This window comes from Halopelagius fulvigenes (assembly GCF_055398025.1).
In genome coordinates this window covers 171,835-229,505 of sequence record NZ_AP043844.1, presented here as the reverse complement: position 1 = coordinate 229,505, position 57,671 = coordinate 171,835, and the positions used below count along the sequence as shown (strand labels likewise).

Sequence of the window (57,671 nt, the reverse complement as noted above, 5' to 3'; positions counted from 1 at the left end):
GTGTCGGACCTGACGCTCTCAACCGAGAGCGTCGGCCCCGCGGGGACGGTAACGGCGTCGGTGACCGTCGAGAACGCGGGTGACCGCGCGGGGAAGCGGTCGGTTGACCTGTTCGTCGAGGACGTGGTCAGTTCGCGCGTCACGCCCGTCCGGGAACACGTCGGGTTCGCCAAGGCGTCGCTGGAACCCGGCGAGTCGACCGAGTTGGAGATGACGGTGCCCGTCGAATCCCTCGCCGTCCGCGCCGGCGACTACGAACGGGTCGAACCCGGCGCGTTCGTCTTCTCCTGTGAGGGCGAGACGGCGACGCTGACCGTCGAACCCGGGCGGCACTGAGGCGTCGGTCCGCCGCCGGCGGGTCGGGCCGTCTCTTCTGTATCCGAAAACGATATGTTATTCAATGTTGACTGTCAGGTATGCGTCCCCACGGAACTACCGCGGTTGCGATCGCCCTCCTCCTCGCGCTATCCGCCGTCGCCGCCGTCCCGTCCGCGGACGCGCGAAAGCCGCCGACGCCGGTCTGCGGCGTCTGTTCGCTCGACCTGACAGCCCCGGACGGCACTCCCGTCACCGCCGGCGACAGCACGCTGACCGTCACGCTCCACGAGAACGGTTCGACGACGTGGCGGGCGCGCGTCGAACTCGCGTCCGGACGCGACGCCCTCGCTGAGAACGAGTCGTTACGGCGCGCCGTCGTCGAAGAGACGACGAGACGGAGCGTCGCGGAACCCGAAGCGGTCCGCAGTCGAATCGACGGCGAGACGCTGGTGGTCGACTACCGCGACGCCGACGCCGCGGAGTCGGTCGCCGGCGCAGTCGTGTTTACGCCGTTGTCCCCGGAGGGGCCCGGAGTGCCGTTCGCCTCGGGCAGCGAGGGGCCGCGCTACCTCGGCACCGACCGATTCACGCTCCGCGCGCCGCCGGGGTACGAACTCCGCGGCGGCGCGAACGCGACCGACGGGGGACGGAGTCTCGCCTGGACGCGCGACGGTGAGGAGCGAACGTACCTCGACGCGAACGGCGACCCGGTCGCCGTCGATTCGAACGCCCTCGGACCGAGGTTCCGGGCGTGGGCCGCGCGAGTACTCGCCCGATAAGCGGTCGGAACGAATCCCCGTTCCGACGCTCACGCGCGGAAGACGACTCACGAGCAGAGACGGCCGTTCCGACCGTCGGAGGAAAGGCAATCGAGGTAAAGTTACAACTGTGAGATGGGATATATAACGAACGTATTTGTAAGTCACTGTCGGGGCAATGCTGTCCGCGAACCGCTCGGTCCGGCGGGTGAAGCCCGCTACGAACGAGGAGAGAACTGGAGGAAGAGTGCCGCTACCGCGCGGTACCGAGCGTTTCCGTACGGTCGAAGGCGGACTCAGTCCTCGGAGACGACGGGGTTCGTCAGGTCGCCGATGCCGTCGACGGAGACGGTGACGGAGTCGCCGGGTTCGAGGAGTTCCGGCGGGTCGCGGAAGATGCCGACGCCGCCGGGCGTCCCCGTGGAGATGACGTCGCCGGGGTGGAGCGTCATCCGGTGGGAGAGGTACTCGACGAGTTCGCCGACGTCGAAGATGAACTCCGCCGTCGTGGATGACTGCTTCACGTCGCCGTTGACGGTGCACTCGACTTCGAGGTCGTTCGGGTCGAGTTCGTCGCCGGTGACGAGAGCCGGGCCCATCGGCGCGAACGTGTCGTAACTCTTCCCGCGGAAGAACTGTTCGTCCTCGAACTGGGCGTCGCGCGCGCTCACGTCGTTGACGACGGTGTACCCCGCCACGTAGTCGTCGGCGTCCGCCTCCTCGACGTTTCGGGCGGTCCGTCCGATGACGACGCCGAGTTCGACCTCGTAGTCCACCTGTTCGACGTCTGCGGGGTGGACGATGGGGTCTCCGGGGTTCGTCACCGCGGACGGCGCCTTCGCGAAGAGCATCGGTTTCTCCGGCACCTCCTCGTCCTGTTCCTCGGCGTGGTCGTGGTAGTTGAGGCCGACGCAGATTATCTTCCCGGGCTGGGCTACCGGCGCTAACGCCTTCACGTCCTCGGCGTCGTGCGTCGTGAGCGACCCCCGTTCGACCGCGTCTCGAACTCGGTTTCGGTAGCCCGCGGACGCGACGTCGCCGTACGAGGGCACGCCCGTCGCGTGCGCCCGCAGGTCGTGAATTCGGTCGCCGTCTCGAACGCCCCAGCCGACGCTTCCGTCCGCAGTGAATCGTACGAATCGCATCACTCGGTGGTGCGACGCACTGCAAGATAATTCTTCGGGACCGAACCTTTTTCGCCCGCGACGCGTCGGCGGACGGAGAGCAGAGAGAGGCCGCGAACGACCGTCGTCTCGTTCCCCGCTCGGGAACAAATTTATGGGCGGTCGTACCGTGGGTCGTCGTATGACAAGCACGAACAAACGTCGGGGGCGCACCATCCGTTCGGTGAAGATAGCGTTCAACATAATCGACCTCCTGCAGGACAGGGGTCGAATCGGGGTGACCGAAATCGCGGACGAGTTGGGTCACTCGAAGAGCACCGTCCACAGTCACCTCCGAACGCTGGAGGAGCGAAAGATACTCGTCCGGGAGGCTGACGGCTACCGACTCAGTCTCCGCTTTCTCGACATGGCGACGCACGTCCGAGAGCAGGTCGGAAACTACGACGTCATCCGCGAAGAGGTCGACTCCTTGGCCGAGGAGACGGGCGAAATCGTCCAGTTCGGAATCGAAGAGCACGGGCAGGTGTCGTACCTCTACAAGGCGGCCGGGGAGTACGCCGTCGAGACTCGCTCTCGGGTCGGGACGCAAGCGCCGATGTACTCCACGTCGTTGGGCAAGACCATCCTCGCGTTCCTCCCGCCGGAACGCACCGAGGAGATAGTCCGGTCGATGTCGTTCGAACCGGTGACCGCCAACACGGTGACCAGCGAGGAGGAACTGTACGATGACCTCGAAGCCATCCGCGAACGCGGGTTCGGCATCGACGACGAGGAGAACATCGAGGGCCTCCGCTGCGTCTCCGCGCCGGTCAGAGACGGGAGCGAGGTTCTCGGCGCGGTCAGCATCACCGGTCCGTCGAGTCGGTTCACGAAGGACCAACTCCACGGGGACCTCTCGGATCACGTCCGGCGCGCGGCCAACGTCATCGAACTGAACACGAAGTTCGCGTGACGGGCCCCGGCGGCCGACTCCGCCCGTTTCGTCCCTCGTCTCCGTCCCGTTCCCGCCATCCGAACCGGAACGGGCGTAGCTCCGTCCCGTCTCGGCGTCGAATCGGTCGCGTTCGGCCGAATCCGACCGGTCCGGGCGAACGCCGCTCCCGTCGCTCCGACCCGCCGAGGCCGAAAACCGCGCCGTTCGGCGTCTCGGGTACGGAGCGAGAGAGTTCCCGGCTCGGGAACGCTTCAGTTGTCGCGGACGGCGGCCCGCGCTGTCGGGAGTCTCGATGACGGATACAACGAATCTGAGGAGTAACGTTCGGTACAGGCGGGGTTCCGTCGGTGATGGAGTTGCGCGCGTTGCAGGATCGGCGACAGTGCGTATCGAACGCGACCGTTACGGCCGGCCCGTCGATGCCTCGACGAACCGGCCTCCCGCGAAAGCGGCATGGACAGACAGTGATGGTTGAACAGCTTCGCGGGCCGTGGCGGCGGTCGGTCGCGGTGTGATGTGTTGGAGCAGCGGCATCACAGTCCCGTCGGTGAGAGGCGGGACGGTACAGACGTACACCGTTCAGGTATTAAAACTATCGATGGTTAGGTTTCGGCGGGCGGCTCAGAGGAGGAATCGAAGTACCGCGAGGAGCGTTCCGACGGAGACGACGGTGGTCACGAACACGTTCATCGACGCCAACCGAGGGTCGCCGCCGAGTTCGGTCGCGTAGACGAACGTCGAGACGGCCGTCGGCGCGGCGAGCATCGTCACGCCCGCTTGGACGGTAGACCAGTCCGATCCCATCGCGGAGAACACGAGAAGGGCGAGAATCGGCATGAGGAACACCTTCAGACCGACCACGGAGCCGACCGTCCGGGCGTCGAACGACTCTCTCTCCGCGGAGAGGGACGCGCCGACGCAGACGAGGGCGACGGGAAGCGCGAGACTCGCGACGGCGTCCAATCCGGAGGCGACCACCGAGGGGACGCCGAGTCCGAAGTAGGAGAACAGCAGTCCGGTCACGAGGGCCGGGATGACCGGCGTCTTGAACACCTCTACCAGTTCGTCGCGGAACGCCACGTCCGCGTCGTTGATGGAGACGAGCAACGCGACGGTGACGGGAACCTGCGTGAGCGAACCGACGCCGAGGATGATGCTCGCCTTCGCCGTGGTGATGGGACCGAAGGTGGAAGCGACGAGCGGAAGCCCGAGGAAGCCGAAGTTGCTGTGGTACGACTGGACGATGGCGACGCTTCGGGCTCCCCGCCCCGCGATGGACCGGTGGACGAGGAGGCTGACGCCTATCATCAGGAACATGACGGCCCACAGGCCGAGCATCAGCGTGGGCGTGACGACTTCGCTGATGGGCTGGGCGTACGTCGAGGAGAACACCAAGGCGGGGAGAGCGATGTAGAACGCGAAGACGGTGAGTCGGTCGCGCCGGCTCTCGGTGACGACGCCCGTAGATTTGGCTACGAGGCCGACGCCGAGGAGCGCGAGCATGTAACCCAACTTCAGTGCGACACTCATAGTCGCCCGGAGTGCCGTGGACGGTTTGTCTCTTGCGTTCTCGGCGACGGCGATTCTCAAACCGTATTGTACACCCTCGGCGTATACGCCCGCAGGATCCGATTTTACGCGGTTAGCGGTCGTTCCGACGGTGCGTCAGGCCGGCGACTCCACCGCCGGCAGGAGAGGTTTCAACTCGCGCGCGAGGTTCTCGCCCATCCGCACCATAGCGTCGTCGCCGGGGTGGACGAGGTCCGTCGTCAGTCCGGCGGCCGTCGGAAGCACGTCCGGTCCCTCGACGAGGTGGACGTTCTCGCGGTCGGAGTCGGCGACGACGGATCTGAGGGCCTCTCGGAAGCGTTCGCACTCCTCGCCCTCCTCGTGGCCGACGCGGTAGTCGCGGGCGTTCGGGAAGATGGTGATGCAGGCGACGGGCCGGTCGGAGTTCGCCCCCGCGACGGCATCGACCATCGCGGCCGCCCGTTCGCGGAACGTCTCTACGGAGAACGTCCCGACCATGTTCACCGAGAGCGAGAGCGTCGCCAGGTCCCAGTCGCCCCGGCCCGCGATGTGTTCGGCCATCGCCTCGTCGCAGTAGGCGGTGCCGCAGGACCCGAGGTTTATCGGGTCCGCGCCGAGTCGCCGCGCCGTCTGATTGACGTACGTGAGCGTCTCACTACTGGGGGCTTCCCCCTCCGTTATCGAGGTGCCGTAGGCGAGATACCGGAGCGAGGGAACTTCCGACTCTCGGGGAGGCCGAACATCCCCCTCGACGCCGTGGAAACGAATGTGTCCGCCGCGGTGTTCTCCCGGGAGAACGAGGCGACAGAGGCGCGGGTCGTACCGAAGTCCGTCCCGGACCGAGGGACGCAGGTCGGTGAGTTTCTCGGGGAGTTCGAGTTCGATGGTGCGGGGTTCCTCCCCGACGACGACTTCCTCGCCGGCGGCCTGGAAGTCGCCCCAGAACGGTCGAACGACGCTGTCGCGCACGCGGGAGGAGAGCGTCACTCGCACGGGCCCGTCGGGGACGAACCGGAGTTCGACGCCGGCGGGGTGACACATCCGAGTCTGTGCGCCCTCGTTCAGTCGGGTCCGAACGTCCTCGGGCACTCGCTGGAGTCTCAGACCGTCGCCCTCGACGTCGCGGAGTTCCCGAACGTTGTGAAACGTGATACCGTCTCGTCTCATGTAGGGTTCCCTGCGCGGTACACCCACTTATCGGTATCCCCGCCGCCGGAGGGCGGTCGAACGATTCGTTCGGCGTATTCGGTGACTGCTACCACGCCCCGGTTCCCTGCGGCCGAACCGTTACGCACATAGAACTGTAACGTCCGGTCGCAGTTCGTCCGTTCGAGGCGAATTTCGGCGCTCGTGGAACCGTCTCCGAGCGGCGAATCGCGTTCGAGAGTGGACGAACCGCCGACGACCGGCTGGTACGAGCCGTTAATCGAACGGTTCCCCTGTCGGGAACTACCAGGGTAGATTTTCCGCTCAGGCGGGGGTCCCCCGCTCGATTCCGTTCCCCCAGCGCGAACGGGTCGGCGGTGGAGGCCCGGTCCGGACGCGATGTTCCGGAGGTGACGCGTTCTAACGGGAAACCGGGGGACAGGCGGCCGGTGTCGCAGCTAGACGGTGACTGCGACGGCGAGACGCCACGGTACGGAGAAACAGACGTCGACTCGGCGGACGGACCGGATTACCCGATGACTCGCTCGATGTCGTCGTCGAGTTGGGCGTAGAGTTCCTCCGCTCTCCGCTCGTCCTCGGGCGAGAGCGGGCGAATCGGTTCTCTGACCCGCCCCCCGTGGAGGCCGGCGAGTTCGAGTCCCTTCTTCACCGCGGAGACGCTGACCGCGCCCGGAATGTCGTTGTCCCGGCCGGTGGAGTCGCGGAAGTTCTGGTAGGGGAGCGTGAGGTCCCGAATCGTCCGGGCGCGTTCCCAGTCGGCGTCGGAGAGGGCGTCGAAGAGGGCGAGTCCGACCTCCGGCCGGAAGTTGCTGACGCCGGCGGAGAACCCCTCGATCCCCTCGTTCCAGAACGAGACGGCGTACGGTTCCGCGAGGCCGTCCACCCACACCACGTCGTCCGCCCCGGCCGCGACGCCGGCACCCAGTTTCACCGGGTCCTCCAAGGCGTACTTGATGCCGACCACGCCGTCGATGTGGGTGAGGTCCCGAAGGTAGGCCACGGAGGGGTCGAACCCCTTGACGTAGGGGACGAGGGGCGTGTCGGTGGCCTCGTCAAGTTTCTCGTAGTAGCGGAGGAGTCCGCGCTCGTGGAGGTACGTGTGGTCCGGCGGCATTATCATCATCCCGTCCACGCCGACTCTGTCGTACGCTTCGATGAGTTCCCGAGCGTCCGCGGTGGACCCGCCGACGCCGGCGAGGACGCAGGCGTCGGACGGAAGCGCGTCGACGCTCGTCTCGGTCACCTCGACGCGTTCCCGTTGCGAGAGCGAGTGGTACTCGCTGATGTTCGCGGCCGCGAGGAACGTCTCGATTCCCTCGTCGGCGAGCGTCCGCGCGTTCTCCGCGAGTTTCCCGTGCGCGACCCGCAGTTCGTCGTCGAACGGCGTCAACAACCCGACGGCGACGCCACGCAGGCGTCGCCGCAGATATGTGTCTGACGATGACATGGGTCGTAACCACAGGGTCGCCGAATATAAACCCACCGTCAGTGAGGCCGTCTCGCCGCGTTTCGCGGTACAGAGCGCACTGGTGCGAACCCCGCAACTTATTACGGACACCTCGGAGTGGGAAGGTATGGACGTGCTGATGACCGGCGCGTACGGTCGATGCGGTACCGCGGTGATAGACCACCTCCATGACCGAGAGGAGTACGACTTCACGTACTTCAATCGGTCTGACCGCCCGGAGGACCACCCCTACGGCGGGTACGACACCGTCGTCGGAGATGTCGCCGACGCTGATGCGCTTCGATCCGCGGCGGAGGGGCAGGACGCGATGGTCCACATGGCGGCGTACCCGGACACGGACGGCAGTTGGAACGACGTGTTCGAGCCGAACATCATCGGGATGTACAACGCCCTCGAGGCCGCGCGGGAGGCGGAGATGGAGACGTTCGTCTTCCTCTCGACGAACCACGTCATGGGCGGGTACGAACAGGAGTTCGCTCCCGACATCTACTACCCCGACCACGACTTGGTCATCGACCACACCGACCCGGTCCGGCCGGACTCCTTCTACGGGATGACGAAGGCCTACGGAGAGGACATGGGTCGGTACTACGTCGAGAACTACGAGCACCCCGAGCAGTTCTACGCGCTTCGCGTTTGTACCGTTAACATGCCCGAGTACGACCACCCGTACGGCGACGCAGAACACGCCGTAGACGAGGGCACGACGGAACGCGGAAGCGCCGAGTACGACAGAATGGTCGCCCGCATGAAGGCGATGTGGCAGTCCCGCCGCGACTTCGCCCACGAGATAGACTGCTGTCTGCGGGACGACGACGTGGAGTTCGGCATCTTCAGCGGCGTGAGCGACAACCACCGCCGGTGGTACGACCTGGAACACGCCCGCGCCCGCATCGGTTACAACCCGCAGGACGACGGCGAGGAGTGGGACAGTCCGCCCCGGTGAACCGACCGAGTTCTCCGCCGCCTTCGCAGTAGATGCGTCCGATTCCCGGACGTTCAAAAGAGAGACAGTTTATTTAACGGACGAACGTAATCGGTATCGTGTGAGTGAATCGCATTCACACAGCGACGGTGACGAACAGCAGACGGAGAACGCCCTGACGTACACTCGGCGGACGGCGATGGCACTCCTCGGCGTCGGCGGCGTCGCCGCACTCGGACGCGACGCGAGTGCCGAAACGCCGTCCGCCGACGGAGGGACGGAGGGCGGTCCCTCCGGAAAGCCGTGGAACCGGGACGTGGACGCCAACGGTCACAGCCTCTACGAACTCGACGAACTCGACGTTCGACACGTCTACACCTCGGCCCGCGAGGCGGACGTGGTCGTCTGGAAGGACGAGGAGGGTGTCTTCCACGCCGACGGCCCGGACGGCGAGATTGCCAGCGGAGACGGCGTCGTTCCCGTCACGCGGGCGGCCATCGACGGCCTCACGGACGGCCGAACGTCGAAGGAGAAGGTGGTCGTCGCGTCGCCGGGCGAGATACGCGAGGGAGACGGGTCCATCGAACTGCCGAGTTACACTATCCTCGACGCGCCGGTGACGCTCTCGGTTCCCGACGGCGAGGAGGTGCTGCCCGTCGTGCGCGCCGAGGGCGCAGAGCAGATAGAAGTCGAGTCGCTGGTCGTCGAGGGACCGGCGGAGATGGGCGTCCGACTGACGAGTTGTTCGGAGGTTCGCCTCGGCGACCTGCGAATCGTCGGCACGAAGAGCGACGGCGTCCGCATCGACGGCCGCGGCGACGCGCCGCGTTCGACCGACATCCAGGTCGAACGGGTGTACGTCGAGGGCAACGACCACCACGCGTTCGAGACGTACGGCGTGGACCGCCTGCAGGTGGATCAGATAATCGGCGTGGACCCCGCGAGTTGCGTCGTCCTCCTCAACGACACCGTGGACGCGACGGTCAACGGCGTCGTCGGTCTCGAACCCGGCGTCCCAGCCGGGTACGCCACGTTCCGCGTCGCGAACGGCGCGCACGACATCACCGTCGGCGAGGTGGTGAGTCGCGGCGGCGCGCGCGGCATCTTCGGCGTCTCGGAGTGTTACGACGTGACCGTCGGCGAGGTGAACATCGATGGCGCGTCGGACCAGGGCATCCTGATCCAGAACTGTCGGAACTTCGCGGTGCAGGGCGGCGTCGTGAAGAACTGCGACGGCGACGGCGTCCGCATCGACTCCCGCAACGACGGCGAACAGATCCCCGCCGAGAGCGTCTCGGTGACCAACCTCCGCGTGTACGACGACCGAGACGACCCGAAGCAGGCGTGGGGGATCCTGGAGACCGGCCCGAAGACGAACAACAACCGCATCGTCAACAACGACGTCCGCGGCGCGGGGACCGAGGAGAACGTCCGGACGTTCTCGAACACCACCGTCGTCCGCGACAACGTCGGCGGCGGGTTCGCGTCCGGCGAGGTCACCCTCTCCTCGGGCGAGTCGCCCGCCGCGCGCGTCGAGGGCGTCCGCGGGTCCGACTACGCGTCCGTTCCCGGTAGCGTCGAGGAACCGGAGGACTTCGAACGCTCGGCGCTGGACCTCCGCGCGAAACCCGCGACCGGCGGCACGTCGAGCACCTACTCGTGGGAGAGCTACTTCGAGTGGGACGGCCAAGCGGGCGTCTGGGACCTCGTGTTCGAGTGGCGGACCGACCCCGGGTCGGACGTCGACGTCGATTACGTGGTGGACAAGACGCGTTGAATCGGAAAAGCGGGCGAGCGACTCGGCTCAGCGGAACGCGTTCGCGGCCATCAGGAACCACTCCTGCCCGTAGGGCGTGTCCGTGAGGGCGCTTCCGGGCCGCCCGGCGGCCCTGCGACGCGCCGTACCGCGCCGTCGTCTACGACGCGGACCGACGCCTCGACGGCCCGTTCCGCCGTCTCGCGGTACCGGTCGCCGTCCAAGAGGCCGAGTTCCGAGGCGCGCGGTCGAACGAGGCCGTTCGAACGGCGTCACCGCCTCACTGGGCGTGAAGCGTGACGTACCCGTCGAAGTTGAGGACGACGTGCTGGGCGAGGTCGCCGAATATCGCCTTCCCCGTCGGGGACCGCCTTCGTCCGAGGACGAACGCGTGGTCGCTTCCCGTCTCCTCGGCGACGGTCACGACGGTCTCTGCGCGGTCCTTCTCGTCGGCCACGCGCGGGACGATTTCGTACGAGACGGCACCGTCCGCGAGAACGTCGCGGGCCAGTTCCTCTGCGACGTTCGTCGCCGCGGTGAGCACTTGATCGTCGGTGTAGGTCGTGTGCTCGACGCTCCCGATGGTGTCGAGCATCTCGTGGGTCTCCTCGTACTCCTCCTCGGTGAGCGTCACCAACAGAACGAGGTCGGTGTCGGCCCCGACGGCGTGCTCTTTGGCCTCGCGCAGGAGTCGCCTGTGCATCTCGGTGTCCTCCAAGAGGACTACTCCTCGGTCCATACCGTAGGCATGCGACCCCCGTTATCTAACTCTATCGACGGAGACACTCTCGCGGACGGCACACTCTCCGACGGACAACACAATCAAATACGCCGGGCGCGAGTAGTCGCTATGGCCGAGACGCGACTCGTCGACGTCCTCCGAGACTACACGACTCAGATGAAGGTGGTACTCGTCATCTCGGCGGTGTCCGTCGTCCTCCTGTTGCTGTCGCTGACGGAAGTCGAACCCGGGACGAGCACCTACGTGCTGGCGCTGGTGCAGTTGGCGACGTTCGCCGTCCTCCTCGTGGTCATGTCCGCGCTCCTCTGGACGATACACCGCGGGTGAGCCGGACATATGCCCCTCCGAAGGTGGGGGACCCACCCCTGCGAAATGTCTCGAATCTAATATTAGTGCTTACCAACACGTATTTATGGAGCGCCCGGTATGATAAGTGATGACGCATGGCGAAAGAGAGTTCAAACCGTTGGAGCAGACGAGAGTTCGTCAAGTACGGCACCGTCGCGGGCACTGCCGGCTTGGCGGGTTGCTTTAGTGACTCGGAGACGACGGCGACCGCCGAGGGAGGCGGAGGCGGCGGGGGAAGCGGCGGCGGAAGCGGGTCGGGAGAGGACACCCTCGATTTCCCGGCCGGCCGACCGGCGACGGACGTCCAGTTCAACCGGTACAGCCTCGGCAACTACGCTCACACCCTCCAGGACCAACTGTTCGAACAGGTCGCCAGAGGGTACGCCGACGGGTCGGTTCGGCCGGACCTCCTCGAAGAGATGTCCGTCGACGGGAAGACGCTCACGCTGAAGTTCCCGAAGGACTTCAAGTGGTGGAACGGCGACGACCTGACGGCCGAGGACTACTACATCGGCCTCGAAATCGACCGACTGCAGCAACCCGAGGAGTCCAACATCGAGAGCAACACGCTGGTGGACGACTACACCATCGAACGGACGTTCAAGACCGCCGTCGCGCCGAACCTCATGAAGGCCGACGTGGCGGAGACGTTCGTCAACACGCCGCGGTCCGTCTACAAGGAGTACCTCACGAAGCTCCAAGACGCCGCGGACCAGAGCGAACGCGATTCGGTGACCGAGGAACTGCTGAACATGAAGATAACGACCCAGCAGTTGATAGACGACGGACTCGGCAACGGCCTCTACAAGGTGACCGGGTTCAACTCCTCGGAGACGACGCTGGAGAAGTTCGAGGACCACCCGTACGCCGACAGGACGAACGTCCCGAAGGTGAAGATCGTCCCCGAGACGACGGCCGACGTGGACTCCCTCGCCGTCAACAACAAACTCGACATGAACCCCGACGTGCTCATGTCGGAGTCCCAGAAGAGCACCTACCCGAAGAACATACAGAACGTCTACCGCCTCAATTGGTTCCGGATGCAGAAGTTCACCTTCAACTTCAAGAACGAACACCTCGCGAAGCTCCCGGTTCGCCGGGCCATCGCGCACGCCGTGGACCTCGAATCGATGGTCGCCGCGATGCGGCAGGCCGGAACCGTCGGTAAGCCGCCCGAGACACAGACCGCGCTTCGCTCGACCATCCACGACAAGTACCTCGGGTCGAGCTTCGTGGATAAACTCATCGACTACCCGACGGGGAAAGACACCGAGGGCGCGGCCAAACTGATGGAACAGGCCGGATACACGAAGAAGAACGGCGCGTGGGTGGACCCCGACGGCAAGAAGTTCACGTTAACCGTGCTGACGCAGAACAAGAACACGCAGGTGCAGGCGACGAAGGTGTTCAACGACCAGCTGAACTCCTTCGGCCTCCAGACGAAGATAAGCACCGTCAGCTCCTCGGACTACTACCAGCGCCTGCAGACGTACCAGGCCGACATCTTCTGGATTTGGCACGTCGCGAAGGCGTTGTGGCACCCGTCGGCGTACTACTCGAACAACTTCTACGGCATCGAAGTGGGCGACCCCTCCGGCGGCGGAGAGACCGGTCCGACCGGCAAGCCGTTCACGACGACCATCCCGAGCGAAGTCGGCGCAAAGGAGGTACAGGGGAGCGGAACGGAGATTCAGCCCGCGACGCTGATGAACGAGCTCCCCTCGTCGAAGTCCCAACAGGCGGTCAAAGAGAAGACCCGGACGCTCGTGCAGTGGTTCAACTACGCGCTCCCGGACCTCGTGTTCGTCGAGGAGGACTCCGGCTACTGGGGCGACGTCGAAAGCTTCTCGATGCCCACGGAGGGCGACAAAGAGCTCAACACGAACCGACCGGGGCAGTTCGCCTTCAAGAACGGATGGATCAGCTCGAAGTAAAATGTCCGGCGTAATACATCACAGCTAAACGTTTATAATATCGCACGGTGGACGTTATCTCATGACCCCACGATATCTGTTGAAACGGATCGGACAAGCGTTGCTGACGTTCTTCGTGACGATCACGTTGTCGTTCGCGTTGTATCAGGCGATGCCGGGCGGCCCGGCGGAGGCGATGAAGAGCGTCATCCTCTCGCAGAGCGGTTCGACGGGTATCGACATGGACCGCCTGAACACGCTGATTCAGCTGTACACGAACGTCAGTCCGGACCAACCGGTCCACGTCCAGTACCTGAACTACCTCCGGGACGTGGTGCTGTATCAGGACCTCGGGCGGTCGTTCTTCAAAAACGAGAAGGTCACGACGCTCATCCTGCAGCGTCTGCCGTGGTCGATGTTCATCAGCCTGTACGCGTTCGCCCTCGGGTACTCGCTCAGTATCGTCCTCGGCGTCCTGACCGCGTACAAGGAGAAATCGCGGTTCGACTCCGGCGTCTCCTCGGTGGTCATCGCGCTCAACTCCGTCCCCTACTACATCGTGGGCGTCGTCCTCATCTACTTCCTCGCGATTCGCCAGTCGTTCTTCCCGGTCGGCGGGCGAATCGGGTCGGGGGTCCCGGTGGGGTACAATCCGGAGTTCATGATAAGCCTCGTCAAACACGCCGCACTGCCCGCCCTCTCGATGGGGGTGTTGGCCACCTCGGCTGCCCTCTCGATGCGCGGGAACGCGATACGAATCCTCGGGGAGGACTACGTCCGCGTCGCGCAACTCCGCGGCCTCCGCGACACGCGAATCGCGACGCAGTACCTCGGACACAACGCGATACTGCCGATGTACACGCAGTTCATGATCGGTATCGCCGGCGTGTTCAGTAGCGCCGTCATCGTCGAACAGGTGTTCTCCTACCCCGGCATGGGACTGCTGATGTTCGAGGCGGTGAAGACGCAGGACTACCCGCTGTTGATGGGGACGCTCATCGTCTTCACGGCCATCTCGCTGACGGCCATCTTCGTCGCCGACCTCACGTACAGCCTCATCGACCCGCGAATCTCCGTGGAGGAGTCATGAGCAACCCAGAGACAGACAGCTTCGACCTACAGAGCGTCTACGACGAGAGCATCGACCACGAACCCGAATCGACGCGGGTTCGACTCAAGCGCGCGATAGACCTGAACGTGCTCGCGCCCGCGCGGGTGGCCGTCAACGACTGGCGCGCCCTCCTCGGCGGCGCCCTCCTCGCGATGTTCATATTCATGGGCACCGTCGGCGTCGCCCTCGTGGACAAGCCGACCAGCGGCGACGCGCCCGTCCTCGTGGGGCCGTTCGAGAATCTGGCCTATCCCTTGGGAACGGACGTGTTCGGGCAGCCGATTCACGCCCAACTCATCCACGCGACGCCGGGCATCTTCAAGATGATATTCGCCGGGGCGATCGTCAGCGTCGGGTTCGCCGCCCTCGTCGGCGTCCTCTCGGGATTCAAACACGGCCAGCGAATCGACACGGTACTGATGACGCTCACGGACGTGGTCATCACGATTCCCGGCCTCCCGCTCATCATCGTCATCACGGCCATCTTCCAGCCGGAGAACCCCTACCTCGTCGGCGTGTTCCTCGGCATCGACAACTGGCCGGGACTCGCCCGCACGGTCCGGTCGCAGGTGCTCAGCATCCGCGAGGAGTCCTACGTCGAGGCGTCGGAGATAATGGGCATCCCCCTCTCGTCGATTCTCCGGCGGGACATCCTCTCGCAGCTCATGCCGTACGTGATGATAAACGGCGCAATCACCTCCCGCCGCATCATCTTCGAGTCCGTCGGGCTGTACTTCCTCGGCATCCTCCCCTTCACCACGTTCAACTGGGGCGTGATGATGAACTTGGCGTACGAGGGGAACGCGCTGACGCGGCCCGACATGATACACTGGATGGTGTTCCCGATGGTCTGCATCTTCCTCCTGTCGTTCAGCCTCGTCCTCCTCTCGCAGGGGCTCGACAGCCTGTTCAACGTCCGCCTCCGCGCCCGGCACGCGAACACGACGAAGAAGGACGCACCGAAGAAGGACGCACCGTCCGCCAGCCAAAGTGACTGACCCGAAGGTAAAACTATGAACTCGACACTCGATACGGAATCAAGGATGGACGACGAGACGCGGGACGAATCGGACGTGGTGTTCGAAGTGCGGGACTTAGAGGTCACCTTCGGGACCGACCGCGGCGAGTCGAAGGTGGTTCGCAACGTTGACCTCGACATCCGCCGCAACGAGACGCTCGGCATCGTCGGCGAGTCCGGGTCGGGGAAGTCGATGCTCTCCTCGACGCTGATGAACGCCGTCGTAGAGCCCGGCGAGACCAGCGGCGAGGTGACGTACTACCCGCCGGACGACAGGGAGCCGATATCGGTCCTCGACCTCTCGGAGAGCGAACTGAGGGAGTTCCGCTGGGAGGAGGTGTCGATGGTGTTCCAGGGCGCGATGAGCTCGTTCAACCCCGTCAAGCGCGTTCGCGGCCACTTCAAGGAGACGCTCGAGGACCACAACCGCGACGTGGACGCCGGGATGGAACGCGCCCGCGGGATCCTCGAAGACCTGTACCTCGACCCCGAACGGGTGCTGAGTTCCTACCCGTACGAACTCTCCGGCGGGATGAAACAGCGGGCGCTCATCGCCCTCTCGCTCGTCCTCGAACCCGAGGTGCTCGTGATGGACGAACCGACGGCGGCGCTGGACCTCCTGATGCAGCGCTCTATCATCTCCCTGCTCCGAGACCTCAAGGAGGCGTACGACCTGACCATCATCTTCATCACGCACGACCTGCCGCTCCTGACCAAACTCGCGGACAGGCTCGTCGTGATGTACGCGTTCGACGTCGTGGAGATGGGCGACACCCAGGACATCCTCTACCACGCGGCGCACCCGTACACCCGGATGCTCCTGCAGGCGACGCCGGATTTGAACGTCCCCGTGGACGAGATGCGGTCCGTCGAGGGGAACAAACCGGACCCCGTCGTCAGGATTCCGGGCTGTTCCTACCACCCGCGCTGTCCCATGGCCGACGAGTCGTGCAAGCAGGAGGAACCGCCGATGGTGGAGCGGTCACCGGGACACCGAACCTCGTGTTTCTACCACGACGAGGTGGACGAGGCGATGCCGCTTCGCAGCGACGGGGAGGGGAGCCGATGAGCGACGCGCCCGTCGTCTCCGCGGACGACGTCTCCGTCCACTTCACAGACAGCGGCGGCCTGTTCGACCTGTTCTCCGAGGACGAAACGGTCCGCGCCGTGGACGGCATCTCGCTCGACATCGGCGAGAACGATGTGGTCACCCTCATCGGCGAGAGCGGGTGCGGGAAATCGACGCTCGGGAAGGCTCTCATCGGCGCGCAGCGTCCGACCTCCGGGTCGGTGAAGTACCGCGGTCAGGACGTCTGGGAGGCGAAAGATGGACGTAACCCGGAGATACCGTTCTCCGAGATTCGCCGCTCCCTCCAGATCATCCACCAGGACCCCGGAAGCGCGCTGAACCCGAACCAGCGACTGCTCACCTCTCTGATGCTCCCGATGAAGAAGTGGAACCCCGAGTTGGGTCGGGAACGCCGCAAGGAGCGAATCTTCGCGCTCCTGGAGAAGGTGGGTCTCTCGCCCGCGGAGGACTTCGTCAATCGCTTCCCGCACCAACTCAGCGGCGGCGAGCAACAGCGAGTCGTCCTCGTCCGGTCGCTGCTTTTGAATCCGGACCTGATTCTGGCCGACGAGGCCATCTCCGCGCTGGACGTGAGCCTGCGCGTCGAAATGATGGACCTCATGCTCGAACTGCAGGACCTGTTCGGCACGTCCTACCTGTTCATCAGCCACGACCTCTCGAACGCGCGGTACATCGCGGAGAAGTCGGGCGGCCGCATCGCCGTGATGTACCTCGGACAGATAGTCGAAATCGGCCCGATAGAGCAGGTGATAGAGAACCCCCAGCACCCCTACACGAAGGCGCTGAAGTGGGCGACGCCGAACCTGTACGGCGACGAGGGCGAGGAGGAACTGCCGGTGCGGGAGATAGACATCCCAGACCCGGTCAACCGGCCGACGGGGTGTCACTTCCACCCCCGGTGCCCGGAGGCGCGGGAGACGTGCCGCGCGCAGGAGCCTGACCTCATCACCACGGACGGCGGCCGCCTCGCGCGGTGCTACCGGGCCGACGACACCCACGAGTACTGGAACAGTCCGAGCATCGTGGACGACGAGGGCGAACTCCGGTAGGCGGAGCAACATCTATTTGTGAGTGGCTGTCTAACAGCCGGCAGAACATGGCTGTCGAGACATCTCGTCGGTTCGCCCCCCTCTCTGCGCTGTCGGAGCACAAACTGTTCGTCGGTTCGGTCGCCGGCGGAATCGTGATGATCATGCTCGCTCGCTTCGCGCTAGACGGCGTCATGGCGGGGATGTTCGGCGTGTGGGGCATCTCGCTCATACTCGCCAGCGTCGGGGCGCGCCTCTTCCTGTGGGCGTGGGGCGCATACGACCGCTGAACGGGTCGAACGGCGAAGAATCGGGTCCGCTCGGAGTCGGTTCTCGCGGCGTCAGTTCAGGCGGTTCGCCTCGACGAACTCCCAGTCGAACTCGTAGCCGAGTCCGGGCGACTGCGGCATCTCAACCACGCCGTCGTCGTCTACCTCGTCGGGGAGTTCCTCCAGTTCGGGGAAGTACGTCTCGTAGTCGTGCTTCGGGTGGAGCAGTCCCCGTTCGTAGTACCGACCGGGGAACGCCATCGTCCCGAGGAGTTGGAGGTTCGGCGCGTCGCGGCCGTGTATCTCGCACTCGACGTTGAACGACTCGCAGAGGCCGATAGCCTTCAGGGCGGGCGTGATACCGCCCGTGTCGAAGACGCCGACGCGGACGATGTCGCAGATGTCACGCTTTATCCACTCGGCGCGGGTGTGCATCCGCCCTTCGGCCGTCTCCGGGCCGACGACGGCGAGGTCGAGTTCGTTCGACAACCACTCGTAGGAGGACATGGAGTGTTCGTCCATCGGTTCCTCTATCCACCGGAAGTCGAGTTCTTCGAGGGCCTTCCCGATCTCCTTGGCCTCCGAGCGACTGTAGAAGTGGTGCGCGTCGAGCATCAGGTCCACGTCGTCGCCGACGCGTTCGCGGACGGCGCGGCACGCCTCGATGTCGCGTTCGGGGCTCTCGCCGAACGGTGGCATCCACGTGTGGAGTTTGACCGCCTGATACCCCTCCTCGACCAGTTCCTCGGCGAAGTCGGCGTACGCCTCGGGCGTCCCGAGTCCCTCGGGGTCGTCGTCGCCGACCATCGTACTCCCATAGGCCGGCACCTCGTCGCGCGCCGCGCCGATCAGTTGGTAGACGGGGAGTCCGGCGTGCTTGCCCGCCACGTCCCACAGGGCGCAGTCGATGGCCGCCACACGCTTGTCGGTGAGCAGTCCCTTGTTCAACCGCTCGGCGCGACAGAGTCGCTGCCAGAGTTCCTCGCGGTAGAGGGGGTTCTCCCCGACGAGGTGGCGCTTCGCGAACTCGTTGGCCTCCGGGTGGCCGCCGCGGCAGTAGCCGTCCGGACCGCCCTCGACGACGATGTGCGTTATCGTCCTCGTCGTCTCGGTGGGCGGTCCGGGGTGGCCGTGGCCCTTCTCGTCGGCCTCGACGTGAGAGGCGCAGCTAAACCGGATAGTACGGACGTCGGTGATTTCCATCGATGGCGTGACATCCGCTAGCGGCGGTAATAAAATTACGGCAGAGCGACGAGTTGCACTCAGTCGAGAACGTCGCTCGGGGAGTCGGGGTACGGTTCCCGGACGAGACGCCCCATATCGAGTCGGCGGTAGGGGTGCCGCTTGAGGGTGCCGTTCTCCAGGTAGTCGGTTCGGCCGTCCGCCGCCAACTTCCGCGCCGCCGTCTCCCGCAGATCGGCCGTCTTCTCGGGACGTTCGTCGGACAGGTCGTCGCGTTCGTCGGGGTCGGCGGAGAGGTCGAACAACTGCTCCCGCCCGCCGTTGGCCATGAACACGTACTTCCACTCGCCCTCGCGGACCATCGTCGTGAAGTTCGGCGCGAGGCCGGGCGTCTCGTGGTACCCGTGCAGTCGGTCTCGCGGGTCGGCGTCGCCCGCGAGCATCCCGAGGAGGTCGACTCCCTCCCGCAGGTCCGGGTCCCCCGCCGCCGTCGTGGCGACGCCGAACAGGTCCGCGAGAGAGACGAGTTCGTCGTTTCGCGTCCCACGCGGCAACTCCGCGGGCCAACTGAGGAGGAACGGAATCCGGCAGGACGCCTCGAAGAACGACGACTTCTCCCACCCGCGGTGGTCGCCGAGGAGTTCGCCGTGGTCCGAGAAGAAGCAGACGAGCGTGTTCTCGGCGTCGTCGCGGGCCTCCACGGCGTCCAGCAGTCGCCCGACGTGGCGGTCCACCTCCGAGATCATCCCGTAGTAGTGCGCCTTGATGACGCGGGCGGTGGTCTCGTCGACGCCGTCCTCGCGCGCCGTCCAGAAGTGGTAGTTCTGGGCCGGAATCTTCTCGTCCGCGTGGTCGACCGTCCGGTCGCCGCGGACGGGGCCGGGCAGTCGGTCGGGGTCGTACATCCGGTCGAACGGCGGCGACGGCGCGAAGGGCGGGTGCGGCGGTTCGTAGGAGACGAGGCCGAAGAACGGGCCGTCCTCGCCGACGAGTTCAACCGCCCGGTCGGTCATCCACGCCTCGTAGTTCGACTCCGGCGGGAGGTGGTTCTGCTGGGGGAGGTGGACCATCGCGCCCTCGCGGGCGGTGGTCTTGACCTCGTGGCCGGTGTCCTCGCGGTACGCCTCGACGCTGAGGCGGGTGTCGTACCCCAAGTCGATGTCGCGCGGGTGGGCGTGGTACTTCCCGACGAGGAACGTCCGGTACCCCCGTTCGCCCATCGCCCGGGCGAGGAACGGGCCGCACCGGTCTTCGAGGTGGCGGGCGTCTCGCTTCTCGTTCCCGAGGAAGTCCGTCGTCGTCGCCTCGCACCCCGTCCGGATCGTGTGTCTGGCGGGGATGCAGATGGGGTCCGGCGAGTAGGCGTCGGTGAAGGAGACGCCCCGTTCGACCAGACGGTCGATGTTGGGGGTGTGGATTCGCGCGTTTCCGAGGGCGCGGACGGTGTCGTATCGCTGTTGGTCCGTCATCACGAAGAGGACGTTAGGCTTGCCTGCGGACACCCGCGTCAGTTCGACCACCGGTATCATAAAGGCGCGGCCGGGTGTCTCGACGAGTACATGTCACCCGCAGCGAGTGCGTACGACGTGACGGAGTACGGCGACCCGGACGACGGCGTCCACACCGACGCGTTCCGAGGCGCGATAGACGCCTGCGCGGACGCCGGCGGCGGCACCGTCGTCGTTCCGAGCGGCGAGTACACGACGGGGACGATTCGCCTGCGGAGCGACGTGACGCTCCACTTGGAGGCGGGCGCGGTGGTTCGCCCGGCGACGGAGGAGTCCGCGTTCACGTCGAAGCACATCGGCCCGGACGGCGAACGCGTGTTCCTCCTCGCGGAGGACGCCGAGAACGTCACCATCGCCGGCGAGGGCGAGTTCGACGGCCGCGGCACGGAGTTCATGCGGATGGACACGCCGATTCAGGGCCACTCCAACGAGAGCGCGAGCCACCCCCTCGTCTCGAACGGCCCGCACGAGGCGCGACAGGGACAGCGATACCTCGCCCGGAGCGACGGCACCGAGGGGTGGCCCGTCGCGAAGCCCGACTTCAGGCCGGGGCCGATGTTCCGATTTAACCACTGCACGGACGTGACGGTGCGGGACGTGACGCTCCGCGACATGCCCGCGTGGACGCTGAGTTTCCACGGGTCCGAGGAGATAGACGTGCTCGGGGTGGACATCCTCAACCACATGCTCATTCCGAACTGCGACGGCATCCACATCGGCGACAGTCGGAACGTCCACGTCTCCGACTGCACCATCCGGTCGTGCGACGACTGCATCACGTTCGGCGCGCGCCCCGACGTGGAGACGACGTGCGAGGGCGTCACCGTCACGAACTGCACGCTCTCCTCCAGCGCTTGCGCCATCAAGTTCGGGTCGGGCACCGACGACACCATCCGCGACTGCGTGTTTCAGAACATCGTCGTGCAGGGCTCGAACCGAGGGCTCGGCATCCAACACCGCGACTCGGGCGACTTGGAGAACGTGCTGTTCACCGACGTCGTCATCGACTCGAACCTGCTCCCCGGCCCGTGGTGGGGGAAGGGCGAACCCATCCACGTCTCCTCCGTCCCCCGCGACGAGGACACCGAACTCGGCGCGATTCGCAACGTCCGCTTCGAGAACGTCGTCGCCCGGAGCGAGAATGGCGCACTCGTCTACGGTGCCGAGGGGTCCGACATCGAGAACGTGACGTTCGACGACGTGCGCATCGAACTCACCGGGAGCGAGAACGCCGAACTCGTCGGCGGGAACTTCGACCTGCAACCCACGTCGGTGCTGCCGCCCATCTTCGAACACGACATCGCGGGCGTCCACGTCGAGAACGTCCGGAACGTGACGATGCGCGACGTGGAACTCTCGTGGGCCGACGACCTGCCGGGGTACTATCGGGACGGACTGGCCTGCTCGAACGTCGAGGGAGTGCTCGTGGACGGGTTCGTCGGCAGACAGGCCCACCGCGGGGAAGACGGGAGCGACGGCGCGGCGATTCGCCTCTCGGACGCCCGCGACGTCACCGTCCGGGACTCGCGCGCCGCCGATGGCACGACGACGTTCCTCGCCCTCGACGGCACGGAGGACGAACGCCTGCTGACGAACAACGACCTACTCGACGCGGAGGACCCCGGCGACGTCGAGCGGTTCGCGACGTCGGGCAACGCCCCCTCGCTGTAATCGACCGCGGCGGACGGCGACCGAGTCCGACGGAGCGGTGGTTTTTTTCGTCGCCTGCGGCGAGGTACGACCGATGTAGCAGCGGTCACGTTGGCGGAGGCCGAGTCGACGCTCGACGCCGCGGAGGAGAGAGCCGAGGAGGTGGACCTGAACACGAACCTCGCGGTGAGGAACAGCGGCGTCTGCCCCTTTTCCCGTCGTTTCAGAACCGCTCGAACCCCGTGAGGTCCGTCTCCGCGCGGTGGAGACTACCCGTCATGTCGGCCACGTAGAGGTCGGTGCGGGCCGGGCCGCCGAACGTGCAGTTCGTCGGTCGATTCTCCGGGAACGGGTGGCGCGCGAGTATCTCGCCCGAAGGCGAGAAGACGTACACCGACGGTCCGGGTCCGCTCTTCTCCCACCCGGCGCAGGCGACGACGTTCCCCTCCTCGGTGAGGGTCATCCCGTCGATGCCGCGGTGGTCGCCGAAGTCGTGGAGCACCTCGCACTCGCCGAGGGACCCGTCCGGGAGAACCTCGTAGGCCCGCAGGTCGCAGTCTTGGTCCGAACCGTACGTGCACTCGGCGACGTAGAGTCGCGACTCGTCGGGCGAGAGCAAGATCCCGTTCGGCCGGTCCATCTCGTCGGTCAGGTGGACGAGGTCCCACCCCGAGTCGGTCCGTTCGGCCCGGTACACCGACGTGTGACCGAGTTCGACCCGTCCCACGTCGTCTGGGTCCGTGAACCAGATGTCCCCCTCGCGGTCGACTTCCAAGTCGTTCGGGCCGTTCAGCGGCGTCCCCTCGAACTTGTCTACGACTACCCTCGTCGGGTCGTCGGGCGAGAGCGCCGCGATTCGGTGCCCCTCCGCCTCGCAGGCGTAGAGGGTTCCGTCGCGCCCCTCGTGGAGACCAACCGCACCCGCCGTCTCGTCGATGTACACCTCCGTCGCGTCCGTCTCGGGGTCGTATTCGAGAACTCGGTTCCGCCGAATCTCGGTGAATCGAACGGCCGTGCCCGTCCAGACGGGGCCCTCGGTTGCCTCGCGGGGGCCGGAAACCCGCTCGAACGTCCATGACATCGTGTCCACGTCTCCGCTCGGACACATAAATCCGCTCGCTCCCGAGATCGGTGATTCGGGCGACGAGCGTCCGCCCCGCCCAATCTTCGACTCCCGTCGGTACTTCGGGAATCGATGCGGCCGGTGTTCGTCCAATAAATTACGTCCATTCTCGGTAGGATGAGAGCACAGATTCGACCCCGGAACGGCGCGAGAAGCGAGTTGCCGACACCGAGGACTGAGGGGTACGAATAAGTCGAGGTCGCCGCGTACTCGTTCGTATGGAAATCCGCCGCCTCCCCGCCGACGAGGCCGCCGTCCGTCGCTACGTCGAGGAACTGTGGCTTCCCTACCACCGCCACCTCGAAGCGACCGTCGATGCCCACGCACTCGCCGACGATATCGACCTCGTCGCCGAGGAGGCCGAGTTCCGGCTGGATCTGCTCGAAACCGAGCACCACCGAACCTGGGTCGCCGTCGAGGGGACCGGTGAGCGTTCGAAGGGCGGCCTCGACGGCGAACTCGTCGGTTTCGTCACCGCCGACGTAGACGAGTCGCCGACCGTCTTCGACCGCCCGGACCGACTGGTCGTCGGCGATATCTACGTCCGCGGGCCGTACCGCGGGAGGGGCCTCGCCCGCGAGTTTATCGACCGCGTCGCAGAGCGTGCGCGAGAGATCGGGTGTTCGGAGCTCGCACTCGACGTCCACGTCGATAACGAGCGTGCGCTCTCCGCGTACGAAGCGCTCGGCTTCCGGACGGAACGCCGTCAGATGACGGTCGGCGTGGACGAGTTGTGAGTCGGTCTCGGTACCGCTTCGGAGGTACCGAGGTCCGCTCTCGAACGTCATTTCGAATGTAAGTGATCGTAATTTCGAGGGTGCCTCTGTCGTCTGCGTCGGCGTTCGAGTCGTCCGGCTTACCGGTTCACGCCGTACTCGCGGCGCTCACCGGTCCACGCCCGTCGCCTCGATTTGGACGGCGGCGCTGTTCGGGAGTGCGCCGACGCCGACGACGGTCATCGACGGCCGTCGCCCGTCGAAGAACTCCTCGTAGGCCGACTCCACCTCCGGGAGTCGGTCCATCTTCGTGAGGTACACCGTCGTCCGCATGATGTCGTCGGCTTCGACGTCGGACTCCGCGGCGACGGCGGTGACCCGGTCGAGTGCGGCCATCGTCTGTTCTTTCACGCCGCGCCGCAACGCCGTCCGTTCGTCAGGGGTCTGCCCGTCGAAGAAGACCAGTTGGAGTCCTCGCTTTCGGACGCCGTAGCCGCCGAGTGCGCTCAATCTATCGCTTTCGTGTCGAGTTACGTTCTTCTGCATGTATCTATGGGTCGAATGTTCCGGCGTCGTGCCGCGCTCGTCGTTCGAGGGGTTCGTCGTACCGTCGGACGACGACCGAATCGTCCCGAGCGTCGCAGTGCGTGCGGCGTCCGCCGAGGGCGGTGTCTCTCCCGGTTCGGCCGCCGCGCGTTCGCCGGGACGTTCGGTGTCGCTCATCGTGCTACCCATCACATCGTCGGACGGTCACGGGCTTGCGAGTACCGTTGGCTATAGCTAGGTTCGGTTTCGGAGGAGGTACAAACGGCCAAATTCGGTCACTTTTCATCCGTACGCCCCCTGAGAGTAGATTAGCAGAAACTAGATGCCTTCCCAAAGCCAGTCAGCCGACCAGATGCGCGAGTTCGAGTTCATCGTCCACTTCGAGGACGGGAGCGACGATCTGATGGACGTCTTCGCGGAGTATCCGACGCTCACGATGCGGTCGTCGGTCTGCACCTCGACGGAGCGCACGATGTGGCGCATCGACCACGCGCGCGGCCCGAGCGAAGGGCTCGAACGACTCGACGATATCTTCTTAGACGAGTCGCGGTGCAACGAGTGCCTCGACGTTCCGAACTGCCACACGCACCGCGAGTACCACGTCCTCGACCGGAAGGCCAACTCCCGGACGGTGTACACCTACCGCGACGAGGTTCACCGCTGTCACTCGATTCCGCACCACGTCGTAAACCACGTCGGCGACGGCGTCGTCTTCGAGTCGCGGCGCGCCGGGCGGGAGTACCGGTGGCGCATCCTCTACCCCGGCGACCAGCCCATCGGCGAGCTCTACTCGGCCATCGAGGAGAACCTGCGCGACGGCCTCCACCTCAAGGTGTCCCACTTGAGTCGCGCGGGCAACTGGGACACCGAGTCGCAGGTGGCCGCCGAACTCTCGCCCGCCCACTGGGAGACGCTGGAGACGGCGGTCGAACGCGGGTACTACTCCCGTCCCAGAGAGGTGACCGTCGCCGACCTCGCGGAGCTGCTCGATACGCCGCGTTCGACCGTCCAGTACCGCCTGCGGACCGCAGAGGACCTCATCGTCCGGCGGTTCGTCGAGTCGTCGCTGTGAGAGCGGCCCCCTCTCACCACCGCACCTCGACGGAATCGTTCGTTCTCGGGCGGTCGATCCGTCGATACCGCCGTTTTCGGGCCACAGAATTCAAGGAAATTCCGTGCGATGCCGGACGCATGACTACCGAGACGACGAACGAAACCGAGGGCGCGCCGTCCACGCTCGGTCGCTTGCTGTTCGCGGCGGGCGTCGGCTCTCTCGCCGTCGATACGTTCCGCAACCTCGAAGGGCAGATAGCGTACGCGGAGTCCAAGGACGTGCCGAACGCGGAGACGATGGTGCCGTTCACGGGCGGGATGCTCGCGTTCGGGAGTCTCGGCATCGCCCTGTGGCGACTGCCGACGCTCTCTGCGGGCGCGGTGGCGACGTTCCTCGCGGGCGTCACGCCGGTGATGCACGACTACTGGAACGCCGACGAGGACGAGCGCAGTTCCCAGAAAATCGCGTTCATGAAGAACCTCTCGCTGTTCGGCGCGGCCCTCGTCTTCCTTCGCGAAGCGCGGAAGTAACGCTCACCTTCTCGCTCAGGGTCAGAGGGGTTCGCCGGGGAGGTGTTCCCCGGCGGAACGGACACCCGCGAAAGAAACGCCTCCGAGAGGCTACCGTTATCACCTCGCGGAACCGACCCTCTCCGATGGAGGCGACGTACGACCTCTTTCCCTTTCACGAAGACGGGAGGATAGCGGCCGCGCTCGGGACCCTCCTCGTCCAACGAGGGTCGGTGGACCCGAACTCGCTCGCCGAAGTCGCGGGCCGATTCGGCGTCGAGCGAGACGAACTGGAAGCGGCCGTCGTCCGACTCGGCGTCGAAGGCGAGACAACCGACGCTCTGGACGCGAGCGACGAGGACGCGACGGCTCACCGCGTCACCCCCGAGTTCCTCCGGGGAAGAGCGCCAATTGCGCGAGAGTACGGCGGTCTTCGCGACCCGGAATCGAACGAAGAGGTCCGGAGAACGGACGAGATGTCGTTTCAGAGCTGGCTTCTCGTCGAAGCGACGAAGTCCGCGAGGGAGACAGTCGAACGGATGGTGCGTGAACGGTTCGGAGACGGGGCCGACGCATTACGTGTCGCTACGCGCGCGGCAATCGGCACGGCAGCGTTTCCAGAGCGCGTTCTCTGGGTCGGCGTCAGTTACCCGGTGGACGAAACCGGACCCGGGACCGTCCCCGCGGTTCCGAATCCGCCGTCGTTCTCGTTCGACCGACTCGCAGAACTCGTTCCCGCGACGCTCGATGCGACCGTCGAACGCGGCGGCGAGGCGTTCCGCGTCCGCAACATCCCCGCCGTCCCGTTTCGGGAACCGCACTATCGCTGAATCCGCCCTCGGTCGTCCCTCGCAACGCCTTGGGCGTCTCACGTAACCTTCGGATTGCCGCCGCGACAGCGTACGAACGGACGCGACTGGCGACCTTACGCCCCACCCCATCATCGTTTAGGCCCGCCTAAAATTCGGAACCGTTTTATATTTTTAGGCTAGCCTAAGTTCCATGCGACGAGACGACGCGAGTCGGAGTGCGCCGACACGACGTGACTGCGTGAAGTACGGCGGTGCCGTTCTCGCCGGCGGCCTCCTCGCCGGGTGTACGGGCGGTAGCGGAACGGACTCGACACCGTCGGCGTCGCCGGCGGCCACCGGCACGACCACGGACGAGTCGTACGCGGTGTCGATGGCGCCGATGGGCGAAGTCGAGTTCGAAGCGGTACCGGAGACGATTTTCACGCGCTTGACGCACCTCGCCGGGATGGCGTTCGCACTCGGTCGCGGCGACGACGTGAACACGATGCACGCGCCGGACTACTACGACGCCTCTGGAACCAGTTCACCCCGCGCCTCCCGGGCGTCTCGCTCGATTGGAGCGGTCTCTACTCCTCGTGGAGTCCGAGCAAGGAGACGCTGTACGAACTCGACAGCGACGTTCACCTCGCCGACCCGGCGAGCGTACTCGAACTCGACGGGTGGAGCCGATCCGACGTCGAGGAGGTCCGCGAGAACATCGCGCCGTGGTTCGGCAACCACTACAGCAACAGACACATCTCGCCGCCCGACGCGTACGCCGACCGATACCGGTACTACACCCTCTGGGAACAGTTCTGGAAAGTCGCGCAGGTGTTCCGTGAAGAGGAGAAGTACGACGCCCTGTCGGCGGTTCACGACGACGTACTCGCCGCCATCGAGGCTGACCTCCCGCCCGAGTCGGAGCGTCCGAGCATCGTCATGGGCGGATTCTCCGATCCGTCGGCGCCCTACGTGTACAACGTGGACACGCCCGGGTTCCTCACCGCGCACGTACGCCCCCTACAACCGGTCGACGCGTTCGGAGACGACGTCGCCTCCGGTTCGCAGATAGACATGGAGACGCTGTTAGAAGCCGACCCCGACGTCATCCTCGCCCTCGGCGGAATGCACCCCGATACCGACATGGCGAACGTCCGAACGGCGCTCAGAAACGACCCCGTCGGACAGGAACTCACCGCGGTGCAGAACGACCGTATCTACGCGCAGGGCGCGCGCTATCAGGGACCCATCCTGAACCTCTTCCAACTGGAGATGACCGCCAAGCAACTCTATCCTGACGCCTTCGGCGAGTGGCCGACGTACGTCGACGGAGCGTACCCGGAGCTCCCGGCGGAAGAACGGTTCTTCGACCGTCGGCACGTCGCCGACATCATCCTAGGCGAGTTCTGAATACGGATGCAACCAGGCTTCATCTACGCTCTAACCGGAACGACCGCTCGATATAGAGGACCACTTAACGTGTGACAGATACGGATGAGACTGTGACCACGTCGTCAGAACTCCGTTTCTTTGGGATCTGCCTGTTTGCGTCCGTCTCAGGGTTCTTCATCTGGCGCTTTGCGTTCCAAGGTTCGAACACCGTCGGATTGCTCGTTATCGCGGTATTCGTACTCGCGTTCTTGCTGTTCGTAGACGGGTATCTCGAGGTTCGCTAAAGCAGCTCTACTTAGCGGCTTACCCTCCAGAAGTTATTCTCAGTCGTAATCGACCATCCCACCTCTTCCTTATCGCAAACCTGCTTCTATTCGTCGAGGAGTTGACGGCATTGTCAACAATGGCGTCGTCTGTTCTGTCGAAAACACGCTCCGGGTCTCAAAATCATCGGGACCGGTGAGTTCGTGAGTCGAAGCGTCCAGCAGAACGCCTCCTTTTATGAATCGTACTTCCCTGAAATCACGATTCATCCGTAGAACCTTGTTGAAGCCCTCACACGGTGATAAATTCCACCGATTGCTGAATACAGGGCGCATATTGGCCATCGCCTCGGCACTCAATGCGAGCGGATCGAATTGCTCGGTACAGAGGATATCTTGTTCAAGATACGAGTAAATAGTAGATAACCCGGCACAGGTAGCCAATTCTTTCTTACTAGTTGGCGTGGATGGAGTAGAGAGTATGAGTGGAGCCAATGTATCGTGTAACGTGTTCTCACTGTGATTTAGAGATGTCAAAGGAAAGCGTGGACAAAATATTAGACGCTCAAGATAAACATCAACAAGCCTACGGAGAACATCACATCCTTGAATTCGAGTTGAGAGAGTAATCTCTGTACACCACTATACTCCGTCATCTGACCCTTCTCCGACCTAAAACATCCGAACCCCCCCGTTATCTGAGATTGTGACGCTCTCGGCTGGGTTCGGAACGTGTCCAAAACACTGTTTACGACCAACCGCAGAGGCACAGGTAGCAAGCCACTCAATTTCCCTGGCGCTCTAAACAATCAGTTCTGATCGAACCCATCCTTGCTAATCAACCCGGTTTCACCGTGCCGATGAACACAGGTTTGATAATCGAGATGATCTTGCCCATAGCAGAATATAGGCGGCGTTTCACCCTGATATCTATGAATCTCGAAATGACCGAACACCGCTGTATTGTCAAACGGGATGTTAGGTGGAACCACGTGCACTACATCGACTGCATCCCAGATGAATAGATCTGTCTGGACACCTTCTTTCTCTAATTCTTCCTCTATCGTGTCCGGGGTAATTCGATAAATATCGCTTCCGAACAGCATATGGCTCGGCCCAGGTTCTTGGTCCCAGAGCCGTCGAGACCTCACAACGGGGATGCAGCCATCGAACCGATCTGAAACCATTTTCTTCACCTCATCAAACTTATCGCGAGGAACATCTGGTGCTACAACGATTCGATCCATGACCTCCTCTAAATTCACGTCAATGAATATTGCATCATCTTTGTCCTCGCCCCAGTCATCCGGAACGATACCTGCATCGGAGACTTCCACCATCGGCTTCGGTCCATGTCCGACCAAAACCCGAAGTTCGTTTTCCATTCCAAACTTCGGCCTCTTATAGAAGTAAATCGGAGGATCATGCTCCGGTATCCACTCTGTATCTTCAGACACATACCGTGCTAACCCCATTAACATACTGTCATCATCTTCAGGTCGAAGTCCCTCCTTCAGCTTGCCAACTGTGGTCTCAACGGCGATTCCATCTTCAGAATCAGTGAACTTCCTCCAGAACCGTGGATCTTCATCGGTACCAACCCTCCAGCAGCTCAGGTAGTACCGGCTTTGTGCACGTTCACGATATCTCTGCTGACCTCCAGCAAAATCAAGGGAACGTCCACGACTCTCGGTCTGCTCGACTCCGCGTCAGTCCTTGTCGGCCCTCGCGGTCGTCGCCGCTTACTCGGAAGACCTCTGCACCTCTGACGCCCGTATACGCGAGAACGTGGACGAACGCCCGCTCTTGGACTGCCTGCGTCGCGTCGAGGCCGTCTTCCTCGATGGCCTCGCACGCTCGCTCGTTCGTGTACTCGACCAGCTGCCGACGGACATCCGGGGTCCAGAACTGCTGAGTGCGGTCTTGGTCGTCGCGAGGCAAGGGCTCACGGGCGCGGTCCGTCGTCGCCGGGTTCCGTGAGAGGACGCCGTCGCGGACGCAGAATCCAAGGAACCCAGAGATGACGTTGTAGTACATCTGCGCCGTCCGATCCACGAAAAGCATGGAGGACAAACTGCTGGCCGGCGGGGGGATGGTCGCGACGCTTATCAACACACTTCCTCCACCGTGTCCTATGTGCCGTTGAGGAGCCGATCTCGCACCACTTCTGATTAGCCATCTCTACGAGGCTTCTTTCAAGGGGTGCGAGCACACCGCATCTCGGTTCGAGTGTCGTCTTCGCTGATTTCGTTCGGCGGTCTGCCGCCTTTGAACCTATATATCGCATTTCACCTGTCCATGCCACTTATCTCGCGACATGTCCGGACTGCAGCGGCGTTCTCTGCGACATCGTGGACGCGAACGATGTCCGCTCCTCGCTCGGCTGCCATCGTCGTGGTTGCTACCGTGGGAGGTAATCGCCCGGTAGAGCTACAGTCAACGCGCTCGAACATGGACTTACGAGAGTGGCCGACCATGATTGGGCACCCGAGAGCGTGCAGCTCCCCCAGCCTGTCAACCAGCTCGAAACACTCTGCGGCGGATTTCCCGAAACCGAGTCCAGGGTCCACGATGATTTGATCACGACTAAGTCCCGCCTGTTCGGCGAGTAACACTCGTTCGTTAAGTTCTCGGATGACGTCTTCCACGACGTCGTCGTACGCTACTGTACGGTCCGGATCGACGGGAGTGTCTACGCTGTGCATGACGACGATCGGCGCGTCGTGAGCGGCGGCGACGAACCGCATGTCCGGGTCCGCCAGCCCAGAGACATCGTTGATTATGTCTGCGCCTGCATCTAAGGCAGCGTCTGCGACAGCGGCCCGTCTCGTATCGACGGAGATTGGCACGTCAACGTCAGAAATGCGCTCAATGACTGGGACGACACGCTCAACCTCCTCCTCGACTGTGATCGAATCGGCGCCCGGTCGAGTACTTTCGCCACCAACGTCGACGATGTCCGCGCCCGACGAAATCATCTCACGGGCGCGCCGTACGGCATCCTTCACCTTGCTGTACCGGCCACCGTCGTAGAAACTGTCTGGCGTCACGTTCAGAATTCCCATAACTGCCGTGTCGGCGTTCCACGGACGCCGGTCGGCCGCTTCGCCATTGCGAATAACCTCGTTAAATTGGTCCGATGTGTGCGAAATCCCCAGATCACTGCCACGCACTGTGTCGGCCAGCCGCTCGTACTGAGCGGTGGTTCCGGACAGGATGACAGTGACTTGTCTGCCAGAGGAATCAACATCCGAGATGACACACATCCCGCCGATACGTTGCATCAGTTGTTGTAGATACTCTGCCTGCCTATCGTATAGTCTGGTCTTGAACGTGTGTGTGGTGATGTCTTCGGCGAACTCCTCTCGGATGGACGCCTCTGTAAGAATAGAGTGTGCAGTGTCGAGTGTATGCACTCGTTTCGGAATCTGGAGCCGCGTCCATCGGTTGCGGGCTTCGGCGACGACGTACAACGAGCCCGTGATTAGCACACAATCGTCGTCGCCCGCCGCGTCGAGTGCCTCCTCGACTGCCATCTGAACCGTTCCGTTCTGTACGACCTCGGCTGTACACGATGCGAACGCGTCCGAGAGCGTGTCGAAGGAGGCGGCTCGACTCACGTCTGGCTGACAGAGACGAACTACGTCCGCTTTGGGGAGCGCTTCTGCCATCCTCGCATGATCCTTTTCTTTCATAGCCCCGAAGACGAGGTGCAGTTCGTCAAATTCGTACCGGCCGATGAGATCTGCGACTGTCCTACACGCGGCTGGATTGTGGGCACCATCGAGGATTACAAGCGGATCAGTCGACATCACCTCGAACCTACCTGGCCAGTGGGTACTGCGGAGACCGCGTTCGATCACTGGGGTATCAACGTCTGATACCTGCCGGGCGAGAGTCGCGGCGATTCCGGCGTTCGTCGCTTGGTGTTGACCGAGCAACGAAAGGTTCGCCGCGACGTCCCAGTTCGGGCCAACTATGGATACGGACGTTTCAACTCGCGAGGTCATCTTTCCCTCTCGGGCAACGATATCGGCCTCTGTCTCCCCCACCGTGACGACCTCCGTTTCCGCTTGGATCGCTTCGAGCGCTTCGCCATCCGCACTCGTCACGAGCCGTTTTCCGTCTGGTGCGACCTGTGCTTTGTCTCGGGCGATTTCTCGAACCGTCTCGCCGAGGATATCAGTATGTTCTAGGCTCACGTTCGTGACTGCACTCGCCACCGGGTCTACCACGCTTGTCGCGTCGTGCCGACCTCCGATACCGACCTCCAGGACCGCCATGTCGACGCCTTCGTCTCCGAAATAGTGGAGTGCAAGTACGGTAAGCACCTCGAAGTACGTGGGGCAGTCACCTTCACTACGTAGGCGAGATACGCACGGTTTAATTTTCTCGGCGAACGACCTGACATAGTCTTTCGGTACTTTCCGTCCGTTAAGCCGAATGCGCTCGCGGAAATCGTTTAGATCCGGTGACGTGTACAGTCCGACATCGAGACCGGCCTCCCGCAATATCTGCTCGAGCATCACCGCCGTGCTTCCTTTCCCGTTTGACCCTGCTATCTGGACGCAATTGACATCCTCATGTGGATCACCGAGGGTAGACAACATTCTAGCGGTCGTCTCCGTTCCCAGCTTTGGCCGGGAACGGTTTAAACTCTCCAGATAGTCGACTGCCTCGTGGTATTCCATACCAAATAGGGATTTGGTACTGGTATTAATGTATTGCCACACCGCCAGTTCGGATGGGAGTATCCCAAAATATACGCCGTGAGATAACCTCTCACTCGACGTGCAGTTGAGTCTACTTGGATCAACCAAATATAAATTTTCCTGCGTGTTGTGGTTGGGACAGCTTACCGGTATAGTTCCGCCGACTCAAAGCCGCTTCTCGCTTCCTCGATACAACGACTGTAGCCGAATTTATGTAGATCCAAGATGACTGAATATGTCTCAGCATCTATTCCTATCCTACTGTTTATGTAGGAGGGGAATGAGGCTCCCGACGATGGCCGCCGAGTCAACTAGCAATCTATCGGCACAGGAGCCGTACGTGACGGAGTTTGAGGCGACCGTTCGTTCCGTTGACGGATGTGCAGTCCGCCTAGACCGGACGTATTTCTACCCGGAAGGGGGAGGGCAACCTGCCGATAGCGGCACCGTAGACGGTCTGGATGTCATCGACGTACAGAAACGAGACGGTGAGACTGTCCATACCCTTGCGACAGATCCTCACTTTGAGGCGGGCGAAACTATCACAGGTCAGATCGATGAAGAGTATCGGACGTACTGCATGCGAGCGCACACCGCGAGCCATCTGGTGTATGGTGCAGGACGGAGACTGTTCGACGATCCTGGGTACGGCGGATTCGACATCCGACCGGAGAAAATTCGCCTTGATTTCGAGACCGATTATGATCCGGACGACGTGAGTGCTCTCACGTTTGAACGGATGGTCCGCGAAGTCATCTGGGACTCTCGCGAGGTTACGTGGGAAGCCGTGAAGAGCGAACGAGCCCATAAACGCGACGACATAGTGTTCAATTTGACCGACGGAGACGAACCGTCTGATACGGTTCGTGTGGTTGAGGTCGATGGGTGGGATATCGCGGCGTGTGGTGGCACGCACGTGAAGAACACCGGTGAAATCGGACCGATGGCGGTGCTAGACGTCTCGAACCCGGGATCCAATCTCATCCGCGTTGAGTACGCTGTCGGTCCCGCAGCTATCCAAGCGCAGATTAGCGAGAGAAAAAGCGTTGAGCACGCGGCGAGTGCGATGAGTACGAGCGTCGAAGAGCTTCCGAAACGCGCTACCGGTCTCGTGCAGGAGAACACCTCCCTTGAGGAGGAGATTAATCAGCTACACGAACGTTTGTTAGAGGAACGCCTGTCGACCTTAGAGGATGAAACAGTGTCGAAGGATGGTGACCACTGGCTAATCGGTGAAGTTGAGGGCGTGGGTCCGAACGACATTTCCGAACGGGTCCGGGAACTCGCTGGCGATGCTGGGGACGTTATCGTACTTGCTGGTGTCGACGGTAGTTCGTTCTTGGTCGTCGCGACAACGGGTGACCCGGATGCCAGCGGGATAGTCGACGATGTTACAGCAGAGTTCGGCGGTGGGGGCGGCGGCGGTTCAACCTTCGCTCAGGGTGGTGGGCTGGACGAAGAACCGGCGACCGTCGTCGAATACGTGCGTAATCAGGCGTAACTAGTTCGGCACAACACGCCTAAAGCGGCTGAACTTCCCCGCAACGCTACTACGCGTGCGCCGTGCTACATGACTTTTCAGATGGTCAGTTTCGTTAGGTGATGCGGCTCATCAAACACAACGTATTCGGCCGTTTTCAGGAGGAAGATGGTTAATTACCCGAAAAATGCGATTCAGTATTAATGAGGTTCTATATTACTCATTCACGACTATGCTCCTCCCTACCACATCAAGTAATTGAATGCCTGTCACCGAGATCCAAGTGTCCACTTCGGTGGACTACGATTCGCCGCTCCGTGAGTGCGTGGATGCCACCAGATCGAACCGTCGGAAGACGAGGAGAACGTACGGTAGGAGTTGCAGGAGGGAACAGGTATGACCCGTGAGTGGACTGAGATAACAGTCATCGGAGAAGACGACACGGGTCTCATCGCCGAGGTGACCTCTTTCCTGTTCGAGCGAGACGTCAACATCGTCGATATCGATCAGGCCGTCCGAGACGGTACATTCCGGATGACGATGCAGGTCGACACGTCGGAGATGGATCCGACCCAACTACAGTTTCAACGAGACCTCGAAGATCTAGGCGATCGGTTCGGGGTCGATACGCAGGTACAGTTCCCGTCCGACTGCGAGAACCAGTCCATCGCCGTACTCGTTACGAAGGAGAGCCACTGCCTCGAAGCTCTGCTCGAGGCTTGGGACAACGGCGACCTCGACGCGGATATCGAGGTGGTTGTCGGTAACCACGACGACCTTTCGTCCCTCTCGGCGGAGTACGGTGTTCCTTTCCACGTAATCGGTGACGAGAATGGAAGTCCCGACGAAGAAGAACTACTCGACCTACTCGCGGAGTACGACATCGATCTGATTGCACTGGCTCGCTATATCCGCATTCTTTCGCCCGAGGTCGTCTTCCGCTACGAGAGCCAGATAATCAACGTTCATCCGAGTCTGCTCCCCGCGTTCCCCGGAGCCGCCGCGTACAGACAGGCTCTCGAGGAAGGAGCCCGTATCGCTGGTGTCACCGCCCACTACGTGACTACGGATCTGGACCAAGGGCCGATCATTGCTCAGCGCGCGTTTAATGTCCCACCGGACGCCACGGAGGCGGATCTAGAGAGGCTCGGACAACCACTCGAGGCTGAGGCCCTCCTCGAGGCAATACAGCTCCATCTCGATGACGAACTCTCTGTGCAGTTCGGCCGGACGGAGCTTGAGAACCCCAACGAGACCGACGCTCAACTCGGCGCTCCCGAGGAACTTAACCAGATGATCCCCGATCGACCGATCGACGGTATCGACGAGCAGACCGCCGATATAGACGAGACGGCTACTGCGGACGACTGACTTCCCCACCCCGCTAAACCACTTCACTCGCCGCGACGACGGCAAACGATTCCCTCTGCGCGTTCCCCAAGAGATAGATGATCCGCCAAGTGGAGGGTTTTTCCTCCAGAGGTCAGCGCTGTTGAGTTCAATACACTCGATGTCGCCGTTGAGGGGATTCTCCTCTACAAGAAGGGTTTACGCCGCCATCAAACAGGAGCACGGCAGCGATCAACTACATACGTTCATTCGTTTTCCGTTCGTCTGTTTCTATTATGTGTAAAACTCGGTCGATATTCAGCGTCGTCCGGCCCGGATTGTCGAATGCTTCCGCAAAATATACGTAAGACTACGTTTCAAGTTCGCAACCGACCTAAGGAGTTCCTCTGTTGATCGAGCGTACGCGTGGGATTGAGACTCCCAGAGCTACGCTTTAAGCGCTAGTTCATCCGTACGATAACAATCTCGGGGACCTGACGGTCTCGTCGGAGAAGTCATTAAACATCATGACTGGGTACGTACGGTGGACATGTCTACAAGCGAAGTTCCCATCACCGTCATCAGCGGACCGCTGGGCGCGGGTAAGACTACGCTGGTCAACCACCTGCTAAAAGATCCCGGCGATAGGCGGATCGCAGTCATTGTCAACGACATGGGCGACATCAACGTCGACGCGGAACTGATCGCCGACCAAACGGAGAAGGGCGTCATCGATCTCTCGAATGGCTGTATCTGCTGTCGACTTCAGGACGATCTCGTAACACAAGCAACCCGATTGGCCGAGGAACGTTCGTTCGATTACCTTGTCGTCGAGGCGTCGGGAATTAGCGAACCAATTCCCATCGCTCAGGCGCTTACGGAGGGTACAGAAGAAGGCAGTCTGCCGGATCAGTTCCGCCTCGATACGACGGTTTCAGTCATAGACGCTTACGGGTTTTGGAAGGCGTTCAACCCCGAGGAATCGCTTCCTGATGCCGCCCCTGATCCAGAGCGTCCTTTGACCGAGGTGTTGATTGATCAAATCGAGTTCTGTGAGGTACTGCTACTGAACAAGTGTGACATGGTGCCCGAGGCTGCGTTAGAGTCTATCGAGGCCGTAATCCGCGAACTTCAACCCCGTGCTACACTCCACAGAACGACGTACAGCGAGGTGGATTCGGACACAGTTCTCGACACCGGCCTGTTCGACTTTGAGGAGGCGCAGCGACAGCAAGGCTGGAAGAGGACACTGGCCAGCAAATCAGAAGATACGAATCACGACCATGGTGCCACCGCCGTCTCGGCGGCGGAGGCGCATGGCGTCGAGTCCTTCGCCTATCGTCGAGAACAGCCCTTCCACCCCGAGCGATTCGACGGGTGGCTTGACGACTGGGACGGCGAAATCATCCGGGCGAAAGGGTTCGCGTGGGTGGCGAGTCGCCCAGAGACGGTCGTCGGCGTGAGTCAGGCCGGTCCCTCCGTCCAGGCCGGTCCCATCGGCGAGTGGGGAGACGACGATCCAGCCACACGGCTGGTGTTCATCGGAAGTGGTCTGGACAGAAATACGCTCGTTGAGGATCTCGATACCTGCCTAGTAGCGTCGAACGAACAGATAAACCAGGACGCTGACGATCCCTTCCCGCGCGAGTCCTCCTGACTCCCGTTCAGGGTCATTTCTCTCCCTATTCTGTTTTATCGGGTCGTCTAATACTTGCGGACCTATCGGCTGACTCTGGTTCGCCAGAGACAACCGTCGGGGGGACATCACGTCGCTCCGACGTCCCCTCTGCATCGGTGCTCGGAGAGTCAGAGTTGCAGCGCCACGTGTAGCATCGCACCGTCGATACCGCCGAACACCGGAGGTGGCGGAACTTACGGCTCCAACAGGACCTTCGTAACGCCCTCCTCACGGTTGTCGAACTTCTCGTACATCTCCGGCGCTTCGTCGAGGCCGACGCGGTGGGAGACGACCCAACTAGGATCGGCGCGTCCTTGGATGATCATGTCCCGAAGTTCACTGTTGTACTCCTTGACGTTACATTGACCCGTCCCGAGAGCCTGTCCCTTCTCGAAGAGGAGGCCGAAGTCGATGCCGAGGCGACCCTGTGCGGCCATCTCATCCGGCGCACCGGGGTCGTCCGGAACGTAAAGCCCGGGGATACCGAGCTCACCGGTGGGACGGACCGTCCGAATGAGATTATTGATGACGACGGCCGGGTTCTCACGGGCAGGATCGTACGCTCCATCGCCTTCCTTCGCGGGGTCGATAGCCTGGTAGCCGACGGCGTCGATACCCTTGTCAACGCCGCCGCCGTGGATGTTCTTGATCTGCTCGACCGGGTCCTCCTCCTCGAAGTTGATGGGCGTCGCGTCGCAGTGTTCCTCGGCCAGTTCGAGACGGCTTTGGACGCGGTCGACGACAAAGATCTCAGCGGCACCTTTGAGTTTAGCACTGTAGGCGGCCATCAACCCAACCGGCCCACCGCCGTAGATGGCCACGGAATCGCCCGATTCGAGGTTGGCGAGTTCTGTGCCGTGCCACCCCGTCGGGAAGATGTCTGCGAGTAGTGCGAACGAGTCTTCGTGTTCATTGCCGTCGGGAAGCTTGAGGGCGTTGAAATCGGCGTACGGAATTCGGAGCTTCTCGGCCTGCCCTCCCTGATACGGTCCCATCGCGACGTACCCGTACGCGCCGCCGGCGAACCCGGTGTTGACGTTGGTACAGAAGCCTGTGTAACCGTCCTCACAGTTATCGCAGAATCCGCACGCGACGTTGAACGGTGCAACGACGCGGTCTCCCACTTCGAGCGAACTCACTGCGTCACCGACCTCTGTCACGATTCCCTGATTCTCGTGTCCGAACACGAGTCCGGGCTCTGCGGCTGTTCGCCCTTCGTACATGTGGAGGTCGGACCCGCAGATGCACGTCGTCGTGATGTCGATTACGACGTCGTTCGGGTGCTCTATCTCCGGCTCTTCTACCTCTTCTACCGCTACCTCTCGTTCGCCCTTGTAGACGACAGCGTTCATGGACATTAGTTCGATAGCTCCACCGTCTCCTGTGTGTAGGGCGCACTTATATTCGGGGTATTACGCGCCGTTAGAAACCTAAAATGTAAACGATGTGATCGTATGTGTCGGGGCGCACTCCGCAGACGACATGCCGTGACTAACCGATATCAGTACACTTGAGAGGGATTATTCCACCTCGGAGATTCGTAGACGACTGACCCCAAAAATCGATTCGACCGGTGGACGACAAGGCGTCCACGGACATCGTAACGATGGGGTTGACGGAGTCTTCGGTGTGTCTCCATCCGTCACCTTTACGTTCAAATTCATGCCTGTCACTACCGTCACCGACAGTTGAACTGCAGAGCCCAATGATAGGGTGGGTTGACCACAGGCCGAATGCGTCGTTGCGACGAGACGGCGTGCTAGCGGTTGCTCAGTGAGCTTATCGGATGATGCCGATAGAAGATCTCCGTCCTTTCGCACGAGAACGCGTAGTCCGGACGACTGACCGGAACGATGCTCGAAACGGCGCGGAGGTATCCAGATACACTCTCTCGTCGTACCCTTTTCCACCTCAGTGACGGCCAGATATCCGGTAGGCGAAATACTCTAGAGAGACATCCGACAGCCGACTCTGCACGAACGGTGCGGCAAACCGATCTTCCTCTTGCGATAGAGGCGGTATGAGACTCCTTTTCGCGCCGAACTACGAGACACTACCCTGTCGTCATCCTCCCCGAACTGTCTCTGCGACACTTCGCCCGACGTCCGTCCGATAGAAAATTAGATCCTCCGTTTCAGTTAGGAGTTGTAGGCTTCTTGAGCGAGTTGGTGGAATCGGTGGACGGTGTGCTCGTTGGGGCCGAGTTGCGCCTGGGAGAGCGCACCGGTTTTGAGACCCTGCCACTGTCGCTCAACCAGTTCGAAGTCCTCTTCCTGGAGCTGCCGGCTCGTCCGGATGAACTCCTCTTCTTCATCCGAGAGGTCGGCGTCCTCGAAGTAGTAGTCCGCGATCAGTCGGAACCGGCCCTCGTCGATGGGGTCGATGATGTACGTGCCGTATCCGTCGGCAGTGCCGTACATGTTCACCGTGAAGTTGGGCCAGAAGTAGTGGAACTGCGCCTCGTGCTCGTCGTGGATTCGCAGTTCGTCGTCCACGTCTTGAGCGTGAGTGTAGTGGAGGACCCAGTGGTAGTCGTTGACTTCGAGTTCGGACTCGTTGAGCGAGATTCCTTTGATCCAGTCCTGGTGGTTGGCCTGGCAGTGGTCGCACTCGGAGTAATTGCTGCTGAACACCTTCCAGTTGCACTCAACCTCCGAGACGATCCGACTAGCGTGCTCGTACTCTCCGAGCGGAAGCGATTCGAGCCGGTCTTTCATCACACCTGCCTGCTCCGCCAGCGGCATCGGGTCCTCGCTCAGGTTGACGAAGACTAGCGGTCCGATCGAGTCCACGTGTACCTCTTCACTCCCGGCGAGTTCATCGGTATCGACACCACCGGGCTCCGTCATTGGCGTCTCGGCCACGCGGTTCTGCCCTTCCTCGGGCGAGGAGTTGTGGAACGCCTCAATCGAACCATCGTCGTTTCGGAGGACGATTAGCTGTCGATCGCCGATGGTCCGGGTGAAGTACTGCCCCGCCTCTTCGATGCAGTTGGCGTGCCCGGCGTACACCCAGTACTGGCCGAACACCTTGTCCTTCTCCATCTCGAACACCTCCGGATCGGTGAAATACCTCGCCGGTAGCGCGTTCGACTTCGCCGTGATATCAGGGCTGACAGCCTTCGTCTGGGATTCTCTCCACTGTGTCATACAATTCCTAGGTTGGGGGATTCGACAAAAAGGGTTCACCCGTGATATGGAGTGTCATTATATCCCCCGGGTATCGACGGCGGCCTCCCCGTTCCTCTCGACAGAACGGGCCCCGGGTTTTGTCGCGTGACGGACTTCGAGGTAGGTTCAGGCGTTAATGGTCGTACGGCGACCCGACCGAGTCGAGATACGGATCCAGGCTAAGTCGATAGATCGTTCGCATGCGTCCTCAGAATTTCGACGCTACGTAGCGCGAAAATTAACGTGGACCGTTCGACCCTCCGAGCCCGAAGACCGATTCGTCAGGGGGGAACTGGTGTCGAACGACTGGTCCGGACGGCTCTCGTTCATCTACTGTTCGTTCCGAGCTGGTTGCGAACGGTCGGGGAGATCAGAACGCCCCTAGATGGTCGTCCTGCGGTTCATATAGTCCGCCGCTCATTCGTATTTCGTGAATCTCGTCCAGAGTTTGCTTGACCGACTTCCCCCGCTCGCTCATCACTGCCGCGACGACGCCTATGGGAACGCCGTTTTCGTACTGTTCTTCGAGTTGACGGACGACGTCCTTGAGATCGTTCTCCGTCTCGATCTCGCCGTTCAGGTCCGGCTTCGCGCGTTCTAACTCGACGTCGTGCCCCGTCACCCGATAGTGACGCCGGTAGAATTCGACGATTTCGTTCGGGGCATCGGTCTGCCTCGTAACATCGCACTCCGGACAAACGGCGACGTACTGCGCTTGGTCTTGTGAGCTCATTTGTCGTAGGCTTCCTGAGCGAGTTGGTGAAATCGGTGGACGGTGTGCTCGTTGGGGCCGAGTTGCGCCTGGGAGAGCGCACCGGTTCTGAGGCCCTCCCACTGTCGTTCGACCAACTCGAAGTCCTCTTCCTGGAGCTGCCGGCTCGTCCGGATGAACTCCTCTTCTTCATCCGAGAGGTCGGCGTCCTCGAAGTAGTAGTCCGCGATCAGTTGGAATCGGCCCTCGTCGATGGGGTCGATGATGTACGTGCCGTATCCGTCGGCGGTGCCGTACATGTTCACCGTGAAGTTGGGCCAGAAGTAGTGGAACTGCGCCTCGTGCTCGTCGTGGATTCGCAGTTCGTCGTCTACGTCTTGAGCGTGGGTGTAGTGGAGGACCCAGTGGTAGTCGTTGACTTCGAGTTCGGACTCGTTGAGCGAGATCCCTTTGATCCAGTCCTGATGGTTAGCTTGGCAGTGGTCGCACTCGGAGTAATTGCTGCTGAACACCTTCCAGTTGCACTCAACCTCTGAGACGATCCGACTGGCGTGCTCGTACTCTCCGAGCGGAAGCGATTCGAGCCGGTCTTTCATCACACCTGCCTGCTCCGCCAGCGGCATCGGGTCCTCGCTCAGGTTGACGAAGATCAGCGGTCCGACCGAGTCCACGTGTACCGGGTTCAGGGCGTTCTCTTCGGAATCGAACTCCTGCACGTCGTCGTCTTCGAGGTCAGGGTTCAGGCTGGCCTCCTCGAAGCTCTTGGGCGTGCTCGTTAGTTCTCCGTCGAGGTCGTACGTCCAGAGGTGGTACGGACACTTGATTCGTCGCGCGTCGCCGGGATCGGTCATTGGCGTGTCCTCGACCATCTTAGAGCCACGGTGGGCGCAGACGTTGTCGAACGCCTTGACGTCACCGTCGTGACCGCGGACGATGATTAACTGTCGATCGCCGATGGTGCGGGTGAAGTACTGTCCTTCCTCTTTGATACAGTTGGCGTGCCCGGCGTACACCCAGTACTGGCCGAACACCTTGTCCTTCTCCATCTCGAACACTTCCGGGTCAGTGAAGTACTTCGCAGGTAATGCATTCGATTCCTCTGTGATATCGGAACTCACCGCCTTCGTTCGTGATTCGTCCCACTCTGTCATACACGATCATCAACGAATCATCCATAAAAAACAGTTCGCCCGTGATACTCCACATCAATATATACGGGTAACTCTCAGGGGGAGGAGTAGGTACCGACAGAGAGGACGCGAAGAACGTCCAAAACCGCGTTGAATCAGCCACTCCAACTCTCAGGAAGAGCGGGCTTGAGCTCATAAGCCATGTCACGAGACTAATGTCGTTGACGGAAGAGATCATCGGCTCCTAAATAGGATATCTGTCTTTCACGTTGTTTCATTGAGAACGCATTTTACCGCCACAGAGTGGTGCTGGTGACTCTCGCGAGTGAATTCATGGCTAGATGCACGAATCACACGGCTGACGAAGGTGAGGTGCCAACAGTATCAGTTATTCATTGTACTACTTCGAATTCGGTTGACTATCTCATCCTGAGTGACCTGCTGATCGGAGTGGTGCGAAAGTCTGCACCTAACGAGGTCGATTAGATTCAGCCGTTTCAGCAACTCCTCCGTGCGTTCTTTGCTAAGATCTAGCTCTCTTTGTACGTCGAATACCGTCATAGACGACTCTATCGCGTCCACTAGATCTTCGATTGTGAGACCGTCGGGGAGACCAATCCCGTCGGCGACGAGTTGTATATCCGACAGCGATTCGCTCGGATTACTCTCGTCCGTCCGTCTCTGCTGCACCGACTCCATGCCGGGGGACGGCTGTGCTCCCTCGGCCCGTTCTCCGACGTCCGTCTGCTCGTCCGTCTCATCTTCGGCGCCACCAACGTCCTCCGTGGCCGAACTCTCGTCGGCCGCCACGGTCTCGCCGACCGTATCATACGTCGACGGCTCGTGGATGTCCGCCTCGATCATGTATCGACGGACAGTTTCGGAAGATACTGACGTTTCGATGCACTGAGCCATCTCCTCGAACGTGCGGAAGGAATCGTACAAGTATTGGAGACACTCCTCGTCCTTGTACAGCGGTATATCCGCGTTTCGCACACCGTCGAGTTCGTTCTCTCCGTCCGTTTGGTCACCTGGCGACTCCGTGCCCTCCGTCAGGGTGCCCGTCTGCCCGTCAATACCGTTTGGATCATCGGTTTCGGCTACAGTAGTCGTTGCACCACGCTCGTCGGCCGGCGCCGTATCTCCAGCTTCGTCGTTCTCGGTAACGTCAGACGTCGCAGAGGCGTGAGAGTCCATGGTACAGGGCGTCGACTCATCGGAATGCTGTCGTTCTATCTCGGCCCCGAAGGTGAGCGTGATCGTCATCACGACGGTGCCACCCTCTGCCACACGAACGCCCTTCTCGACGGTCGATATCTCCTCGGGAACGTACTCACTTAGATTCGGTAACACCGATGGGGCGAGTTTGACCTGTAGCCCTCCGTCGTCGGTGATTTCCGCCGCCTTCGGCGATGTCACAGCTTCTGAGTTCTCCTTCGAACACAGAGAGATAGGGACGTCAAGCGTCGCGTTCAACCCCTGCTTGGATTCCCGATCGGGTATCTGCGCTTCGACGTGCTGTATCTCCCCCCCGTCCGACTCGTAGCGCTCGATCACCTGAGAGAGTTTCCGGAATGAGCCACTGACACCCATGGTACTGTAGGTCACTATTCCAGAGAACGACATAACGGTGTACCCGTAGTAAGGAACCCATTTATACCACGGTTCTCGAAACGGACGGAGAACAGTAGTTCGAGACGACGGGGGCGCGTCCTCAGAGACTGTGATCGAGACGTCGGACTATAACTGAACGAAACGACGCTCAACGATTAAACACAATGGGTTCACCGTCTCCCCTCCGATGCCAACAAAGTTCCTACATGTCGGATAAGGTGAAATCTTATACGCTTCGAGGAAAGCACCACTGTATGCAGATTCAGAATGCGACGTGGACCGAGGTTCGCGACACGGACACGAATCTGGCGATGGTGCCGATCGGCAGTACGGAGCAGCATGGCCCCCACGCCGCGCTGAGTACTGACACCCTCAACGCGGAGACGATCGCCGAGACGGCTGCCGACCAACTCGACGAGCCAGTCGTCGTGTCCCCGGCAGTACCCGTCAGCATCGCCGAGGAGCATCGGCAGTTCTCAGGGACGCTCTGGACGTCCGAATCGACCTTCAGGTCGTACGTCCGTGACATCGTCAAAAGTTTGGCGTTCCACGGGTTCGACCGCGTCGTGCTGGTAAACGGTCACGGTGGGAACGTGGCCGCTCTCCGGGAAGTCGCTGGAACGATCACTCGCCACGACGATGCGTACGCGGTCCCGTTCACGTGGTTCGAGGAGGTCGGTGAAAACGCCTCTCGTATGGGACACGGCGGCCCCTTGGAGACGGCGTTGCTCCAGTACGCGAATCCGGACTACGTGCGCGAGGATCGTCTCGATGACGCGGCGACGGGGGGTAGCCGCCGATGGGGAGACTGGGTAGGACGGGTTAACCTGGCGTTCGACTCGGCCGAGTTCACCGAGAACGGCGTCGTCGGCGACCCGCGCGAGGCGAGCGTCGGCTTAGGTGAGGACCTCCTTGACGTCGCGAGCGAGATATTAGCAGACCTGCTCAAAACCATATCCGAACACGATATAGAACGTCCTCCCCACAAGTGACGCGGACGAGTCTGCTCCGTGGGCTCGTCTGAGAGGCCGCATTTCTCCCCGGCGACGGCGCCGCCGACAATAGGATACACAGAAAGAATTCCAGCGCCGGCCGACACGACCGGACGTTCAGCGGATCGAAATAGGATGAACTGAGAGAGGCGAGGTGTTCAGCGCCTATCGAGCGATCGACGCCGTATCTCCCATCTCTCGTCGATCAGTCGTCGGCTGAGATCGATTTACTTTCAACGACGTCGAGCCACCGTTCGACCCCGGCTTCGGCGACTTCCCGATCCTGACTCACGGCACCGCCGGAGACTCCGATCGTCCCGACGATCTCGCCGTCGCGCTCGAGAGGGTAGCCGCCGCCGAAGATCACGATCTTCCCGTCGTCGGTCGTCTGCAGACCGTACAGCGAGTTGCCCGGCTCCGAGGGTTCGGCCAGTTCGTGGGTCGGTGTTTCTAAGGCGGCCGCGGTGTACGCCTTGTTGCGCGAGATGCTCACGGAAGCGAGCCAAGCACCGTCCATGCGGTGCTGGGCGACGAGGTTCCCCTCGCTGTTGGCGACGGTGATCACCATCGGATTGTCGATCTCCTCCGCCTTCTTTTCTGCCGCCTGTATCAGATCCTTTGCTATCTCTAGCGAGATGGATTCTACCATTCCATGTATATGGTAAAATGTCGCCGTCAAATAAGTTGTCATCGGCCCCTGCCGTGAGAGACGGTCGTGAGAGTTCTGCGTCGCGAATTGCGGACGGTCAGCGGGTCTCCATGCCGAGTAGAGTAGGAGTTGATCACAGCGCAGAGACGCGGATAGTGACCCTGATCCTCGTGGTCCATTCCGATCACCAAAACATTTCGACACTCGAACACGCTATGTTTTTCGGGAATACCGTCGCTCGGTAGACACGATTGTAGCCGAGCGAGTGCTGGAAACGGACAGGGAGATGACGGTGATATCCCTGTCATTCCCTCGGAAACGCGGAGGTTGCTATCCCTAACCCGCCAGACCGAGGCACATGCGACCGAAAAGAGGGCCGTGCACGCGTTCGAGCCTACGAACGGCGTTCTAACGCCGACTCACGAACCGCAGTTCGGAGGCGAACTCCGTTCCCAAGATCGCCAGTCTCGTTATCGACGAGTAGACGGTCGAACAGGACAACGCTTAACGAACGGCAATGGATCCATCAGATACATCAACGCCTCACATCCAGCTCCACCGTCACACCCGGATCGCGCACACTTGCGTTCTGCCGGAGTACACAGAACCTTGGGATCGATGTCGAGAACTTGTACAAGGGTGAGTGCGACGACACCGCTACCCACGAGAAGCTCTTTGCTGGTGGCCGACCAGAGAATCGAGTAGTGGTTATACATCATCTCACATTCATGTTGTGGTTGATGCGCTATTCAGCCGTGATATATGACCCTGTGAGGACACCCAGTTTCCGGATACGACGGCGATAGAGGGGCTCTCCCGACCGATCTTGGGGTGAGGATATCCGAGAGCACCGGTGTATTTAACATACCGACGGTGACAATCGATTGTGATAGAGATGAACGCTAGGGACATTCCTGCACAGTCGACGACCGTCGTCATCGGCGCCGGCGCCGTGGGGTGTAGCATCGCATACCACCTGACGGAGCTCGGAGCCGAGGACGTCACCGTCATCGATCAGGGTCCGTTACCGATCACTGGCGGATCGTCGGTCCACGCGCCAGGGATCATCTTCCAGACGTCGCCATCGAAGATACAGACAAAGGCGGCTCACTATACGAACCGCTTCCTCTCGGATATCGGGACGTACGATGAGGTCGGCGGCATCGAACTGGCGCGGAGCGAGGAGCGGATGGACTTCCTCCAGCGCCGCGTCGAGTGGGCGACCTCCTACGGATTACCCGACCCTGAACTGCTTTCGCCCGAAGAAGTTAGCGAGAGGCTCCCACTCGTGAACGAAGACGAGATTATGGGCGGCTACTACTCGCCGACCGATGGTCGCGTCGACAGCATCGAGACGCTCCAGTGGTACATCCGAAATACGCCTGCGACCTTCGTCGGCAATACTGAAGTTACCGACTTGGAGGTATCCGGCGGTGAGATAGAGACAGTCGTGACCGACAAGGGCCGGATCGACTGCGAGCGGTGCGTCATCGCGACGAACAACTGGGGGTACCAAACCGGGCAGCTGGCCGGGATCGATCTACCTATCGCGCCGGTCGAGCACCAGTACGTAGTCACCGAACCGATGGAGGAGTTGGCAGACGCCCAATCCGCGGTCGGCGATAACACGGCCGGGCTCGACGTTCCCGGCAATCGCGACATCCAAGAGTACATGAGCGAGGGGCCGACCCGCCCCGTCGGCCGCGATCAGGATCACTCACTGTACTTCCGGACTCACGGCGACGCGCTCGGCCTGGGATCGTACAATCACGAGGCGCTGTCGGTCGACCCGGAGGAGATGGGGCTCAATACCGAGGATCGACAGGCGTCCGTCCGGGGGTTCACGAAGAAACACTGGGAGCGTCCGACCCATCCCAATCGGGACAAGTCAGCGAAGCAGGCGTTCGACGAGCTACTGCCGGCCAGCGCGGACGAAGAGTACGCCGTCACCGAGAACGGCATCTTCGTGTTCACGCCCGACGGCATGCCCGCAGTCGGCGAGACGGCGCAGGTCGACGGGCTCTGGACTGCGCTCGCCATCTGGTGGACTCACTCTGCCGGCTATGGTCGCATCGTCGCCGAATGGATGGAGAACGGCGTCCCGCGACTCCCCTCGGGCCCCGTCGACTCCAGCGCCATCCACGTGCGGCGCTTCGAGCCGCACGCCGGGGAGAAGGACTTCTTCGTCGACCGGGGAGCCGAGCGCTACGAACAGGTGTACAGCATCGTGGAACCGCGTTGGCAGCCCGACGACCACCGCGGACTGCGGACCAGCCCCTTCTACGAGCAGCAGCACGACCTCGGCGCTGAGTTCGTGCAGAGCGGCGGATGGGAGTCGGCTCAGTGGTACGAGACGAACGCCGACCTCGCCGACCGGTACGAGGACCGCATCCCCGAACAGGACGGCTGGCAGGGGATCAACCGCTCGCCGATCGAGGGGGCCGAGCACCTCCACACGCGGGAGCACGTGTCGATGTTCGATATGACCACCTTCAGCTCGATCATGGTCTCGGGCGAGGGAAGCGGTGAGTACCTTCAGCGGATGTGCAGCAACGACATGGACCTCGAGGTGGGTCAGGTGCGCTACTCGCTCCTACTGAACGAGGGGGGCGGTATCCTCGCGGACGTCACCGTCGTCTGTCTCGACGACGACGAGTATATGGTCACGACCGGAGGCGGCAGTTCGCCTCGTATCCACGGCTCGTGGCTTGAGGAGCACGCCCCGGAGACCGTCTCGGTCAACATCGAGGAGAGCGCGAAGTCCACTATCGGACTCTGGGGGCCGAAGTCCAGGCTCTTGCTCCAGCGCTGTACCGACGCCGACGTCACCGACAACGGCTTCCCCTACTTCAGTGCGAAGCAAATGTACGTAGGCGAGGTGCCTGTCATCGCCTTGCGCGTCTCGTATGTCGGGGAGCTCGGGTGGGAACTGTGGGCGCCGAGCGAGTACGGCCGACGCCTCTGGGAGACGCTGTGGGAGGCCGGGCAGGATCTCGACGTACGGCCGATGGGCGGCGGTGCCTTGGAGTCGATGCGTCTGGAGAAGGGGTTCCGGCTCTGGGGGACCGATATCGACACCGACGCGAATCCGTTCGAGGCTGGTCTCTCCTTCGCGGTCGACATGGACACTGACTTCGTCGGCAAGGAGGCTCTCGAACGTGCGAAGGAAGAGGGGATCAACTCCCGGATCACCCCCCTTACGCTCAACGACTCGACCGACATCGCACTGAGCGGGCGACCGGTGCTCAGAGACGACGAGCCGATCGGGTACGTTCAGGCAGGCAGCTACGGTTACTCGATCGGTGAGTCGATCGCCTACACATACGTGCCGAGCGAGTACGCCGAGGCCGGGACGTCAGTGAAGATCAGCTGTGAGGGCGAACTGTACGACGCGACGGTGCGCGACGAGCCGCTGTTCGACCCCGGCCGGGAGAAGATTCTGCGATAGGTCGCGACCGACCGTCTAAGACATGACAGATAACCACGAACCAATGACTGATGATAGCTCGGACGGACTCCCCGTCCGGTACGCAGATATCGAACGGGCCTCCAAACGCCTCGACGACGACACCGTCGTTAAGCAGACACCGGTCGAGCGGAGCACCTCGCTCGGTGAGTTCGTCGACGCCGAGGTACACCTGAAGATGGAACACCTCCAATGGACGGGCTCGTTCAAGACTAGAGGAGCGTACAACAAGATTAGCCAAGACGTCGACCGTGGCGTCGATAACTTCATCGCGGCGAGCGCCGGAAACCACGCCCAGGGGGTCGCGCTGGCCGCCACGAAATGCGGAGCCGACTCGACGATTTACATGCCGGAGAACGCCCCGCAAACGAAGGTTGATGCGACACGCGAGTACGGGGCTACGGTCGAACTCGTCGGGAAGGACTTCCAAGAGACCATGTCGCGGGCCCAGTCGGCGGTCGAGGGGACCGATGCCGAGTTCGTCCACGCGTACGACGACACGGACATCATCGCCGGCCAGGGGACGCTGGGCATCGAAATGTACCACGACTGCCCCGAGGTCGACACCGTCGTCGTCCCTATCGGCGGCGGTGGGCTCATCTCGGGGATCTCGACGGCCGTCAAGCACCTTTCTCCGGAAACCCGCGTCGTCGGCGTTCAGGCGACCGGGGCCGAGACGGTTCACGAGAGCCTAGACAAGGGAATGCCGGTGACGCTTGATCAGGTGGACACGATCGCAGACGGTATCGCAACTGGCGGCATCTCCGAGACGACCTTTGAGATCATTCGGCGCAACGTCGACGAGGTGGTCACCGTCTCGGACACCGATATCGCACGGGCCATCCTCGTGCTCCTCGAACGAGCGAAGCAGGTCGTCGAGGGAGCAGGTGCCGCGTCGGTCGCAGCGCTTCTGAGCGACGACCTTGACGTCGCTGGCGAGACAGTGATGCCGCTGCTCTGCGGCGGGAACTTGGACATGACGCAGCTGCAGACGGTGCTCGTCCACGCGCTGACGGAACGACGACAGCTTCTCCAGCTCAGAGTGCACATTGACGACCAGCCGGGGAAGATGCAGGATATCTCCGGCCGTATTGCCGACCAAGGGGCGAACATCCGCAACGTTCGCCACGACCGATCCGTCGAGGATTTGGAAGTCGGCGAGGCGTACCTCGTATTCGATGTCGAGACCAACGGTAAACAACACTCAGCGTCGATCATCGACTCAGTCGAGGCGGCCGGCTACCCAGTTAGTGACATTACGAGGACGACGTAAATTGGATGGCTGCCGACGAACAGAGGACACGTCGCCGTCGTCGCCCCTCCTCACTCTATAACGGACCCGACCGATCAGCCGTCGACGAGCCGCGTTTCCCGGAAGTAGATCACAAGAGCCACACTTAGGAGACTGAATCCGGCCACCAAGAGCCAGCCGTTGACCATCGCCACCATCCCGACAACGAACAGCAACAGCACGAGTACGGCCGCGGCCGTCGCTGAGAGGTTTACCATATTCAACTCACGGATTAGGAGGCGAAAACACTACTGGACGCCAGTTGCCGGTTGTTTCGCCTCGATCACGTTCAGAGGGGACGAAACAACACATATAACGGAAGTGACCCAATTTGATTGGTGAGGTTCGTTACGGGCGATCCGTCAACAATCGCGGCTCGAAGAGGGTTTCGGGCCCTCTCAATCGGATATTGCTGCTCTACCGTAGTCTTCGCTCTGAGCTGCGAGTGGGGTTTTATTACTCTTCGATGACTGACCTCCATGAGGTGGAGTATCACACCGCAGACGGTGAAACGGTGTATCAGATAACTGGACCGCACGCGACTTCAAGGACGACGAACATGAGACTGAACTACCGACGGCAACGGGCTTGGATGACGAGCCTTCAAAATCAAGATCGAGGGGAACCGCATGTCAGACGATAACCAGACCACGGGAGAGATGTCCACAGGATTACAAGTAGAGCTCTTTCACCCGGATTCGGATCGCGAACCGGGTGACAGCAACATCGAGTTGTTCGGCTTCGACGTTCATCCCGTCGTCTTCCCAGTCTCGCTGGTGATTATCGTCGCGTTCGTCGCAGCGACAATTCTTCTCGGGAAGCGAGCGTCGGAGGCGTACAACGCGATATTTACGTTCATCAACGGGACCTTCGGCTGGTTTTACATCTTGGCGGTGAATCTGTTCATTGTCACCATCCTGTACTTCGCGTTCGGCAAGTACGGGACAATTCGCATTGGCGGCGTGGAGGCCAAGAAGGAGTTCAGTGACTTCTCTTGGATGGCGATGCTATTCAGCGCCGGGATGGGAATCGGCCTTATGTTCTTCAGCGTCGCCGAGCCAATGTGGCACTTCGGCAGCGGAGCCTCGGAATATATGGTCGTCCCACCCACGTTCGGTGCGGAGGGTGGCACCACCGCGGCTGCCGTCGCGGCGATGGCGCAGACGTTTTTCCACTGGGGGTTTCACCCCTGGGCCATCTACGGACTTGTCGGACTCGGACTCGCCTTCTTTTCATTCAATCGCGGTCTGCCGCTCACCTTCCGGTCGGTCTTCTGGCCGCTTCTCGGAGAACGGATCTACGGGTGGCCAGGGCACGTTATCGACCTCGTGACGGTGTTCGCGACGCTGTTCGGACTCTCGACGTCGCTCGGGTTGGGGGTGGCGCAGATCAACACAGGGCTCTCGTACGTCGGCGGTGACATCCTCGGCCTCGTGAGCATCCCGACGGGGACGGTTCCCCAGATAGTGCTTATTGTTGTGATCACCGCGATCGCGACGGCGTCGGTCGCGGCAGGCCTTGAGAGAGGCGTGAAACGCTTGAGTACAGTAAACCTGTATTTGATGTTCGCCATGATGGCGTTCCTGTTCATCGTCGGCCCGACGCTGTACGTTCTGGGAACGCTCTCGAGTGGGACCGGTGCCTACCTCGGCAACCTGTTCCAGCTGAGCTTCTTCACCGGTATCATCGGCGGTAGTTCGCAGCTCGGCGCATACACCGTTAAGGGTTGGATGGGGGGCTGGACCGTCTTCTACTGGGGTTGGTGGATCGCGTGGTCACCGTTTGTCGGGATGTTCATCGCGCGTATCTCGAAGGGGCGGACCGTTCGGGAGTTCGTCTTAGGCGTACTGTTCCTCCCCGCGATGTTTTCCTTCCTCTGGCTCGCCACCTTCGGTGGCTCGGCCCTGTGGGTCGAACTCGTCGGGAACGGCGGAATCGCGGCGGCCGTCGCCGAACAGGGACAGACCATCGCGATGTTCGTCATGCTGAATAACTTCCCGCTCGGCGCCCTCTCTGGACTCCTAGCGACCCTTCTCGTGGTCACGTTCTTCGTCACGTCCTCCGACTCGGGATCGCTGGTCATCGATCACCTGACCTCGGGCGGCAAACACGACGTGCCGAAGGTTCAGCGAATCTTCTGGGCGGTCACCGAGGGCGCCGTCGCCGCGACGCTGCTCGTCGGCGGGGGACTGAGCGCGCTGCAGACCGCCGTTATCACGACGGGGCTCCCGTTCGCGGTTATCCTCGTTCTAATGTGTTACACGGTCTACCTCGGGTTAGATAACGAGTACGAGATCCTCCAGTCTGACCAGTTCGCCGACCGGATCGAGAATCTGACCGCCGAACAGGATATCGACGTCGTCACCAGCAGTGACGAACTAGTCACCGACGTCACAGGAGGTGTCGACGCCGAAAACGACGACTGACCGTCGCGGCCGTCCTCACTTCCGAATGCCCGATCCGAACGACGTACGCCGTTTCCTACTCCGCCTCCGCCGGCGTGCTCCCGGCGTTCCGTGCGATCGCCCTCCGGTAAGGGTTTGACCTCCTCTCACCGCCGAATCGAGCTCTCTGCGTCCGCAGAATTGAGATTTTATGTACTACTCGAACGTTTACTTAAAGATAGGTCATATACCTCCCGAGAATTGAGTATTTTCCACTATGCATGCCACGATAGATGATCAAGATATACACGGCGATCGAACGGTTCGTCGAAGAGCTCGATTTCGGCGTCTTCGGGGTTGGATTCACGGCGTCGCTGCTCACGATAGTGGTGTTCTTCCTGAATCCGGAAGCGTCGGCAGAGATGATGGGGCAGGCAAACGAGTTCCTTTGGACGGGGTTGATCGCGTTCGCGATAGAAGCGAGTACGGGCTTCAGAAGTGATCGTTCGCCGCGTCGGCCCGGTGAATCGATTCGCGGAACTGCTCGCGGTCAGTCGTCGACAGTTCGCCGACGGTTTCACGCGTCGTCGTCGCCGTCGACATCTCGACGCCCCGCATCGCCTCGCACATGTGTGTCGCGGTGATCTCGACGGCGACGCAGGCGGCGTCAATCTCGTCGGCCAGCCCTGTCGCGATGTCGTTCGTCAGCGCCTCCTGCGTAGTCAGACGTCGCGATCGCCACCGTACGTAACGAGCGAGCTTCGAGAGGCCGACCATCGACTCCTCCGGGCGGTATGCGACGTGGGCGACACCGTGAAAGGGAAGCAGGTGGTGTTCGCAGAGGCTATAGAGGGGGATACCTGTCTTTACGACGAGACTGTCCGTCTCGGTCTCAAATGTCCGCATCGTCGGTTTCTCCTCCGGGCGCCGCCCCTCGGTGAGCGTCTCCAGCATCGCCGGTACACGGCGCATCCAGGTGTCCGAGAGGCTGCGCTCGCCGGGGTCGCGGCCGACTGCCTCGAGCAGAAGTCGCGCGCCCTCGCGCGCCTTCTCCTCGTTGAAGTTGTTCATCTCGGCCGGCGAGACGTCACTCTCATCGTCGTACTCGCGGTCGAGTCGCTGATTCTGCGGTCTCATTTGCATGATTCAGGAGTTCGGGCCCAAAAAAGGTACTGTCCGGAAGTCTACGTTACTCGACGGTTGTCGACGTAGATCCGAGCGGACTCCTCACTCTGTGGTCGCGATGGCCTCGATCTCGACCGCTGCGCCCTTCGGCACTGCACCCGCTTCGACGGCACTCCTTGCAGGCGGCTCCTCGTCGAAGTACTCGCTGTAAGCCTCGTTGAACGCCTCGAAGTCGTCGATGTCGTCGAGGAAAACCGTCGTTTTGAGGACGTCGTCAAGCGAGAGTCCCTCGGACTCAAGGATAGCCTTGACGTTGTCGAGACACTGCTCGGTTTGTCGGTCGACAGGTTCGTCGTCGAGTAACTCCCCGTCTATCGTTAGCGGCAGCTGTCCGGCCGTAATGAGGAGGTTTCCGTCCGTTGCCGCCTGACTGTACGCGCCGACAGCTTCCGGTGCATCGCTGGTACTGATAGTTCGCTTCACGGTCACCCGTAGCCGCTCGGTCCCGTTAAAACCGACCGCTGTTTCTCGAATGCGACACATCCTAACAGTTGATAGATAGGTTGTGGAACACAACCGGGCGTCACTCGGCAATGGACGTACAGAAGTTTTCCACGATGCGTTTGCCCGCTTGAGTAAGAATGCTCTCCGGGTGGAATTGGACGCCGTAATGGCGTCGGTTCGCATGGCGGATGCCCATCATGACGCCCCGCTCGTCGTTGGTGTAGGCCGTCCTGACGAGTTCGGCGGGCAGGTCGGCCTCGTCGACCGCTAGTGAGTGATATCGGTCGACCTTGAACGGATCGCTCACGCCATCGTACAGACTCGATCCGTCGTGGCGGGTCTCCGACGTCTTCCCGAACGACCCTCCGGCGCGGGGACGACTGGCGCGCCGTGTGCCGCACACAGCGCCTGGTGGCTCAGACACACGCCGAGCGTGGGATACGCCGTCTCTGCGAAAACGTCGACCGAGATGCCGGCGTCGGCGGGGGTTCCGGGCCGGGAGAGACGATGATACTGTCCGGATCATGGTCTCGAATCCCGGCGATGTCGATAGTGTCGTTGCGGCGGACCGCGACGTCGGCAAGCTCGCCGACGTACTGGACGAGGTTATACGCGAACGAGTTGTAGTTGTCGACGATGAGGATCATCGAGTACCCTCGACCGTGCTAGCGTGAGATCCCACGGCGGGTGACCCCCGGTTGTCCGATCGCCTCGTCTTCAAAAGGTGGAATATGACCCGTATGTGCCTATACTGCGAGGATGAAGAGTAGGAAAGAGACCTTGCCTAACCTGACGTTCACCGGCGCGTTGCCGCGCTATTGGTCGACGGCGACGCGGCGTACTCCTACGATTAGAACGTCGGCAACGGCGGTACAACCTACCATGACCACGATAATCGACGGAAAGGAGATCGCGGAGCGGATCCGAGCTGACGTATCGAACTGTGCGAACCGACTCACAGACGAGGGAGTGACCCCAGGGCTGGCGACGGTGCTGATGAGCGACGACGGGGCCAGTGAGACGTACGTCTCGATGAAACAGCGGGCGTGCGAGGAAACCGGAATCGAGGGGATCCACGAAGAACTCGACTCTGACCGGCCGGCCGAGGCGCTGTTCGATCGAATCGACGACCTGAATGAGGATCCCACGGTTCACGGCATCCTCGTCCAGATGCCGGTTCCGAATCACGTTGATTCGCGCGCCGTGCTGGAACGTATCGACCCAATGAAGGACGTGGACGGGTTCCACCCCGAGAACGTCGGCCGCTTGGTCGCCGGAAACCCCCGATTCAAACCGTGTACGCCTCACGGCGTACAGAAACTGCTGGCGGCGGCCGGCGTCGATACCGAGGGAAAGGACGCGGTCGTCGTCGGCAGATCGGATATCGTCGGAAAACCGATGGCCAACCTGTTGATCCAGAAGGCGGCCGGCGGCAACGCGACGACGACCGTCTGTCACTCCCACACCGACGACCTGACCGAGAAGCTCCGCAGATCGGACATCGTAGTCGCCGCCGCAGGCGTCCCTGAGATGATCACCGGCGATATGATTTCCGAGGGAAGTGTCGTGATCGACGTCGGAGTCAATCGCATCGACGCTGATTCTGAGAAAGGGTACGAACTCGTCGGCGATGTTGACTTTAAGAGCGCGAAGGAGCGAGCGAGCGCCATCACGCCGGTGCCTGGCGGTGTCGGGCCGATGACCATCGCGATGCTGATGTACAACACGGTCAAGGCCGCGAGCCTTCAGTCGGGTGTGGAGGTCAACCTCCCCTGACCGAACGGGGGCTGCCCTACTGATTCGTCTCTGCGCCGCCGTACCGAACGAACGATCTGGCCGGCCGCGCACGACGAATATCTCGATCACGTCGTGATTCGCCGCGCAGCGTCCGTGCGCGTGTACTAGTCGTCGGCGTAGTACGGTGGAACGCCGTCATCCTCACGGACGAATGTGAGCCTAGTGATAGAAGTAGCACTCTCTGCTCTGTTTCGTGATCGACCAGCGAACGACTACCCCCATTCTGAGCAACCACATCAAGTAAGTTTTTTGATGGGTTGTGGTATCTCGGTGACCTCCGATACCCGTGTCAATATCTAGGGACGCGTTTGCCTACTTACTGACAACGTATTAATGACAATAAACCGTTACCAACTGGAGGGGATGACAGCAGTAGCATTGTAATACTAACGTGGGCTCCTATTCCGCTGATCGTGCGTGAGGGTGTCTCCCTCGCAACCTCAGTACGAACCTCTCTACGGAGGTTCGTGCGCTCGGACGTTGACGTCACTAGCGGCAGGAGGGAATATGTAGCCACAGAGGGTATCGAGGTGTTCTCACCGAAAAGAGGGAGTTAACGTCGGTGGAACTCGAGATAGTACGGTCGGACCGTGGCCGTGAGTTTAGTCCCTGACGCCGAAGCGTTACTTGTTATAGGTATGAGGGATCCGCACGACGCCGTGAGATTCGAATAGTTCGTCGAGGACGCTCCCCAATCTGTCGATGTCCGGAGAAGCTGTGACCGCCGGCAGGTAGAAACATATCTCGGTTCTATCCTGTGAACGTTCGTCGAATTCGGTTAGTTTAGTCATCTCAGTCGTGTCTTGACCCCGTTCGTTCTTATTTCTTAATGCGTATATCTACTGGCGTTTATTTTGACAGGTTGTGTATTGAAATTGATGACAATTGTCCACCTCTATCGATATTGAGTTCTCTGGCAGCGTTCGGCGGTGCTCTCGAGAGCGCGGCAGAGAAGTCGTTCGCTCAGATATTCGTGTTCCTGATTCTAGTTGTCGTGGATGGTAAAGCTTAACAAGAAAGCGCATGTAAACGTGGGTGATCACGTGTGATAGTATTAATGTGTGGCGTACGATTGATCAGGGCCTCTCAACGGTGATGTCTCGTTCACCGACGGTACTGTCGCCGACATCGAGTTTGGAGACTCAGAGTGACCGATGACAGTAACGGCTAAAATCCATATCACGCACGACAAGCTCGCGCTCGTCCCTACGCTTCGTACACTCGACGATATATCGATTAGAGTCATTACGCAGGGGACCACGAGCCCCGGGACGACTCTCTTCCCGTTTCTCATCGACTACGACGATCGCGATGAACTTGAGCGTGCGTTCGAGGACGACCTGACGGTTGAGCGCTACGAACTCGTAAGTTGGGGCGACCGGAGAGGGATCTACTACATCGAACA

General features: G+C 61.7%; 47 protein-coding genes and 3 pseudogenes (2 of these 50 only partly in view). 27 read left to right on the top strand and 23 right to left on the bottom strand.

The window, feature by feature from the left end:
- Positions 1–336, top strand: the final stretch of a protein-coding gene (locus ACZ522_RS02555; RefSeq protein WP_379695158.1) for a glycoside hydrolase family 3 N-terminal domain-containing protein. It extends 1,899 nt beyond the left edge of the window; 336 of the gene's 2,235 nt are visible here — the last part of the coding sequence; its start codon lies off the left edge, out of view; the stop codon is at positions 334–336.
- 80 nt (positions 337–416) lie between these two features.
- Positions 417–1,097: a hypothetical protein gene (locus tag ACZ522_RS02550; RefSeq protein ID WP_379695160.1), complete on the top strand. Its 681-nt coding sequence runs from the start codon at positions 417–419 to the stop codon at positions 1,095–1,097.
- 275 nt (positions 1,098–1,372) lie between these two features.
- On the opposite strand, the gene ACZ522_RS02545 is transcribed toward ACZ522_RS02550, so the two are convergent.
- The gene (locus ACZ522_RS02545; RefSeq protein ID WP_379695162.1) at positions 1,373–2,221 is read right to left on the bottom strand and encodes a fumarylacetoacetate hydrolase family protein; all 849 of its coding nucleotides are present in this window, start codon (positions 2,219–2,221) and stop codon (positions 1,373–1,375) included.
- A 160-nt stretch (positions 2,222–2,381) separates the two neighbouring features.
- Between ACZ522_RS02545 and ACZ522_RS02540 the strand changes: the two genes are divergently transcribed.
- Entirely contained in the window at positions 2,382–3,152 is a 771-nt protein-coding gene (locus ACZ522_RS02540) for an IclR family transcriptional regulator (RefSeq protein WP_379695164.1), read from the top strand.
- Positions 3,153–3,755: 603 nt separating this feature from the next.
- On the opposite strand, the gene ACZ522_RS02535 is transcribed toward ACZ522_RS02540, so the two are convergent.
- The 3 genes from ACZ522_RS02535 to ACZ522_RS02525 all read right to left on the bottom strand — a co-directional run bounded on the left by ACZ522_RS02535 (position 3,756) and on the right by ACZ522_RS02525 (position 7,278).
- Positions 3,756–4,664: an AEC family transporter gene (locus ACZ522_RS02535; protein WP_379695166.1), complete on the bottom strand. Its 909-nt coding sequence runs from the start codon at positions 4,662–4,664 to the stop codon at positions 3,756–3,758.
- A gap of 135 nt (positions 4,665–4,799) precedes the next feature.
- Complete coding sequence (locus ACZ522_RS02530; RefSeq protein WP_379695168.1) at positions 4,800–5,831, bottom strand: SGNH/GDSL hydrolase family protein; 1,032 nt, start codon at positions 5,829–5,831, stop codon at positions 4,800–4,802.
- Positions 5,832–6,339: 508 nt separating this feature from the next.
- On the bottom strand, positions 6,340–7,278 hold the full coding sequence (locus ACZ522_RS02525) for a dihydrodipicolinate synthase family protein (RefSeq protein ID WP_379695170.1): 939 nt from the start codon (positions 7,276–7,278) through the stop codon (positions 6,340–6,342).
- A 127-nt stretch (positions 7,279–7,405) separates the two neighbouring features.
- Here ACZ522_RS02525 and ACZ522_RS02520 point away from each other — a divergent pair, with 127 nt between their 5' ends.
- Positions 7,406–8,245 carry an NAD-dependent epimerase/dehydratase family protein gene (locus ACZ522_RS02520; RefSeq protein ID WP_379695171.1) on the top strand — a complete coding sequence of 280 codons (840 nt, stop codon included), beginning with the start codon at positions 7,406–7,408 and terminating at the stop codon, positions 8,243–8,245.
- Between the two features lie 100 nt (positions 8,246–8,345).
- Positions 8,346–10,001 carry a right-handed parallel beta-helix repeat-containing protein gene (locus tag ACZ522_RS02515; protein ID WP_379695173.1) on the top strand — a complete coding sequence of 552 codons (1,656 nt, stop codon included), beginning with the start codon at positions 8,346–8,348 and terminating at the stop codon, positions 9,999–10,001.
- Positions 10,002–10,260: 259 nt separating this feature from the next.
- Here ACZ522_RS02515 and ACZ522_RS02510 read toward each other — a convergent pair whose 3' ends face one another.
- Complete coding sequence (locus ACZ522_RS02510) at positions 10,261–10,719, bottom strand: universal stress protein (RefSeq protein ID WP_379695174.1); 459 nt, start codon at positions 10,717–10,719, stop codon at positions 10,261–10,263.
- A gap of 111 nt (positions 10,720–10,830) precedes the next feature.
- Here ACZ522_RS02510 and ACZ522_RS02505 point away from each other — a divergent pair, with 111 nt between their 5' ends.
- The 7 genes from ACZ522_RS02505 to ACZ522_RS02475 all read left to right on the top strand — a co-directional run bounded on the left by ACZ522_RS02505 (position 10,831) and on the right by ACZ522_RS02475 (position 17,520).
- A complete protein-coding gene (locus tag ACZ522_RS02505; protein ID WP_379695176.1) occupies positions 10,831–11,049 on the top strand; it encodes a hypothetical protein in 219 nt (72 codons plus the stop codon).
- A gap of 116 nt (positions 11,050–11,165) precedes the next feature.
- The gene (locus ACZ522_RS02500; RefSeq protein WP_379695178.1) at positions 11,166–13,004 is read left to right on the top strand and encodes an ABC transporter substrate-binding protein; all 1,839 of its coding nucleotides are present in this window, start codon (positions 11,166–11,168) and stop codon (positions 13,002–13,004) included.
- A 121-nt stretch (positions 13,005–13,125) separates the two neighbouring features.
- Positions 13,126–14,073 carry an ABC transporter permease gene (locus ACZ522_RS02495; protein ID WP_464391766.1) on the top strand — a complete coding sequence of 316 codons (948 nt, stop codon included), beginning with the start codon at positions 13,126–13,128 and terminating at the stop codon, positions 14,071–14,073.
- The gene (locus tag ACZ522_RS02490) at positions 14,070–15,092 is read left to right on the top strand and encodes an ABC transporter permease (RefSeq protein WP_379695182.1); all 1,023 of its coding nucleotides are present in this window, start codon (positions 14,070–14,072) and stop codon (positions 15,090–15,092) included. The genes ACZ522_RS02495 and ACZ522_RS02490 overlap by 4 nt, the downstream gene beginning before the upstream one ends.
- A 45-nt stretch (positions 15,093–15,137) precedes the next feature.
- The gene (locus tag ACZ522_RS02485; RefSeq protein WP_379695184.1) at positions 15,138–16,181 is read left to right on the top strand and encodes an ABC transporter ATP-binding protein; all 1,044 of its coding nucleotides are present in this window, start codon (positions 15,138–15,140) and stop codon (positions 16,179–16,181) included.
- A complete protein-coding gene (locus ACZ522_RS02480; RefSeq protein ID WP_379695186.1) occupies positions 16,178–17,251 on the top strand; it encodes an ABC transporter ATP-binding protein in 1,074 nt (357 codons plus the stop codon). The genes ACZ522_RS02485 and ACZ522_RS02480 overlap by 4 nt, the downstream gene beginning before the upstream one ends.
- Positions 17,252–17,298: 47 nt before the next feature.
- On the top strand, positions 17,299–17,520 hold the full coding sequence (locus ACZ522_RS02475; RefSeq protein ID WP_379695188.1) for a hypothetical protein: 222 nt from the start codon (positions 17,299–17,301) through the stop codon (positions 17,518–17,520).
- 51 nt (positions 17,521–17,571) lie between these two features.
- Here the strand turns inward: ACZ522_RS02475 and ACZ522_RS02470 are convergent, their stop codons facing one another.
- A complete protein-coding gene (locus ACZ522_RS02470) occupies positions 17,572–18,702 on the bottom strand; it encodes an enolase C-terminal domain-like protein (protein WP_379695190.1) in 1,131 nt (376 codons plus the stop codon).
- A gap of 59 nt (positions 18,703–18,761) precedes the next feature.
- Positions 18,762–20,210 carry a sulfatase family protein gene (locus ACZ522_RS02465; protein WP_379695192.1) on the bottom strand — a complete coding sequence of 483 codons (1,449 nt, stop codon included), beginning with the start codon at positions 20,208–20,210 and terminating at the stop codon, positions 18,762–18,764.
- Positions 20,211–20,240: 30 nt separating this feature from the next.
- Here ACZ522_RS02465 and ACZ522_RS02460 point away from each other — a divergent pair, with 30 nt between their 5' ends.
- A complete protein-coding gene (locus tag ACZ522_RS02460; RefSeq protein ID WP_379695194.1) occupies positions 20,241–21,860 on the top strand; it encodes a glycosyl hydrolase family 28 protein in 1,620 nt (539 codons plus the stop codon).
- Between the two features lie 202 nt (positions 21,861–22,062).
- Here ACZ522_RS02460 and ACZ522_RS02455 read toward each other — a convergent pair whose 3' ends face one another.
- Positions 22,063–22,920: an SMP-30/gluconolactonase/LRE family protein gene (locus ACZ522_RS02455; protein ID WP_379695196.1), complete on the bottom strand. Its 858-nt coding sequence runs from the start codon at positions 22,918–22,920 to the stop codon at positions 22,063–22,065.
- 260 nt (positions 22,921–23,180) lie between these two features.
- Here ACZ522_RS02455 and ACZ522_RS02450 point away from each other — a divergent pair, with 260 nt between their 5' ends.
- On the top strand, positions 23,181–23,699 hold the full coding sequence (locus ACZ522_RS02450; protein WP_379695198.1) for a GNAT family N-acetyltransferase: 519 nt from the start codon (positions 23,181–23,183) through the stop codon (positions 23,697–23,699).
- Between the two features lie 147 nt (positions 23,700–23,846).
- On the opposite strand, the gene ACZ522_RS02445 is transcribed toward ACZ522_RS02450, so the two are convergent.
- Positions 23,847–24,413, bottom strand: a complete 567-nt coding sequence (locus ACZ522_RS02445; RefSeq protein ID WP_379695200.1) for a RidA family protein — start codon at positions 24,411–24,413, stop codon at positions 23,847–23,849.
- A 163-nt stretch (positions 24,414–24,576) separates the two neighbouring features.
- Here ACZ522_RS02445 and ACZ522_RS02440 point away from each other — a divergent pair, with 163 nt between their 5' ends.
- From ACZ522_RS02440 to ACZ522_RS02425, 4 genes and pseudogenes are all read left to right on the top strand, one after another.
- Positions 24,577–25,296 (top strand): helix-turn-helix domain-containing protein, encoded by a 720-nt coding sequence (locus ACZ522_RS02440; RefSeq protein ID WP_379695241.1) that lies wholly within the window; start codon positions 24,577–24,579, stop codon positions 25,294–25,296.
- Positions 25,297–25,415: 119 nt separating this feature from the next.
- Positions 25,416–25,808, top strand: a complete 393-nt coding sequence (locus tag ACZ522_RS02435; RefSeq protein WP_379695202.1) for a DoxX family membrane protein — start codon at positions 25,416–25,418, stop codon at positions 25,806–25,808.
- 125 nt (positions 25,809–25,933) lie between these two features.
- Entirely contained in the window at positions 25,934–26,617 is a 684-nt protein-coding gene (locus ACZ522_RS02430) for a hypothetical protein (protein ID WP_379695204.1), read from the top strand.
- 172 nt (positions 26,618–26,789) lie between these two features.
- Positions 26,790–27,988, top strand: a pseudogene (locus tag ACZ522_RS02425) (ABC transporter substrate-binding protein).
- A 1,054-nt stretch (positions 27,989–29,042) separates the two neighbouring features.
- On the opposite strand, the gene ACZ522_RS02420 reads toward ACZ522_RS02425, so the two are convergent.
- From ACZ522_RS02420 to folP, 3 genes are all read right to left on the bottom strand, one after another.
- Complete coding sequence (locus tag ACZ522_RS02420; protein WP_379695206.1) at positions 29,043–29,690, bottom strand: hypothetical protein; 648 nt, start codon at positions 29,688–29,690, stop codon at positions 29,043–29,045.
- Between the two features lie 211 nt (positions 29,691–29,901).
- Positions 29,902–30,297, bottom strand: a complete 396-nt coding sequence (locus ACZ522_RS02415; protein WP_464391751.1) for a hypothetical protein — start codon at positions 30,295–30,297, stop codon at positions 29,902–29,904.
- 224 nt (positions 30,298–30,521) lie between these two features.
- Complete coding sequence (gene folP / locus ACZ522_RS02410) at positions 30,522–32,924, bottom strand: dihydropteroate synthase (protein ID WP_379695210.1); 2,403 nt, start codon at positions 32,922–32,924, stop codon at positions 30,522–30,524.
- Positions 32,925–33,240: 316 nt separating this feature from the next.
- Between folP and ACZ522_RS02405 the strand changes: the two genes are divergently transcribed.
- From ACZ522_RS02405 to ACZ522_RS02395, 3 genes are all read left to right on the top strand, one after another.
- Positions 33,241–34,446: an alanyl-tRNA editing protein gene (locus ACZ522_RS02405; RefSeq protein ID WP_379695212.1), complete on the top strand. Its 1,206-nt coding sequence runs from the start codon at positions 33,241–33,243 to the stop codon at positions 34,444–34,446.
- A gap of 375 nt (positions 34,447–34,821) precedes the next feature.
- Positions 34,822–35,796, top strand: a complete 975-nt coding sequence (locus tag ACZ522_RS02400) for a formyltetrahydrofolate deformylase (RefSeq protein ID WP_379695214.1) — start codon at positions 34,822–34,824, stop codon at positions 35,794–35,796.
- A 508-nt stretch (positions 35,797–36,304) separates the two neighbouring features.
- Positions 36,305–37,411, top strand: a complete 1,107-nt coding sequence (locus tag ACZ522_RS02395) for a CobW family GTP-binding protein (protein ID WP_379695215.1) — start codon at positions 36,305–36,307, stop codon at positions 37,409–37,411.
- A gap of 215 nt (positions 37,412–37,626) precedes the next feature.
- On the opposite strand, the gene ACZ522_RS02390 is transcribed toward ACZ522_RS02395, so the two are convergent.
- From ACZ522_RS02390 to ACZ522_RS02365, 6 genes and pseudogenes are all read right to left on the bottom strand, one after another.
- Positions 37,627–38,784, bottom strand: a complete 1,158-nt coding sequence (locus ACZ522_RS02390; protein WP_379695217.1) for a glutathione-independent formaldehyde dehydrogenase — start codon at positions 38,782–38,784, stop codon at positions 37,627–37,629.
- A gap of 786 nt (positions 38,785–39,570) precedes the next feature.
- Positions 39,571–40,581: an aromatic ring-hydroxylating oxygenase subunit alpha gene (locus ACZ522_RS02385; protein WP_464391750.1), complete on the bottom strand. Its 1,011-nt coding sequence runs from the start codon at positions 40,579–40,581 to the stop codon at positions 39,571–39,573.
- A gap of 391 nt (positions 40,582–40,972) precedes the next feature.
- Entirely contained in the window at positions 40,973–41,224 is a 252-nt protein-coding gene (locus ACZ522_RS02380) for a hypothetical protein (RefSeq protein ID WP_464391765.1), read from the bottom strand.
- Between the two features lie 24 nt (positions 41,225–41,248).
- Positions 41,249–41,335: pseudogene (locus ACZ522_RS02375) on the bottom strand (hypothetical protein); the annotation flags it as partial.
- Entirely contained in the window at positions 41,332–42,465 is a 1,134-nt protein-coding gene (locus ACZ522_RS02370; protein WP_379694605.1) for an aromatic ring-hydroxylating oxygenase subunit alpha, read from the bottom strand. The gene ACZ522_RS02370 and the pseudogene ACZ522_RS02375, both read right to left, overlap by 4 nt.
- Positions 42,466–42,828: 363 nt before the next feature.
- A complete protein-coding gene (locus tag ACZ522_RS02365) occupies positions 42,829–44,037 on the bottom strand; it encodes a DUF8073 domain-containing protein (protein WP_379694607.1) in 1,209 nt (402 codons plus the stop codon).
- A gap of 275 nt (positions 44,038–44,312) precedes the next feature.
- Here ACZ522_RS02365 and ACZ522_RS02360 point away from each other — a divergent pair, with 275 nt between their 5' ends.
- Positions 44,313–45,050 (top strand): creatininase family protein, encoded by a 738-nt coding sequence (locus ACZ522_RS02360; RefSeq protein ID WP_379694609.1) that lies wholly within the window; start codon positions 44,313–44,315, stop codon positions 45,048–45,050.
- Positions 45,051–45,255: 205 nt separating this feature from the next.
- Here the strand turns inward: ACZ522_RS02360 and ACZ522_RS02355 are convergent, their stop codons facing one another.
- The gene (locus tag ACZ522_RS02355; protein WP_379694611.1) at positions 45,256–45,699 is read right to left on the bottom strand and encodes a GlcG/HbpS family heme-binding protein; all 444 of its coding nucleotides are present in this window, start codon (positions 45,697–45,699) and stop codon (positions 45,256–45,258) included.
- An 895-nt stretch (positions 45,700–46,594) separates the two neighbouring features.
- Here ACZ522_RS02355 and ACZ522_RS02350 point away from each other — a divergent pair.
- Both ACZ522_RS02350 and ilvA read left to right on the top strand, forming a co-directional pair.
- Positions 46,595–49,147, top strand: coding sequence for a GcvT family protein (locus ACZ522_RS02350; protein WP_379695221.1), 2,553 nt, complete (start codon positions 46,595–46,597; stop codon positions 49,145–49,147).
- Between the two features lie 43 nt (positions 49,148–49,190).
- Positions 49,191–50,438, top strand: coding sequence for a threonine ammonia-lyase (ilvA, locus tag ACZ522_RS02345; RefSeq protein ID WP_379694614.1), 1,248 nt, complete (start codon positions 49,191–49,193; stop codon positions 50,436–50,438).
- A gap of 74 nt (positions 50,439–50,512) precedes the next feature.
- Here ilvA and ACZ522_RS02340 read toward each other — a convergent pair whose 3' ends face one another.
- Positions 50,513–50,674 carry a hypothetical protein gene (locus ACZ522_RS02340; RefSeq protein WP_379694617.1) on the bottom strand — a complete coding sequence of 54 codons (162 nt, stop codon included), beginning with the start codon at positions 50,672–50,674 and terminating at the stop codon, positions 50,513–50,515.
- Positions 50,675–51,085: 411 nt separating this feature from the next.
- Here ACZ522_RS02340 and ACZ522_RS02335 point away from each other — a divergent pair, with 411 nt between their 5' ends.
- Positions 51,086–52,882 carry a BCCT family transporter gene (locus ACZ522_RS02335; RefSeq protein WP_379694619.1) on the top strand — a complete coding sequence of 599 codons (1,797 nt, stop codon included), beginning with the start codon at positions 51,086–51,088 and terminating at the stop codon, positions 52,880–52,882.
- Positions 52,883–53,332: 450 nt separating this feature from the next.
- Here the strand turns inward: ACZ522_RS02335 and folE are convergent, their stop codons facing one another.
- From folE to ACZ522_RS02320, 3 genes and pseudogenes are all read right to left on the bottom strand, one after another.
- A complete protein-coding gene (gene folE / locus ACZ522_RS02330) occupies positions 53,333–53,911 on the bottom strand; it encodes a GTP cyclohydrolase I (protein WP_379695223.1) in 579 nt (192 codons plus the stop codon).
- A gap of 156 nt (positions 53,912–54,067) precedes the next feature.
- Positions 54,068–54,448 carry a Rid family detoxifying hydrolase gene (locus ACZ522_RS02325; RefSeq protein WP_379694621.1) on the bottom strand — a complete coding sequence of 127 codons (381 nt, stop codon included), beginning with the start codon at positions 54,446–54,448 and terminating at the stop codon, positions 54,068–54,070.
- A 100-nt stretch (positions 54,449–54,548) separates the two neighbouring features.
- A pseudogene (locus tag ACZ522_RS02320) lies at positions 54,549–55,116 on the bottom strand (anthranilate synthase component II).
- Between the two features lie 235 nt (positions 55,117–55,351).
- Between ACZ522_RS02320 and ACZ522_RS02315 the strand changes: the two are divergent.
- Positions 55,352–56,245 (top strand): bifunctional methylenetetrahydrofolate dehydrogenase/methenyltetrahydrofolate cyclohydrolase, encoded by an 894-nt coding sequence (locus ACZ522_RS02315; protein WP_379695225.1) that lies wholly within the window; start codon positions 55,352–55,354, stop codon positions 56,243–56,245.
- Between the two features lie 1,175 nt (positions 56,246–57,420).
- Positions 57,421–57,671, top strand: the 5' portion of a protein-coding gene (locus tag ACZ522_RS02310) for a helix-turn-helix domain-containing protein (RefSeq protein ID WP_379694624.1). The gene runs 415 nt beyond the window's last position; only the first 251 of its 666 coding nucleotides appear in the window; its start codon is at positions 57,421–57,423; its stop codon lies beyond the right edge, outside the window.

Bases quoted from the DNA above. Each gene is read 5' to 3' on its own strand.
- ACZ522_RS02550 (WP_379695160.1), top strand. From the start codon at position 417: ATGCGTCCCCACGGAACTACCGCGGTTGCGATCGCCCTCCTCCTCGCG.
- ACZ522_RS02545 (WP_379695162.1), bottom strand. From the start codon at position 2,221: ATGCGATTCGTACGATTCACTGCGGACGGAAGCGTCGGCTGGGGCGTT.
- ACZ522_RS02540 (WP_379695164.1), top strand. From the start codon at position 2,382: ATGACAAGCACGAACAAACGTCGGGGGCGCACCATCCGTTCGGTGAAG.
- ACZ522_RS02535 (WP_379695166.1), bottom strand. From the start codon at position 4,664: ATGAGTGTCGCACTGAAGTTGGGTTACATGCTCGCGCTCCTCGGCGTC.
- ACZ522_RS02530 (WP_379695168.1), bottom strand. From the start codon at position 5,831: ATGAGACGAGACGGTATCACGTTTCACAACGTTCGGGAACTCCGCGAC.
- ACZ522_RS02525 (WP_379695170.1), bottom strand. From the start codon at position 7,278: ATGTCATCGTCAGACACATATCTGCGGCGACGCCTGCGTGGCGTCGCC.
- ACZ522_RS02520 (WP_379695171.1), top strand. From the start codon at position 7,406: ATGGACGTGCTGATGACCGGCGCGTACGGTCGATGCGGTACCGCGGTG.
- ACZ522_RS02510 (WP_379695174.1), bottom strand. From the start codon at position 10,719: ATGGACCGAGGAGTAGTCCTCTTGGAGGACACCGAGATGCACAGGCGA.
- ACZ522_RS02505 (WP_379695176.1), top strand. From the start codon at position 10,831: ATGGCCGAGACGCGACTCGTCGACGTCCTCCGAGACTACACGACTCAG.
- ACZ522_RS02500 (WP_379695178.1), top strand. From the start codon at position 11,166: ATGGCGAAAGAGAGTTCAAACCGTTGGAGCAGACGAGAGTTCGTCAAG.
- ACZ522_RS02490 (WP_379695182.1), top strand. From the start codon at position 14,070: ATGAGCAACCCAGAGACAGACAGCTTCGACCTACAGAGCGTCTACGAC.
- ACZ522_RS02485 (WP_379695184.1), top strand. From the start codon at position 15,138: ATGGACGACGAGACGCGGGACGAATCGGACGTGGTGTTCGAAGTGCGG.
- ACZ522_RS02480 (WP_379695186.1), top strand. From the start codon at position 16,178: ATGAGCGACGCGCCCGTCGTCTCCGCGGACGACGTCTCCGTCCACTTC.
- ACZ522_RS02475 (WP_379695188.1), top strand. From the start codon at position 17,299: ATGGCTGTCGAGACATCTCGTCGGTTCGCCCCCCTCTCTGCGCTGTCG.
- ACZ522_RS02470 (WP_379695190.1), bottom strand. From the start codon at position 18,702: ATGGAAATCACCGACGTCCGTACTATCCGGTTTAGCTGCGCCTCTCAC.
- ACZ522_RS02465 (WP_379695192.1), bottom strand. From the start codon at position 20,210: ATGATACCGGTGGTCGAACTGACGCGGGTGTCCGCAGGCAAGCCTAAC.
- ACZ522_RS02460 (WP_379695194.1), top strand. From the start codon at position 20,241: ATGTCACCCGCAGCGAGTGCGTACGACGTGACGGAGTACGGCGACCCG.
- ACZ522_RS02455 (WP_379695196.1), bottom strand. From the start codon at position 22,920: ATGTCATGGACGTTCGAGCGGGTTTCCGGCCCCCGCGAGGCAACCGAG.
- ACZ522_RS02450 (WP_379695198.1), top strand. From the start codon at position 23,181: ATGGAAATCCGCCGCCTCCCCGCCGACGAGGCCGCCGTCCGTCGCTAC.
- ACZ522_RS02445 (WP_379695200.1), bottom strand. From the start codon at position 24,413: ATGGGTAGCACGATGAGCGACACCGAACGTCCCGGCGAACGCGCGGCG.
- ACZ522_RS02440 (WP_379695241.1), top strand. From the start codon at position 24,577: ATGCGCGAGTTCGAGTTCATCGTCCACTTCGAGGACGGGAGCGACGAT.
- ACZ522_RS02435 (WP_379695202.1), top strand. From the start codon at position 25,416: ATGACTACCGAGACGACGAACGAAACCGAGGGCGCGCCGTCCACGCTC.
- ACZ522_RS02430 (WP_379695204.1), top strand. From the start codon at position 25,934: ATGGAGGCGACGTACGACCTCTTTCCCTTTCACGAAGACGGGAGGATA.
- ACZ522_RS02415 (WP_464391751.1), bottom strand. From the start codon at position 30,297: ATGCTTTTCGTGGATCGGACGGCGCAGATGTACTACAACGTCATCTCT.
- folP (WP_379695210.1), bottom strand. From the start codon at position 32,924: ATGGAATACCACGAGGCAGTCGACTATCTGGAGAGTTTAAACCGTTCC.
- ACZ522_RS02405 (WP_379695212.1), top strand. From the start codon at position 33,241: ATGGCCGCCGAGTCAACTAGCAATCTATCGGCACAGGAGCCGTACGTG.
- ACZ522_RS02400 (WP_379695214.1), top strand. From the start codon at position 34,822: ATGACCCGTGAGTGGACTGAGATAACAGTCATCGGAGAAGACGACACG.
- ACZ522_RS02395 (WP_379695215.1), top strand. From the start codon at position 36,305: ATGTCTACAAGCGAAGTTCCCATCACCGTCATCAGCGGACCGCTGGGC.
- ACZ522_RS02390 (WP_379695217.1), bottom strand. From the start codon at position 38,784: ATGAACGCTGTCGTCTACAAGGGCGAACGAGAGGTAGCGGTAGAAGAG.
- ACZ522_RS02385 (WP_464391750.1), bottom strand. From the start codon at position 40,581: ATGACACAGTGGAGAGAATCCCAGACGAAGGCTGTCAGCCCTGATATC.
- ACZ522_RS02370 (WP_379694605.1), bottom strand. From the start codon at position 42,465: ATGACAGAGTGGGACGAATCACGAACGAAGGCGGTGAGTTCCGATATC.
- ACZ522_RS02365 (WP_379694607.1), bottom strand. From the start codon at position 44,037: ATGGGTGTCAGTGGCTCATTCCGGAAACTCTCTCAGGTGATCGAGCGC.
- ACZ522_RS02360 (WP_379694609.1), top strand. From the start codon at position 44,313: ATGCAGATTCAGAATGCGACGTGGACCGAGGTTCGCGACACGGACACG.
- ACZ522_RS02355 (WP_379694611.1), bottom strand. From the start codon at position 45,699: ATGGTAGAATCCATCTCGCTAGAGATAGCAAAGGATCTGATACAGGCG.
- ACZ522_RS02350 (WP_379695221.1), top strand. From the start codon at position 46,595: ATGAACGCTAGGGACATTCCTGCACAGTCGACGACCGTCGTCATCGGC.
- ilvA (WP_379694614.1), top strand. From the start codon at position 49,191: ATGACTGATGATAGCTCGGACGGACTCCCCGTCCGGTACGCAGATATC.
- ACZ522_RS02340 (WP_379694617.1), bottom strand. From the start codon at position 50,674: ATGGTAAACCTCTCAGCGACGGCCGCGGCCGTACTCGTGCTGTTGCTG.
- ACZ522_RS02335 (WP_379694619.1), top strand. From the start codon at position 51,086: ATGTCAGACGATAACCAGACCACGGGAGAGATGTCCACAGGATTACAA.
- folE (WP_379695223.1), bottom strand. From the start codon at position 53,911: ATGAACAACTTCAACGAGGAGAAGGCGCGCGAGGGCGCGCGACTTCTG.
- ACZ522_RS02315 (WP_379695225.1), top strand. From the start codon at position 55,352: ATGACCACGATAATCGACGGAAAGGAGATCGCGGAGCGGATCCGAGCT.